Source organism: Bailinhaonella thermotolerans, from assembly GCF_003594875.1.
GTDB classification, from domain to species: Bacteria; Actinomycetota; Actinomycetes; order Streptosporangiales; family Streptosporangiaceae; genus Bailinhaonella; species Bailinhaonella thermotolerans.
In genome coordinates, this window is record NZ_QZEY01000024.1 from 241 (window position 1) to 56,767 (window position 56,527).

General features: G+C 73.7%; 49 protein-coding genes (1 of these 49 cut by a window edge). 20 read left to right on the plus strand and 29 right to left on the minus strand.

Annotated features, from left to right (window positions below; all coding sequences use genetic code 11):
* Positions 1 to 130 precede the first annotated feature (130 nt).
* Together D5H75_RS36685 and D5H75_RS36690 are read right to left on the minus strand one after the other, a co-directional pair.
* Positions 131 to 331, minus strand: a complete 201-nt coding sequence (locus D5H75_RS36685; RefSeq protein WP_242454731.1) for an I78 family peptidase inhibitor — start codon at positions 329 to 331, stop codon at positions 131 to 133.
* A 79-nt stretch (positions 332 to 410) separates the two neighbouring features.
* The gene (locus D5H75_RS36690) at positions 411 to 1,244 is read right to left on the minus strand and encodes a TIGR03619 family F420-dependent LLM class oxidoreductase (RefSeq protein WP_119931215.1); all 834 of its coding nucleotides are present in this window, start codon (positions 1,242 to 1,244) and stop codon (positions 411 to 413) included.
* A 139-nt stretch (positions 1,245 to 1,383) separates the two neighbouring features.
* Here D5H75_RS36690 and D5H75_RS36695 point away from each other — a divergent pair, with 139 nt between their 5' ends.
* The 3 genes from D5H75_RS36695 (at position 1,384) to D5H75_RS36705 (ending at position 4,396) form a co-directional block, all read left to right on the plus strand.
* Entirely contained in the window at positions 1,384 to 2,160 is a 777-nt protein-coding gene (locus tag D5H75_RS36695; protein WP_119931216.1) for an SDR family oxidoreductase, read from the plus strand.
* Complete coding sequence (locus D5H75_RS36700) at positions 2,157 to 3,356, plus strand: CaiB/BaiF CoA transferase family protein (protein WP_119931217.1); 1,200 nt, start codon at positions 2,157 to 2,159, stop codon at positions 3,354 to 3,356. Before D5H75_RS36695 ends, D5H75_RS36700 begins: the two co-directional genes overlap by 4 nt.
* A gap of 86 nt (positions 3,357 to 3,442) precedes the next feature.
* The gene (locus D5H75_RS36705; protein WP_119931218.1) at positions 3,443 to 4,396 is read left to right on the plus strand and encodes an ABC transporter substrate-binding protein; all 954 of its coding nucleotides are present in this window, start codon (positions 3,443 to 3,445) and stop codon (positions 4,394 to 4,396) included.
* Between the two features lie 81 nt (positions 4,397 to 4,477).
* Here D5H75_RS36705 and D5H75_RS36710 read toward each other — a convergent pair whose 3' ends face one another.
* A complete protein-coding gene (locus D5H75_RS36710) occupies positions 4,478 to 5,581 on the minus strand; it encodes an alcohol dehydrogenase catalytic domain-containing protein (RefSeq protein ID WP_119931219.1) in 1,104 nt (367 codons plus the stop codon).
* 177 nt (positions 5,582 to 5,758) lie between these two features.
* On the opposite strand from D5H75_RS36710, the gene D5H75_RS36715 reads away from it, so the two are divergent.
* From D5H75_RS36715 to D5H75_RS36725, 3 genes are all read left to right on the plus strand, one after another.
* A complete protein-coding gene (locus D5H75_RS36715; protein WP_202638867.1) occupies positions 5,759 to 7,024 on the plus strand; it encodes an ABC transporter substrate-binding protein in 1,266 nt (421 codons plus the stop codon).
* A 162-nt stretch (positions 7,025 to 7,186) separates the two neighbouring features.
* Positions 7,187 to 9,853 carry an ABC transporter permease subunit gene (locus D5H75_RS36720; protein ID WP_119931221.1) on the plus strand — a complete coding sequence of 889 codons (2,667 nt, stop codon included), beginning with the start codon at positions 7,187 to 7,189 and terminating at the stop codon, positions 9,851 to 9,853.
* Positions 9,853 to 10,605, plus strand: coding sequence for an ABC transporter ATP-binding protein (locus D5H75_RS36725; RefSeq protein WP_119931222.1), 753 nt, complete (start codon positions 9,853 to 9,855; stop codon positions 10,603 to 10,605). Before D5H75_RS36720 ends, D5H75_RS36725 begins: the two co-directional genes overlap by 1 nt.
* A 67-nt stretch (positions 10,606 to 10,672) precedes the next feature.
* On the opposite strand, the gene D5H75_RS36730 is transcribed toward D5H75_RS36725, so the two are convergent.
* Entirely contained in the window at positions 10,673 to 11,578 is a 906-nt protein-coding gene (locus D5H75_RS36730; protein WP_119931223.1) for a glycosyltransferase family 2 protein, read from the minus strand.
* A 50-nt stretch (positions 11,579 to 11,628) separates the two neighbouring features.
* Between D5H75_RS36730 and D5H75_RS36735 the strand changes: the two genes are divergently transcribed.
* Positions 11,629 to 12,318 (plus strand): polysaccharide deacetylase family protein, encoded by a 690-nt coding sequence (locus tag D5H75_RS36735; RefSeq protein WP_202638868.1) that lies wholly within the window; start codon positions 11,629 to 11,631, stop codon positions 12,316 to 12,318.
* Between the two features lie 138 nt (positions 12,319 to 12,456).
* Here D5H75_RS36735 and D5H75_RS36740 read toward each other — a convergent pair whose 3' ends face one another.
* The 3 genes from D5H75_RS36740 to D5H75_RS36750 all read right to left on the minus strand — a co-directional run bounded on the left by D5H75_RS36740 (position 12,457) and on the right by D5H75_RS36750 (position 15,655).
* On the minus strand, positions 12,457 to 13,338 hold the full coding sequence (locus tag D5H75_RS36740; RefSeq protein ID WP_119931307.1) for a TIGR03619 family F420-dependent LLM class oxidoreductase: 882 nt from the start codon (positions 13,336 to 13,338) through the stop codon (positions 12,457 to 12,459).
* Positions 13,339 to 13,533: 195 nt separating this feature from the next.
* The gene (locus tag D5H75_RS36745) at positions 13,534 to 14,784 is read right to left on the minus strand and encodes an LLM class flavin-dependent oxidoreductase (RefSeq protein WP_119931225.1); all 1,251 of its coding nucleotides are present in this window, start codon (positions 14,782 to 14,784) and stop codon (positions 13,534 to 13,536) included.
* 43 nt (positions 14,785 to 14,827) lie between these two features.
* Positions 14,828 to 15,655, minus strand: coding sequence for an alpha/beta fold hydrolase (locus D5H75_RS36750; protein ID WP_242454732.1), 828 nt, complete (start codon positions 15,653 to 15,655; stop codon positions 14,828 to 14,830).
* A gap of 81 nt (positions 15,656 to 15,736) precedes the next feature.
* Here D5H75_RS36750 and D5H75_RS36755 point away from each other — a divergent pair, with 81 nt between their 5' ends.
* Together D5H75_RS36755 and D5H75_RS36760 are read left to right on the plus strand one after the other, a co-directional pair.
* Positions 15,737 to 16,564 (plus strand): TIGR03619 family F420-dependent LLM class oxidoreductase, encoded by an 828-nt coding sequence (locus tag D5H75_RS36755; protein ID WP_119931226.1) that lies wholly within the window; start codon positions 15,737 to 15,739, stop codon positions 16,562 to 16,564.
* 149 nt (positions 16,565 to 16,713) lie between these two features.
* Positions 16,714 to 18,588 (plus strand): protein kinase domain-containing protein, encoded by a 1,875-nt coding sequence (locus D5H75_RS36760; RefSeq protein WP_119931227.1) that lies wholly within the window; start codon positions 16,714 to 16,716, stop codon positions 18,586 to 18,588.
* A gap of 35 nt (positions 18,589 to 18,623) precedes the next feature.
* Here D5H75_RS36760 and D5H75_RS36765 read toward each other — a convergent pair whose 3' ends face one another.
* From D5H75_RS36765 to dxr, 7 genes are all read right to left on the minus strand, one after another.
* Positions 18,624 to 18,998 carry a DUF3037 domain-containing protein gene (locus D5H75_RS36765; protein ID WP_119931228.1) on the minus strand — a complete coding sequence of 125 codons (375 nt, stop codon included), beginning with the start codon at positions 18,996 to 18,998 and terminating at the stop codon, positions 18,624 to 18,626.
* Positions 18,995 to 19,735 carry a HipA family kinase gene (locus D5H75_RS36770; protein ID WP_202638869.1) on the minus strand — a complete coding sequence of 247 codons (741 nt, stop codon included), beginning with the start codon at positions 19,733 to 19,735 and terminating at the stop codon, positions 18,995 to 18,997. The genes D5H75_RS36765 and D5H75_RS36770 overlap by 4 nt, the downstream gene beginning before the upstream one ends.
* A 45-nt stretch (positions 19,736 to 19,780) precedes the next feature.
* Positions 19,781 to 20,623, minus strand: a complete 843-nt coding sequence (locus D5H75_RS36775; RefSeq protein ID WP_119931309.1) for a GNAT family N-acetyltransferase — start codon at positions 20,621 to 20,623, stop codon at positions 19,781 to 19,783.
* A gap of 171 nt (positions 20,624 to 20,794) precedes the next feature.
* Complete coding sequence (locus tag D5H75_RS36780) at positions 20,795 to 22,519, minus strand: alpha/beta hydrolase (RefSeq protein WP_202638870.1); 1,725 nt, start codon at positions 22,517 to 22,519, stop codon at positions 20,795 to 20,797.
* A gap of 206 nt (positions 22,520 to 22,725) precedes the next feature.
* Positions 22,726 to 23,886, minus strand: coding sequence for a flavodoxin-dependent (E)-4-hydroxy-3-methylbut-2-enyl-diphosphate synthase (gene ispG / locus D5H75_RS36785; RefSeq protein WP_119931230.1), 1,161 nt, complete (start codon positions 23,884 to 23,886; stop codon positions 22,726 to 22,728).
* Entirely contained in the window at positions 23,883 to 25,076 is a 1,194-nt protein-coding gene (locus D5H75_RS36790; RefSeq protein ID WP_119931231.1) for a M50 family metallopeptidase, read from the minus strand. Before D5H75_RS36790 ends, ispG begins: the two co-directional genes overlap by 4 nt.
* Positions 25,073 to 26,242, minus strand: coding sequence for a 1-deoxy-D-xylulose-5-phosphate reductoisomerase (gene dxr / locus D5H75_RS36795; RefSeq protein WP_422674080.1), 1,170 nt, complete (start codon positions 26,240 to 26,242; stop codon positions 25,073 to 25,075). Before dxr ends, D5H75_RS36790 begins: the two co-directional genes overlap by 4 nt.
* Before the next feature lie 264 nt (positions 26,243 to 26,506).
* On the opposite strand from dxr, the gene D5H75_RS36800 reads away from it, so the two are divergent.
* Positions 26,507 to 27,481: a trypsin-like serine peptidase gene (locus tag D5H75_RS36800; RefSeq protein WP_202638871.1), complete on the plus strand. Its 975-nt coding sequence runs from the start codon at positions 26,507 to 26,509 to the stop codon at positions 27,479 to 27,481.
* Between the two features lie 83 nt (positions 27,482 to 27,564).
* Here the strand turns inward: D5H75_RS36800 and D5H75_RS36805 are convergent, their stop codons facing one another.
* Positions 27,565 to 28,449 carry a putative RNA methyltransferase gene (locus D5H75_RS36805; RefSeq protein ID WP_242454733.1) on the minus strand — a complete coding sequence of 295 codons (885 nt, stop codon included), beginning with the start codon at positions 28,447 to 28,449 and terminating at the stop codon, positions 27,565 to 27,567.
* A 264-nt stretch (positions 28,450 to 28,713) separates the two neighbouring features.
* Between D5H75_RS36805 and D5H75_RS36815 the strand changes: the two genes are divergently transcribed.
* The gene (locus D5H75_RS36815; protein ID WP_242454734.1) at positions 28,714 to 29,766 is read left to right on the plus strand and encodes a trypsin-like serine peptidase; all 1,053 of its coding nucleotides are present in this window, start codon (positions 28,714 to 28,716) and stop codon (positions 29,764 to 29,766) included.
* A gap of 39 nt (positions 29,767 to 29,805) precedes the next feature.
* Here D5H75_RS36815 and D5H75_RS36820 read toward each other — a convergent pair whose 3' ends face one another.
* The 3 genes from D5H75_RS36820 to D5H75_RS36830 form a co-directional block, all read right to left on the minus strand.
* Entirely contained in the window at positions 29,806 to 30,765 is a 960-nt protein-coding gene (locus D5H75_RS36820; protein ID WP_202638872.1) for a TolB family protein, read from the minus strand.
* Positions 30,762 to 31,970: an MFS transporter gene (locus D5H75_RS36825; RefSeq protein ID WP_242454735.1), complete on the minus strand. Its 1,209-nt coding sequence runs from the start codon at positions 31,968 to 31,970 to the stop codon at positions 30,762 to 30,764. Before D5H75_RS36825 ends, D5H75_RS36820 begins: the two co-directional genes overlap by 4 nt.
* 207 nt (positions 31,971 to 32,177) lie before the next feature.
* Positions 32,178 to 33,605, minus strand: coding sequence for an aldehyde dehydrogenase family protein (locus D5H75_RS36830; RefSeq protein WP_119931236.1), 1,428 nt, complete (start codon positions 33,603 to 33,605; stop codon positions 32,178 to 32,180).
* Positions 33,606 to 33,882: 277 nt separating this feature from the next.
* Between D5H75_RS36830 and D5H75_RS36835 the strand changes: the two genes are divergently transcribed.
* Entirely contained in the window at positions 33,883 to 34,512 is a 630-nt protein-coding gene (locus D5H75_RS36835) for a TetR/AcrR family transcriptional regulator (protein WP_202638873.1), read from the plus strand.
* 139 nt (positions 34,513 to 34,651) lie between these two features.
* Here D5H75_RS36835 and D5H75_RS36840 read toward each other — a convergent pair whose 3' ends face one another.
* Entirely contained in the window at positions 34,652 to 36,112 is a 1,461-nt protein-coding gene (locus D5H75_RS36840; protein WP_119931238.1) for a PucR family transcriptional regulator, read from the minus strand.
* A 121-nt stretch (positions 36,113 to 36,233) separates the two neighbouring features.
* On the opposite strand from D5H75_RS36840, the gene gabT reads away from it, so the two are divergent.
* The 5 genes from gabT to D5H75_RS36865 all read left to right on the plus strand — a co-directional run bounded on the left by gabT (position 36,234) and on the right by D5H75_RS36865 (position 41,223).
* Positions 36,234 to 37,592, plus strand: coding sequence for a 4-aminobutyrate--2-oxoglutarate transaminase (gene gabT, locus D5H75_RS36845; protein WP_119931239.1), 1,359 nt, complete (start codon positions 36,234 to 36,236; stop codon positions 37,590 to 37,592).
* Between the two features lie 93 nt (positions 37,593 to 37,685).
* Positions 37,686 to 39,071, plus strand: a complete 1,386-nt coding sequence (locus D5H75_RS36850; protein ID WP_119931240.1) for an ABC transporter substrate-binding protein — start codon at positions 37,686 to 37,688, stop codon at positions 39,069 to 39,071.
* Positions 39,068 to 39,964 (plus strand): carbohydrate ABC transporter permease, encoded by an 897-nt coding sequence (locus D5H75_RS36855; RefSeq protein ID WP_242454736.1) that lies wholly within the window; start codon positions 39,068 to 39,070, stop codon positions 39,962 to 39,964. The genes D5H75_RS36850 and D5H75_RS36855 overlap by 4 nt, the downstream gene beginning before the upstream one ends.
* Positions 39,961 to 40,881 (plus strand): carbohydrate ABC transporter permease, encoded by a 921-nt coding sequence (locus tag D5H75_RS36860; protein WP_119931241.1) that lies wholly within the window; start codon positions 39,961 to 39,963, stop codon positions 40,879 to 40,881. Before D5H75_RS36855 ends, D5H75_RS36860 begins: the two co-directional genes overlap by 4 nt.
* A 99-nt stretch (positions 40,882 to 40,980) precedes the next feature.
* Positions 40,981 to 41,223 carry a hypothetical protein gene (locus tag D5H75_RS36865; protein WP_119931242.1) on the plus strand — a complete coding sequence of 81 codons (243 nt, stop codon included), beginning with the start codon at positions 40,981 to 40,983 and terminating at the stop codon, positions 41,221 to 41,223.
* A gap of 228 nt (positions 41,224 to 41,451) precedes the next feature.
* Here D5H75_RS36865 and D5H75_RS36870 read toward each other — a convergent pair whose 3' ends face one another.
* The 6 genes from D5H75_RS36870 to D5H75_RS36900 form a co-directional block, all read right to left on the minus strand.
* Positions 41,452 to 42,681 carry an extracellular solute-binding protein gene (locus D5H75_RS36870; protein WP_202638874.1) on the minus strand — a complete coding sequence of 410 codons (1,230 nt, stop codon included), beginning with the start codon at positions 42,679 to 42,681 and terminating at the stop codon, positions 41,452 to 41,454.
* Between the two features lie 127 nt (positions 42,682 to 42,808).
* Entirely contained in the window at positions 42,809 to 43,885 is a 1,077-nt protein-coding gene (locus tag D5H75_RS36880) for a ThiF family adenylyltransferase (RefSeq protein ID WP_119931245.1), read from the minus strand.
* A gap of 197 nt (positions 43,886 to 44,082) precedes the next feature.
* Positions 44,083 to 45,558 (minus strand): CoA-acylating methylmalonate-semialdehyde dehydrogenase, encoded by a 1,476-nt coding sequence (locus D5H75_RS36885; protein WP_119931246.1) that lies wholly within the window; start codon positions 45,556 to 45,558, stop codon positions 44,083 to 44,085.
* The gene (locus D5H75_RS36890) at positions 45,555 to 46,853 is read right to left on the minus strand and encodes an aspartate aminotransferase family protein (RefSeq protein WP_119931247.1); all 1,299 of its coding nucleotides are present in this window, start codon (positions 46,851 to 46,853) and stop codon (positions 45,555 to 45,557) included. Before D5H75_RS36890 ends, D5H75_RS36885 begins: the two co-directional genes overlap by 4 nt.
* A gap of 217 nt (positions 46,854 to 47,070) precedes the next feature.
* Positions 47,071 to 48,384, minus strand: coding sequence for a M20/M25/M40 family metallo-hydrolase (locus tag D5H75_RS36895; RefSeq protein WP_119931248.1), 1,314 nt, complete (start codon positions 48,382 to 48,384; stop codon positions 47,071 to 47,073).
* Entirely contained in the window at positions 48,381 to 49,379 is a 999-nt protein-coding gene (locus D5H75_RS36900; RefSeq protein WP_119931249.1) for an Lrp/AsnC family transcriptional regulator, read from the minus strand. Before D5H75_RS36900 ends, D5H75_RS36895 begins: the two co-directional genes overlap by 4 nt.
* Before the next feature lie 114 nt (positions 49,380 to 49,493).
* On the opposite strand from D5H75_RS36900, the gene D5H75_RS36905 reads away from it, so the two are divergent.
* Positions 49,494 to 50,792, plus strand: coding sequence for an MFS transporter (locus D5H75_RS36905; RefSeq protein WP_242454737.1), 1,299 nt, complete (start codon positions 49,494 to 49,496; stop codon positions 50,790 to 50,792).
* Positions 50,793 to 50,940: 148 nt separating this feature from the next.
* On the opposite strand, the gene D5H75_RS36910 is transcribed toward D5H75_RS36905, so the two are convergent.
* The 3 genes from D5H75_RS36910 to D5H75_RS36920 all read right to left on the minus strand — a co-directional run bounded on the left by D5H75_RS36910 (position 50,941) and on the right by D5H75_RS36920 (position 53,695).
* Positions 50,941 to 51,231: a YciI family protein gene (locus tag D5H75_RS36910; protein ID WP_119931250.1), complete on the minus strand. Its 291-nt coding sequence runs from the start codon at positions 51,229 to 51,231 to the stop codon at positions 50,941 to 50,943.
* A 13-nt stretch (positions 51,232 to 51,244) separates the two neighbouring features.
* Entirely contained in the window at positions 51,245 to 52,879 is a 1,635-nt protein-coding gene (locus tag D5H75_RS36915) for a PucR family transcriptional regulator (protein WP_119931251.1), read from the minus strand.
* 63 nt (positions 52,880 to 52,942) lie between these two features.
* Positions 52,943 to 53,695, minus strand: a complete 753-nt coding sequence (locus D5H75_RS36920; protein ID WP_119931252.1) for a TetR/AcrR family transcriptional regulator C-terminal domain-containing protein — start codon at positions 53,693 to 53,695, stop codon at positions 52,943 to 52,945.
* Positions 53,696 to 53,804: 109 nt separating this feature from the next.
* Here D5H75_RS36920 and D5H75_RS36925 point away from each other — a divergent pair, with 109 nt between their 5' ends.
* Positions 53,805 to 55,355, plus strand: a complete 1,551-nt coding sequence (locus D5H75_RS36925; RefSeq protein ID WP_119931253.1) for an MFS transporter — start codon at positions 53,805 to 53,807, stop codon at positions 55,353 to 55,355.
* 59 nt (positions 55,356 to 55,414) lie between these two features.
* On the opposite strand, the gene D5H75_RS36930 is transcribed toward D5H75_RS36925, so the two are convergent.
* Positions 55,415 to 56,167, minus strand: a complete 753-nt coding sequence (locus D5H75_RS36930) for an IclR family transcriptional regulator (protein ID WP_119931254.1) — start codon at positions 56,165 to 56,167, stop codon at positions 55,415 to 55,417.
* A gap of 200 nt (positions 56,168 to 56,367) precedes the next feature.
* On the opposite strand from D5H75_RS36930, the gene D5H75_RS36935 reads away from it, so the two are divergent.
* Positions 56,368 to 56,527, plus strand: partial view of a bile acid:sodium symporter family protein gene (locus D5H75_RS36935; RefSeq protein ID WP_119931255.1) — the beginning only. Its footprint extends 731 nt past the window's final position; only the first 160 of its 891 coding nucleotides appear in the window; its start codon is at positions 56,368 to 56,370; the stop codon falls past the right edge of the window.

Sequence of the window (56,527 nt, forward strand, 5' to 3'; positions counted from 1 at the left end):
GCGACGCCCTCAAGCGCTCCTGACCAGCGGCCCCTGACCGCTCACAGGAGCAGCCCGGCCGGTAGAGCAGGCCAAGACCCCATCCCCACCACCCGGGGGTGGGGTCTTCGCATGCCCGCGCATGGCGGGGTCAGCCCTGCCAGCAGCGCCGCACGACGTCGTCCTCCAGGACGAAGTTGATGCGGGACGGGACGTACTCCATGGTCATCGGCTCGCCGGGGCTCAGCTTGCGGACCATGCCCCAGCCGCGCTCCCCCGCGCGGTTCTCGGCGGCGCGGACGTCGAGTCCGACGTAGGCGTCGAGGTCGTCTTCGGGTGCTTCGTCGCTCATGCCCGCCATCATGCCCCGCCCGCCGCCTCCGCGCGTCCTCCGATCGGAGCGCCCCGGCCCGCCGTACCCGGGGAAGGGGCTACGCGAGGCCGTACCGGGCGGCGAACTCCGGCAGGGCGGCCAGGGCGTCGCGGCTGCGGGTCCAGGGGCGGACGATGAGGCGGTCGACGCCGAGCTTCGCCCACTCGGCGACCTCCTCGGGGCCGGAGAGCGCGTACGCGTGGACGGTCACCTCGAACGGGCCCTCGCGGCCCGCGCGCAGTTCGGCGAGGGCGTCGAGCTGGGGACGGACGCTCTCCAGGGTGTGCGGCATGCTGATCCAGCCGTCGCACAGCGTGGCCGCCCGGCGCAGCGCGGCGCGCGACTCGCCCCCGGCCAGGACCGGCAGCCGCTCCTGCGCCGGCTTGGGCTCGAAGGCGACCTCGGGGAACCGGTAGAACCGCCCCTCGTGCGCGACCGCCGGTTCCGTCCACAGCCGCCGCGCCACGGTCAGCGCCTCGTCGAGCCGCGCCCCGCGCGTGGCGAAGTCCAGCCCGGCCGCGACCCACTCCCCTTCGTACCACCCGGCGCCGACCCCGCAGATCGCCCGCCCGCCGGACACCTGGTCGAGCGTCGCGAACGCCCGCGCCGACACGAACGGATGTCGCAGCGCGAACAGGTGGACCGCCGTCCCCAGCCGCACCCGCGACGTCAGCCCGGCCAGCAGGCACAGGTAGGCGGTCGCGTCGAACAGCGGCGTGGCCGGCCTGATCCCCGGCTTGTCCGATCCCGGATACGCCGCCAGCGACAGGTCCGTGGCGAACACCAGGTGCTCGGCCAGCCACACCGACTCGAACCCCAGCTCGTCCGCCGCCACCGCCACGTCCCGCCACGCGTCCGGATGCAACAGCCCCAGCGGCACCCCGAACCTCACGGCCCCACCACCCTCCACGCGACACCGAGCAATCGCTTGGTTTTCCGTACGGTAACACCGGCCCGGACCCCACGGGAGGGCCCGCTCACCCGCCCCGCGCGGCGATGACAAGCAAGCGATCGGTTGGTAGCGTCGGGGGATGTTGCTCGAGGGGAAGGTCGCGGTGGTCACGGGGGCGGGGCCGGGGCTGGGGCGGACCCTGGCGCGGCTCATGGCGGAGGACGGGGCGCGCGTCGTGGTGTCCGGGCGGCGGGCCGAGGTCGTGGAGACGATCGCCGGCGAGGTGCCGGGGACGCTCGCGGTGCCGGCCGACGTGACGGACGCCGAGGCGGTGCGGGGGCTGGCCGGGCGGGTGATGGCCGAGTTCGGCCGGATCGACGTGCTGGTGAACGCCGCCTTCCCGGGGACGCACCGCAAGAACGTGCTGGAGATGGACGACGACGACCTCGCGGGCTGGCGGCGGGCCGTGGACATCGGGGCCTACGGGACGCTGCTGGCCTGCCGGTTCGTCGCGCCGCACATGGTCGCCGCCGGGAGCGGGTCGATCGTGAACGTGACGTCGATGTCGTCGCGGAAGGGGTACGCCGGGCGCAGCGACTTCGCCGCCGGGAAGGCCGCGGCGCACCTGCTGTCGCACTGCCTGGCCGACGAGCTGGGGCCGTACGGCGTGCGCGTGAACTGCGTCGCGCCGGGGTGGATCCACAGCGACGTGCTGGAGGACTGGATGCGGACCCGGGCCAAGGAGGCCGGGACCACGTACGAGGAGGTCTACCGGGGGGACGTGGAGCGGATGGCGCTGCGCCGGATCGCGACCGAGGAGGACGTGGCGCGGGCGGTGATCTTCCTGGCGTCGGACCGGGCCGCGGCGACCACGGGGGCGACGATCGACGTGAACGCCGGGCAGCTCTTCACGTGAGCGGGCCGCTGGCGGGGGTGCGCGTCGTCGAGCTGGGGATCTGGGTGGCGGGGCCGGCCGCCGCCTGCGTGCTCGCCGACTGGGGCGCGGACGTGGTGAAGGTCGAGGCGCCGGGCGGGGACCCGCAGCGGGCGTTCTCGGCGACGCTCGGGGACACGGCCGTGAACCCGACCTTCGAGGCGAGCAACCGGGGCAAGCGCGGGGTGGTGCTGGACCTGCGCTCCCCCGAAGGGGCCGCGCGCATGCGGGACCTGCTCGCCCGGGCGGACGTGTTCGTCACGAACCTGCGCGTCCCGGCCCTGGAACGGCTCGGGCTCGCGTACGAGGCGCTGGCCGGGCCGTACCCCCGGCTGGTGTACGCGCTGCTCACGGCGCACGGGCTGGACGGGCCCGACCGGGACGCGCCGGGGTACGACGTCGGGTCGTACTGGTCGCGCGCGGGGATCGCGGCCCAGCTCGCCGCGCCGGGCGGGCCGCCGCCGATGCCGCGCGGAGGCATGGGCGACCGGCCGGCCGGGATGGCCCTGGCCGCGGCGGTGTGCGCGGCGCTGTACGCCAGGGAGCGCGGCGGGCGCGGCCAGCTCGTGACCACCTCCCTGCTGCGGCAGGGCGCGTTCACGCTCGCCTCCGACCTGACGAGCGTGCTGCGCACCGGCGCGGCCATGCCGGTGATGACCCGGGAGACGATGCCCAATCCCCTGGTCAACCCCTATCGGGCGGCGGACGGGTCCTGGTTCTGGCTGCTCGGCCTGGAGTCCGGGAGGCACTGGCCGGCGCTGCTCGCGGCCCTCGGCGACCCGCCCTGGGCGGCCGGCTTCCCCACGCCCGCCGTACGCGCGACGCGGCGGGCGGAGCTGACGGCGCTGCTCGACGCGGAGTTCGCGCGGCTGCCCCGGGCGGGGTGGGCCGAGCGGTTCGCGGCGGCGGGGGTGTGGTGGTCCCCGGTCCAGACGGTCGAGGAGGTGCTGGCGGACCCGCAGGTGCGAGCGAGCGGCGCGATCCTTGGCGACGTGGTGGCCGGGCCGTGCGACTTCTCGGCCGACGTGTGCGCCCCGGGCCGTACGGCGCCGCGCCTGGGCCAGCACACGGACGAGGTGCTGGCCGAGCTGGGGCACGGGGAAACACGAGGCACGGGAGCGGGCGGCTCGGGAGCGGGCGGCTCGGGGTCCGGGGCGCGGGAGCGGGGGCCGGGCTAGGCGCTCCGGGATCGGGTGCGGCGTGAGGTTCGCCGATCAAGCACTACATTAGGCATGCCTTACCTAAGCACCACGAAAGGGAACAGATGGCCGCCCTCCGCCTCCGGCTCGGAGCCGTACTCGCCACGTTGATCGCCGCAGGCTCCCTCGCCGCCTGCGGCGGAGGCGGCGGCGGCGCCGAGGCCACCGGCCCGACCCGCGTCGTCAAGCACGCGATGGGCGAGACGAAGGTCCCCGAGACCCCCAAGCGCGTCGTCGTCCTCGACACCGACAAGCTCGACACGATGGCCTCCCTCGGCCTGACCCCCGTCGGCGCCGCCCGCGGCGACCAGCAGACCGGCTGGCCGGCGTACCTCGGCGAGCGGTTCCAGAAGGTCGAGCCCGTCGGCACGCTGAAGGAGCCGTCGCTGGAGGCCATCAAGAAGCTGCGCCCCGACCTGATCCTGGGCTCGAAGTTCCGCCAGGAGGCGCTGTATCCCAAGCTGGCGGCGATCGCCCCGACCGTGTTCACCGAGAAGGTCGGCCTCACCTGGAAGGAGAACTTCCTCCTCGACGCCGACGCCCTGAACAAGAAGGCCGAGGCCGAGAAGGTCCTCGCCGGCTACCACCAGCGCGCCAAGGACCTCGGGGCCAAGCTGGGCGACCCGGCCAAGGTCAAGGTCAGCATCCTGCGCTTCATGCCGGGCACGATCCGGATGTACGGCCCGCAGTCCTTCTCCGGCATCGTCGTCGCCGACACCGGGATCGGCCGCCCCGAGCACCAGCTCCTGGCCGACGCCAAGGACAAGCGCTTCGCCGAGCTGAGCGCCGAGCGCCTGAAGGAGGCCGACGGCGACGTCCTGTTCGTCAGCGCGTACGGCGCCCAGGCCGCCAAGGACCAGCAGGCCGCGGCCGCGGGCCCGCTCTGGAAGACCCTGGAGGCGGTCAAGTCCGGCAACGCCCACGTGGTGGACGACGACATCTGGATGACCGGCATCGGCCCCACGGCCGCCGGCCTCATCCTCGACGACCTCCAGAAGCACGTCCACCCCGCCAAGTAGCCCGCCCCGAGCGCGCCGCGCCCACGCGCGGCGCGCCCTCGCGGTTCAGCGCGCCCTCGCGGTTCAGCGCGCCCTCGCGGTTCAGTCGAAGACGATGACGCTGCGAGCCACGGCGCCCCGCCGTACGTGGTCCACGGCCTCGTTGACGCGGTCCAGGGGAAGGCGCTCGGTGATCAGGGCGTCCAGGTCCAGGCGGCCGCGGAGGTACTGGTCGGCGAGCATGGGCAGGTCGCGGACGGGGCTGGCGTCGCCGCCCTGGGTGCCGGCGAGGCGGCGGGAGCCGAACAGCAGGCCCGGGGGGATCGACAGGGGCTCGCCGGACGGCGGGCTGCCGACCATGACCGTGGTGCCGCCGGGCCTGGTGGCGGCGAAGGCGTCGCCCAGGACCGAGGCGACCCCGGTGACGTCGAAGGCGTAGTCCGCGCCGCCGCGGACGATCTCGCCGACCTGCTTGGGCAGGTCCTCGGACAGGATCGCGTGGGTGGCGCCGAAGCGGAGGGCCAGGTCCAGCTTGGACCGGACGATGTCGGCCGCGATGATCGTGGTGGCGCCGGCGAGGGTGGCGCCCTGGATCACGTTGAGCCCCACGCCGCCGCAGCCGACGACCAGGACGCTGGAGCCCGGCTCGACCCTCGCCACGTTGAGGACGGCCCCGACACCCGTCACGACGCCGCAGGCCAGCAGGGACATCGCGGCCAGCGGGGCGGACGGGTCGATCTTGACGCACATGGGCTCGTTGACCACGGCGTACTCCGCGAACGAGCCGATCCCGATCATCGGCCGCGCGGCCCTGCCGTCCACCTTGAGCCGGGTCGTCCCGTCGCCCATCAGGCCCGCGATCGCCGCCATGCGCGTACGGCCCGAGCACAGGTGGAAGCGGCCGGAACCGCAGTTGCGGCAGCGCCCGCAGGGGCCGTTCATGGAGATGATGACGTGGTCGCCCGGTTTGACCGAGGAGACCCCGGGGCCGGTGCTCTCGACGACGCCGGCGCTCTCGTGGCCGAGCACGAACGGCAGTTCCCGCACCACCGGGCTCTTGCCGTCCAGGGCCTTGATGTCCGAGCCGCACACGCCCGAGGCGGCGATCTTCACGCGCACCTCGCCGGGGCCGGGGTCGGCGATCTCCACCTCGCGGATCTCCATGGGCGCCTTGAAGTCCGTCAGCACCGCCGCACGCATCAGCATGCCGTACAAACTAGCCCCGGCCAGTTAGGCGGGCAAGCACTTGCTTGGGTGACGTCCGGCCATTGACTTCCCGCGCGCGGCGAACCTACGCTGACCGAACCAAGCGAGCGCTAGGGCAAGTAAGAACGGGCGGAGGCGAGGGGGCGCCGAAGCGCGTGGGCGCGGATGGAGTGGGACATGGGCGGACCTGTCAGGCGTCGCCGGGTGATCGCGATGACGGCCGTGCTCGCGTTGGCGATCACGGGCTGCGCGGCCGAGAAGAAGGGTGGCGGGACCGCGAGCGGAAGCGGGTCCCAGGGCGTCACCGACACCACGATCCGGGTGGGCGGCGTGCTCACCAAGACCAGCGCGACCGGGTACTCCACGACCGACGCCGAGATCGGGGCCAGGGCGCGGTTCCAGCGGGCCAACGAGTCCGGCGGCGTGCACGGCCGGAAGATCGAGTTCATCGGCGCCGAGGACGACAACCAGGACGCGGCCAAGGGCGACGCGGCGGCCAAGAAGCTCGTGCAGAAGGACAAGGTGTTCGCCCTGGTCCCGGTGCACGCGCCCAACTTCGGCGGCGCGCAGTTCCTCCAGCAGCAGGGCGTCCCGTTCTTCGGCTGGGCCACCGGCCCGCAGTGGTGCGCCACCACCGTCGGCTTCGGCTACAACGGCTGCCTGGCCCCCAAGCCCGGCTCCGGCTCCCAGACCTGGTGGGGCCGGCTGGTCGCCGAGCACCTGGGCGGCTCGGCGGGCAAGACCGTGTTCGTCCAGACCACGGACTCCAGCGGCAGCAAGTACGGCGGGCGCACGATCTCCCAGTCGTTCGAGGCGGCCGGGTTCAAGATCGTGGGGATCTCCTCGGCCCTGCCCTCGGCAGCTCCCCCGCCGGACTGGCTGCCGTACATCAACAAGATCATGAAGTCGGACGCCGGAGGGCCGCCCGACCTGGTGGTCTCGATCATCGCGGGCACCAAGTTCAACATGGGCCTGTACGCGGCGCTGAAGAAGGCCGGGTACAAGGGCGCGATCAGCGACGCGACCAGCTACGACGCGCGCATCCTGGCGGACCCCGCGACGAAGGCGGCGATGGAGGGCGTGATCGCCGCGCCCATGTTCGAGCCCTTCGAGTCCACGGTCCCGGAGATGGCCCGGCTCAAGGCCGACGTGGAGAAGGTCGCCGGCAAGGGCGTGACCCTGACCCAGCACCACGCGATCGGCTACTGGTCGGCGGACATCTTCCTGAAGATGCTGGAGCAGACCGGCAAGGACCTCACCCGGGAGAGGTTCCTGGCCACCGCGAACGGCTCGTTCACCTACGAGAACCCCGGCTTCGGCCGCGTGCGCTACCCCAAGGACCACACCGAGCCGAGCGGCTGCGGCGCGCTCGTCCAGCTCGACGGGGGCGTGTTCAAGGTGCTCAAGAACATGAAGTGCTTCGACAACGTCACGCTCAAGTAGCCCGGGCGACCCGCTGACGTGCCGCTCCCGCCCGTGCGGGCCGGTGGGGGCGGCACGCGGGGGCCGGGCCCGGCACGGCGGGACCGGCCCCCGCGAACCACCTCGGCCCGGACCGGCCCCCGCAACTCACCGATGGCGCGAACGTAAGGCGGATTGGGCGCTATGTCGGAGCTGATCGGCTACATCCTCAGCGGCCTCGTCACCGGGGCCATCTTCGCGGTCATGGCCTCGGGCCTGACCCTGTCGTACTCCGCGACCGGGGTGTTCAACTTCGCCCACGGCGCGATCGGGTTCCTCACCGCGCTCGTGTTCTTCGAGCTCACGACCGGCCTGGGCTGGCCCACCTGGCTCGCCGGGCTCGCCGCCGCCGGGCTGTTCGCCCCCGCGCTGGGATACGTCCTGCACAAGCTGATGTTCCGGGGCCTGGCGCAGGCCGGGGAGACGGCGCAGATCGTGGCCACCATCGGCCTGACCATCGCGCTGCCCGCCCTGGGCCTGTGGATCGTCGAGCTCGCCCACGAGCCGCTGGGCCTGCCCAAGGCGGACGAGACCGCGGTCGTGCGGGGCCTGGGGCCGTACCCGCAGACCAGGTGGGAGCCGGTCGGCGGGCTGCCACTCGACTCCGACCAGCTCGTCACGTTCGTGTTCGCGGTGCTCGTGGCCGCCGGCCTCTGGGTGTTCCTGCGGCGCACGCCGTACGGCCTGCGCATGCGCGCGGCGGTGGACCGGCGGCGGCTGGCCACGCTGCGCGGGATCGACGCGGACGCCACCTCGGCGCTCGCGTGGTCGCTCAGCTCGGCGCTGGCGGGGCTGGCCGGGGTGCTGGCGCTGCCGGTGCTCGGGCTCAGCCCGAACTCCTTCACCGTGCTGCTGTTCGTGTCGGCGACGGCGGCGGTGTTCGGGCGGCTGGCGTCGATCCCGATGAGCTTCGCGGCCGGGCTCGGGCTCGGGGTCGTGCAGAACCTCGTGGCCGGGTACGCCGACTTCGCCGAGGACGTCACCGGGCTGCGCACGGCGGTCCCGGTGCTGCTGCTGTTCGGCGGGCTCGTGCTGCTGAACCGGTCGCGCGAGCGGGTGGCCGGGTCGGCCGCCGAGGACGCGCCGCCCCCGGACTACCTGGCCGGCCTGCCGCGCTGGCGGCGGGTGACGCCGTGGGCGGTGGCGACGGCCCTGGCCATCGGCTGGACGATGACGCGTCCCCCGGACGACTACCTCGTGGGCGTCCTGGTCCAGGGGCTCGTGCTCGCCCTCGTCTTCTGCTCGTTCATCGTGGTCACCGGCATCGGCGGCATGGTGAACCTGGCGCAGGCCTCGTTCGCCGCGATGGCCGCGATCACCACGGGGTGGGCGTTCTCCTCGGGGCTGCCGCTGCCGGTGGCGATCCTGCTCGGCGTGCTCGGGGCCACGGCGGTCGGGGTGATCGTGGCGCTGCCCGCGCTGCGCCTCGGCGGGCGCGTGCTGACGCTGGCCACGCTCGCGCTCGCGCTGCTGGCCGACCAGGTGCTGTTCCAGGTGGACGCCTTCAGCAACGGCACGATCGGGTGGGAGCTGCCCGCGGTGTCGCTGGGCTTCGCCGACACCAACGACCCGCGCGTGCGCGTGCTGCTGCTGTTCGCGCTGATCGGGCTGGTCGGGCTGCTGATCCGCAACCTGGAGCGGTCGGCGTCGGGCCGGGCGATCCTCGCGGTGCGCAGCGCCCCCGCCGCGGCGCAGACCTCGGGCGTGTCCTCCGTCCGGACCAAGATCATGCTGTTCGCGCTGGCGTCGGCGATCGCCGGGCTCGGCGGGGTCATGTTCGCGATCTTCAAGGGGCAGATCACCGCGACCGACCTGCCGGCGTTCAGCGGGTTCGTCTGGCTCGCGGTCGTCGTGCTCCAGGGCGTGCGGCGGCTCGGCGGGGCCGTCCTGGGCGGCGTGATCGCGGCCGTCACGCCCGAGCTGCTGGCCGGGTGGGAGCTGTCCTCCCACATCGGGGCCATCCTGTTCGGGCTCGGCGGCATGATCCTGGCCAAGCACCCGGACGGGGTGCTCGCGCAGATGGCCGAGCAGCGGTACCGGCTGCGGCGGCGGCGCGCCCGGCGCGAGCGGGCCGAGGCCATCGCCGAGGAGAAGCCCCAGGCCGCGGCCCCGCCCGACCCGGAGGCGGTGTTCCGGCTGGACGGCGTGGTCGCGGGCTACGGCGACGTGACCGTGCTGCGCGGCGTGGACCTGTCCGTCCGGCCGGGCGAGGTCGTCGCGCTCCTCGGGGCGAACGGCGCGGGCAAGTCCACGGCCTGCGCGGTCGCCGCCGGGGACCTGCCGGTGTCGGCCGGGCGGGTGTGGTACGGCGGCGCGGACGTGACCGGCTGGCCCGCGCACCGGCGGGCGCGGGAGGGGCTGTTCCTCGCGCCGGAGGGCCGGGGCGTGTTCCCGGCGCTGACGGTGGAGGAGAACCTGACGACCTGGCTGCCGGAGGCCGCCGACCGCGAACGCGCCTTCGAACGGCTGCCGCAGCTCGCGGCCCGGAGGGACGTGCTCGCCGGGGCCCTGTCGGGCGGGGAGCAGCAGTTGCTCACCCTGGCCCCGGCGCTGATCCGGCCGCCCCGGGTGCTCGTGGCCGACGAGCCGTCGCTGGGGCTGGCGCCGCTGGTCGTGGCCCAGATCTTCGAGATCTTCGCCGAGCTGCGGGACCGCGGGGTCGCGCTGGTGCTGGTGGAGGAGAAGGCGACCTCCGCGCTGGAGATCGCCGACCGCGTGGCGTTCATGCGCCTGGGCCGGATCGTGTGGACCGGCCCGCGCGACGAGGTGGACGCGGAACGGCTGGCCGAGGCGTACCTGGGGGTGTCCTGATGAGCACGGCGGCTCTCGCGGTCGAGGGTGTGTCGGTGGCGTTCGGCGGCGTGAAGGCGCTGAGCGAGGTGTCCTTCGAGGTCCCGGCCGGGCAGCGCTGGGGCGTGATCGGCCCGAACGGCGCGGGCAAGACGACCCTGTTCGACGTGATCTCCGGCCTGCGCCGCCCCACCGCCGGGCGCGTCCTGGTCGGGGGCCGCGACGTCACCGGCGTCCCCGCCGTACGGCGGGCCCGCGGCGGGCTGCGCCGCACGTTCCAGCGCACGCAGGTCTTCGGCCGGCTCACGGTGCGGGACAACGTGCTCGCCGCCCTGGAGTGGGAGGGCGGCGGCGGGGGGCTCCCGGCCGACCTGGTCGCCTGGCCCTCCCGCCGCCGGCTGGAGTCCCGGCGGCGGGAGCGCGCCGAGGAGGTCCTGACCCGCTGCGGCCTGGCGGACCTGCGCGACAGCTACGCCGCGTCCCTCCCGGTGGGGCAGCGCCGCCTGGTGGAGCTCGCCCGCGCCATCGTCGCGAGCCCGTCGCTGCTCCTCCTCGACGAGCCCACCTCCGGCCTGGACGCCGACCAGACCGCCCGCCTCGGCGAGATCGTCCGCGGGCTCGGCACCACGGTCCTCCTGGTCGAGCACGACGTCGGCTTCGTCATGGACACCTGCGACCACCTGGTCGTCCTGGACCTCGGCAAGGTCATCGCCGCCGGTCCCCCGTCCGTCGTCCGCCACGACCCGGTGGTCCGCGCCGCCTACCTCGGCTGAGGCCGTACGGCCGGCGGCCCAGCCATACGGCCAGCGGCCCAGCCGTACGGCCGGCAGCGGCCCGGGCTCAGAAGCCGAGGCCGCGGGATTCGAGGCGGCGGATGAGCCAGGGGGCGGTCACGAGGCGGGCGGCCATCGCGAGGACGGCGTAGGGGCGCGGTTCGAGCGGGCGGGCGCGCAGGGACCGGAGGGCCCAGCGGAGGGCCTGCCGGTGACGGCCCTGGGCGGCGTGCGCGAAGGCGATCTGGCCGGCGAGCCGGGCGTGCCCGCGCGGGGCGGTCTCGAACTCGGGGTAGCGCGCGAGGAGCCAGGTGAGCGCGGCGGCGATGGTCGGCCAGTCCTGCGCGAAGTGGGACTGGCCGCGCATGCGCACGTAGACGTGGACCTCGGGGACGTACACGACGGGCGCGCGGCGGGCCGCCCGCAGCAGCAGCTCGTAGTCCTCGCCGTACGCCCCGGGGATCTCCTCGTCGAACATGCCCAGGTCGAGGAAGGCGGCCCGCCGTACCAGGAAGGACGGGCAGCCGGCCTCGGGGAGGCGGTCCCTGAGCAGGTCGGCGAAGGTGATCTGGCGGGCGGGCAGGACCCGGTCCACGGTGTGGCCGGGGAAGAGCTGGGCCTCCCCGCAGGCCGCGAAGAAGGCGCCCGGGCGCCCGGCCAGAGCGGCCACCTGGGCCCGCAGCTTGCCGGGGAGCCACACGTCGTCGTCGTCGCAGAAGGCCACGAGGTCGGTCTCGGGGGCGGCGAGGACCCCGGCGTTGCGGGCGCCCGCGGCGTTGGGGGCGCGGTCGTTGGGGACGAGGATCACCCGCTCCGCGGCGAGGGCCGGGTCGGGGGCGGCGCGGTCGTGGACGACGACCGTGGTGATCTCACCGCCGTAGTCCTGGGCGGCGACGGAGGCCAGGGTCTCGGCGAGGAGGGTGGGGCGGTCGCCGAGGGTGGGGACGATCACCGCCACTGAGGGATCGCTCATGCGGGCGCTTTCCGTAAGGATGGATGGAGGACGCCGCAGAGGGAGCCCGGATGAGCCGGAAGCCGCTGATCTGGATGTACCACTCGATCGACGAATACGATCACGATCCGCACAAGGTGACCGTAACCCCGGACCGCTTCGACCGCCAGCTCACGTGGCTGCGCCGCCGCGGCCTGCGCGGGGTCTCGATGCGCGAGCTGCTCGCGGCCCCGTCGCCGCGCGGGCTCGTGGGCCTGACCTTCGACGACGGTTACGCCGACTTCGCGGCGACGGCCGTCCCGATCCTGGCCCGGCACGGGTTCACCGCGACCGTGTTCGCCCTCCCCGGCCTGTTCGGCGGGCACAACCGGTGGGACGACCCCGCCCCGCGCAAGGACCTGATGACCGCGGAGCAGGTGCGCGAGGTCGCGGACGCCGGCATGGAGGTCGCCTCCCACGGCATGACCCACGTCGCCCTGCCCGCCGTGGACGACGCCGCGCTGAAGGAGGAGGTCACCCGCAGCCGCGAGCTCCTCGCCGAGGTCGTCGGGGGCCCGGTGGACGGCTTCGCGTACGCCTACGGGGCCCTCGGCGACCGCGAGGTGGCGGCGGTCCGCGAGGCGGGATACGCCTACGCCGTCGCCACCTGGCCCACCGCGCGCGACGACCCGCACGCCCTCCCCCGCACCTACATCGGCGACACCACCGGCCCGCTGATGCTCCGTGTCCGCGAGGCGCGGCACCGCCTGGTCTGGCGCTGACCCCGCGACGCTTCCCGGCGCACCAGCGCACCCCGGGGAGGACCGTGACCGAGCCCGGCCACCCGCGCCGCCCCTTCGCCGCCCGCGGGCCGGCGGTCACATCTGGGCGGTCACATCTGGGCGGTCCCATCTGGGCGGTCACATCTTGGCGATCACGTCTTCCGCGAAGCGCTCCAGGAGGGCCTCCTTCAGCACCAGGCCCTCGCCGTACGCGCGCTTGTCGTCGTCGGTGGCCAGCCACCAGGGGGCGCACAGGGTGCCGGTGACCCCCTTGTCCGCGAAGCGCTTGTACGTCTCGGCGTCGGGGAGGGCCGCGATGCCCGCGACGATCTCCAGCGAGTCCGGCGCCCTGCCGTACTCCGACAGGTAGCGGCGCAGGCGGGCGAGGACGTCGTCGAGCTGTTCCCCGGTGTAGACGCGGTTGCCGATCCAGCCGTCGCCCAGGCGGGCCGCGCGGCGGAGGGCCGCGTCGCTGTCGCCGCCGACGTACACCGGCACGGGCCCGGCCGGGACCGGGCGGATCGACAGCGGCGGGAAGTCGTAGTGCGTCCCGTGGTGCTCGACCGTCTCGCCCGTCCACAGCTCGCGCAGCACCGGGATCATCTCGTCCAGCCGCCGGCCGCGCGTGTGGAAGTCCTGGCCCGTCTGCAGGAACTCGTCCTTGCACCAGCCCACGCCCACGCCGAACGTCACCCGGTCACCGGAGAGCGCCGCCGCCGTGGACACCGCCTTGGCCACCGTGAACAGGTCCCTGGCGGGGGCGATGTAGACGTTCGGGGCGAACCGCAGGGTCGAGGTCACCGCCGCCATCGCGCCGATCGTCACCCACACGTCCGGCCAGTGCGTCTCGCCGTCCCAGCGCGGCGCCCCGGTCCGGGAGTACGGATACGGCGACTCGTAGTCGGCGTAGAAGACGTGGTCCGACAGCGTCAGCGTGTCGATCCCGCACCGTTCCGCGGCCCGCGCCAGCCCGAGGAACTCCCCGGTGTCCACGAACGACGCCCCCAGCCAGAAGCGCATGCCCATCCCTCCCAAGTCCACCGGCCCGCACCGGTCCCAGACGTACGGCCAACGCCCCGCCCCCTCCGTGCCTCACCCATCCCCCTCCCCTCGCCCGTGATCTGCGATTCCGCCCCCGTCCATCGAGACGGCGGGGCCTCGGGTGGCGCCGGGGCCGGGGCGGCGAGATCACGGGAGGGTTACCGGGGCCCCGGGTCAGTCCTGGAACTCGGGGATGACCTTGGTGGCGAAGAGCTCCAGGTTGCGCTTGACCGTGTCGAGCGGGAGGACGCCCTGCTGGCCCTGCATGTAGAGGCCGAACCACTCCAGGTCGGGCATGCGGTCGAGCATGCGCTGGATGCCGCGCTTGACGTCGTCCGGCGTGCCGAACAGCGCCATCTCCACCTCGTTCATGCGCTTGGCGTCGCCCTTCTCGGGAGAGATGGGCTTGTGCTTCTCGTCCTCCTGCTTGCGCAGCACCTCCAGGTACCCGAAGGGGCCGAAGAACGCCGCGAAGTCCTTGGGGATGCTGCGGCCGAAGGTGTTGATCGCCTCCTCGGTCGTGTCCGCGATACCCACGATCTTGAGGATGCCGGTGTGCTCGCCCAGTTTGTAGTTCCGGCCGTGCTTGGCGGACTCCTCCTGGTAGAGCTTGGCCTTGGCCGCGTGGTCGTCCGGGTTCGGGGTGAACATCCACGGCAGGATGTCCTCCTGCGCGGCCCGGATCACCGACCGGTCGGAGATCGTGAACGGCTGCCACAGCTCCGGGTAGGGGTTCTGGTACGGCCGCGGGCAGACGGCGACCGCGCGCACCCGGCCCTCGTCGTCCAGCTCGTCCGGGGCCCCGAAGGTCCGCGTCCACTCCTGCGCCGGCCAGCCCTCGATGCCCTCGTACGGGAAAGGCACCGAATAGTCGAGCACGTCGGACTTGTAGCGCAACGTCTCCTGCGTCCACGCCATCTTCATGATCTTCAGTACTTCGCCGAAGACGTCGAAGTTGCGCGTGTCACTGGCCGACCCGTCGGACCTGGCCGCCGCCGCGTGCCAGCGCTGGCCCAGCACGTTCATCCAGCGGTTCTGGTACCCGCGCGCCACGCCCAGCCGCAGCCGTCCCTTGCTGAACTGGTCCAGCAGCGCCACGTCCTCGGCCGCCCTGATCGGGTCCCACGCGGGCAGCACCAGGCCGAGCGGGGCCAGCAGGATGCGCTCGGTGCGCGCCGCCAGGTCCGTCAGCACCATCAGCGGGTTCACCGAGAACTCCATGCCCTCGGAGTGGAAGTGGTGCTCGGTCATCATCAGCGCGTCGAAGCCGATCTGGTCGGCGTGCACCGCGATCTCTCGCACCTCGTGCAGCAGCCTCTGGTACGACTCGGTGTCGCGCCCGATCGGCCGCTTCGCCCGGGCGTTCTCCTCCTGGGCGTACCCCGACCCGGGGATCTGCGGGTTGAGGAAGATCGAGAACTTCACGGGGACCTCTCCTTAGTGATCGTGTTCAGGAAGATCGGGATCGTCACGAGCGGGGCGCGCGGCCGAGGGTCTTGAGCCAGCGGGTCACCACGGACACGAACTCCGCCGGGCGCTCCTCGTGCAGCCGGTGCCCGGACCCCTCCCAGACGACGGCCCTGGACTGCGGGTGCTTGAACAGCGACCGCTCCCAGTCCGCCTGCGCGGGGTCGAACCAGAACGTGAGCACCGGGCACGCGCGCCGCCTCAGCAGCTCGTCCGAGTGCGGCCGCAGCCCGATGGGCTCGTCGCCGCCGAACAGCGCCTCGAACGCCTCGATCAGCACGTGCGGCGGGGTCGCCCGCAGCCGCCGCGCGTGCCACAGCCGCAGCCAGTCCGGCGACGCCGCGCCGTACGACCACTCGTCGATCTGCACCGCGATGGCCCCGGTGTCGCCCTTGCGCAGCGCCTGGATCATCCCCGGCATGTTCTCGGCGACGAAGCCGGTGTAGCCGTACCCGGGCTCGACGGTGACCACCGCCTCGACCAGCTCCGGGTGCTCGGCGGCCAGGAGGGAGACGATCACCGCGCCCATCGAGTGGCCGACCGCGACGACGCGGGGGATGTCCAGCAGGGCGCACAGCCGTACCAGGTCCCCGGCCATCCGGCGGGGGTTGTTGCCGGACTCGGGGGCGGTGGAGTAGCCGTGGCCGCGCAGGTCCACGGCGATGACGCGGCGGTCCGCGGACAGGGCCGGCAGGTGCCAGACCCACTCCTGGGAGTCGGCGCCCCAGCCGTGGACGAGCAGCAGCGGGGTTCCGCCCTCGCCGTGGTCCGTATAGAAAAGCGTGATGTCACCGAGGTCGGCGAAGCATGGGCGCTCGATTGCGGTCACGCCTGGCAAGCTACCCTAGGAAAGCTTACCGAGCAATCGCTTGGTTCGAGTGATACGGGTCACCCCGGAGAGCGAGGATCCATGCGTCTAGGTGTGACGATGTTCGCCACCGACCGTTCCATGCCCATCGCCGAACTGGCGAGGGCGGCCGAGGAGCGCGGCTTCTCCTCGGTGTACGTCCCCGAGCACACGCACATCCCCGTCTCCCGGCGCACTCCCCCGGCCACGGGGGACGCCGAGCTGGCCGACCACTACAAGCGCAGCCTCGACCCGCTGGTCGCGCTGGCGTTCGCCGCCGCCGCCACCTCGCGCCTCCGCCTCGGCACCGGCATCCTGCTGCCCGCGCAGCGCGAGCCCCTGGTGACCGCCAAGGCCGTGGCCACCCTCGACCTGCTCTCCGGGGGCCGCTTCACGCTGGGCGTCGGCTTCGGCTGGAACGTCGAGGAGATCGAGGACCACGGCGTGCCGTACGGCTCGCGCCGCGACGTGGCCCGGGAGCACGTGCTCGCGATGCGCGGGCTGTGGCGCGAGGAGGAGTTCGGGTTCGAGGGCGAGCACGTGCGCTTCGAGACCTCGTGGTCCTGGCCCAAGCCGGTGGGCGACGTGCCGATCCTGCTCGGTGGCGGGGCGGGGCCGAAGCTGTTCGCGCACGTCGCGGAGTACGGCGACGGCTGGATGCCGATCGGGGGCAAGGGCATCAGGCAGGCCCTGCCGGCGCTGCGCGAGGCGTGGGCGGCGGCGGGACGGGACGGCGAGCCCGAGGTCGTGCCGGTGGGGACCCGGCCGAGCGAGGGGAAACTCGCCTATTTCGCGGAAATGGGGATCAAGGAGGTCGTCTGCGACCTTCCCTCGGCGCCCGCGGACCGGGTTCTCCCGATCTTGGATGAATACGCGAAACGTTTTCTCTGATCGTTTTCCCGGCCGGCCCCGGGAGGGCCCTGTTTCGCGATTGTTATCGAGCGTGTGGGCTTTTGCCTGCCTTTGAAGTGATGCGAGTCGGTTGCGTCCGCAGGACGGCCCCGAGATGCTGATACCGCAGGGCCATCGAGGAGGCTTCAATGCCGCACGCGCAGCCCTTGAAGCCCACCGACCCCTCGCGTCTTGGGGATTACGAACTCACGGGGCGGCTGGGGGAAGGCGGGCAGGGGGTCGTCTATCTCGGCCTGGCGCCCAGCGGCGATCAGGTCGCGGTGAAACTGCTGCACGCCGCGCTCATCGGCGAGGAGACCGCGCGGCGGCGGTTCCTGCGCGAGGTCGACGTGGCCAAGCGCGTCGCGCGGTTCTGCACCGCGCAGGTGCTGCACGCCGACATCGACCGCGACCGGCCGTACATCGTCAGCGAGTACATCGACGGGCAGTCGCTGCACCGCCGGGTCGCCCTCAGCGGGCCGCTGAGCGGGGGCTCACTGGAGCGCCTGGCGATCGGCACGGCCACCGCGCTCACCGCGATCCACCAGGCCGGGATCGTGCACCGCGACTTCAAGCCGCAGAACGTGCTGCTCGGCCCCGACGGCCCGCGCGTGATCGACTTCGGGATCGCGCGGGCGCTGTCGGCCACCTCGTCCACGACGGCGCAGGTCCTCGGCACGCCCTCGTTCATGGCCCCGGAGCAGACGACCGGCGCGGCGGCGGGGCCGCCCGCGGACGTGTTCGCCTGGGGTGTGACGGTGGCCTACGCCGCGAACGGCTGGCCGCCGTTCGGGCAGGACTCCATCCACGCCGTGCTCAACCGGGTGCTGCACGACGAGCCCGCGCTGGGCGAGCTGTCCGGCGCGCTGCGCGAGCTGGTGGCCGCCTGCCTGGCCAAGGACCCGCAGGCGCGGCCCGGGGCCCGGCAGGTGCTGCTCTGCCTGCTCGGCCAGGACGAGATCGTCGCCCCGCCGCCCGCGCCTCGCGCGACACCGCCGGGCCGGCCTGACGCCGCCGCGCGGGCGCACCCGGCGAACCCGGCGGGCGCCGCGGGGCGGGCGGACGTGGCGCGGGGGCTGGACACCTCGGCGGTGCTCAGCAAGGCCAGCCACCTCGCCGCCGCGGACACGCCGCCGGAGACGACGCTCCCCCCGGCCGGCGGGTGGCGGCGGGCCCGCCCGGTGCTGATCGCCGCCGCCGGGGCGGTCCTGGCCGCCGGCGCCCTGGTGGCCTACCTGGTGCTGCCGGGCGTCCGGTCGTTCGACGGGCTGACCGTGTCCGGGCCCACGTCGGCGGCGCACCCGCGCTCCGCCGTGCCGCCCGCGCCGCAGGGGTCCACGCCATCGGCCACCCCCTCCCCCGGCGGCGGGGACACCGGCGGCCGGGCGAGCGCCACCGTGCCCCGCGTGGCCGGGCTGACCCGGGCCGCCGCGGCCGAGCGCCTGCGGGACGCGGGACTGACGCCCGGCCGGGTCCGGCGCGAGGACTCCGGGCAGCCCCTCGGCCGGGTGCTCCGCGCGTCCCACCGGGCCGGGGTCAGCGTCCCCGCCGGGACCCGGGTGGACCTGTGGGTCTCGTACGGCACCGCCGTGCCGCCGCTGGTCGGGCTGACCACGGACGCCGCGGGGGCCCGCCTCGGCCAGAGCGGGCTGGAGCCCGGCGGGGTCACCGAGCGCTGCTCGTCCCAGCCCTCGGGCGAGGTCCTGGCCACCTCGCCCGCCGCCGGGACCCGCGTCAACGTCGGCAGCCACGTCGCCCTCACGGTCTCGGAGAAGGGCAGGTTCGCCCCCTCCGTCGTCGGGCAGACCCGCGCCGCCGCCGAGTCCGCCGCCCGCGAGCGCGGCTTCTCCCCCGTCGCGATCACCCGCGTCATCGGGGACCAGTCCCAGCACGGCAGGGTCCTCTCCCAGGACCCGCCGCCCACGGCCTGCGCCCCCGGCGACTCGGCCCCCGCCCTCACCCTGGTCATCGGCGAGGCCGCGGGCACCAGCGAGCCGCCCGGCACCGCCACCGGGGTCCCCTGACCCCGCCCGCCGTACGACGGCGCGGGCCGGGGAGGCTAGCGGACGAGGGCGTCCAGGAGGCGGGTGAGCTCGCCCTCGGGATCCTCGGTGAGGCCGGAGTGGACGGGGCCGGTCTGGACGATCGTGCTGCGCGGGGCCGTGAGCCAGCGGAAGCGGGAGCCCAGCGACTCCTCGCGGAGCGGGCCCTCCTCGTCGTGGCAGGCGAGCTCGTAGGCCGACAGGGCGCGGCGGACGCCCTCGACGTCCACGGCCGGGCACAGGGCGAGCAGACGGGGCTCGTCGAGGTGGACCTTCGCGCAGAGGTACGCCCGGGGCTGGGAGTAGACGATGACCCCGGCGTTGACGACCTCGCCGCGTTCGATGCTGGGGATGACGCGGATCAGGGCGTACTCGAAGACGTCGCGGCTCACTTGATCAGCCCCCGGACCTTGGGCGCGCGGGTGAGGAGGTGGTCGACGTACGCCTCGCGGACCGCGTCCGGGCCGTCGAACCCGGGCTCGTCCGCCAGCCACTCGTCGGGGACCAGGGCGGCCGCGGTCTCCAGGAGCTCGCGGGTGACGCGGGGGCGCAGGGCCGCGTCGGCGCCGTCGAGGTCGTTGGCGAACATGCCGAGGACGTGGTCGGAGGCGTCGAACGGGCGGGACGCGTCGGCGGTGCGCCAGTTGTGGTGGAACCAGAGCGCGGCGCCGTGGTCGATCAGCCACGTGCGCCGGTGCCAGACGAGCAGGTTCGGGTTGCGCCACGAGCGGTCCACGTTGTGGATCAGCGCGTCGAACCACACCACGCGGCTCGCGAACTCGCGGTCGGCCTTCCAGACCAGCGGGTCGAAGCCGAACGAGCCGGGCAGGAAGTCCACGCCCAGGTTGAGGCCCGCGCTGGCGACCAGGAGGTCCTGGATCTCCTCGTCGGGCTCGCGGCGGCCGATCTCCGGGTCCAGGTCCACGAGCGCGAGGTCGGGCGTGGGCAGGTCGAGGCGCCGGGCCAGCTCACCGCAGATGATCTCGGCGACGAGGACGCGCCGCCCCTGCCCGGCCCCCCGGAACTTGACGACGTAGGTGCCGAGGTTGTCGGCCTCGACGATGCCGGGCAACGACCCGCCCTCCCGCAGGGGCGTGACGTATCTGGTCGCGGTGACGTGTTCGAGCATGATGCCGAGAGGCTACCGGCCGGCCGGGAGCCGCCGGGAACCGGATCAGAAGAGCACCGACATGAAGGTGCCGACCTCCTCGAAACCCACCCGGCGGTAGGCCTCCCGGGCCGGGGCGTTGAAGTCGTTGACGTACAGCGTGACCGCCGGGGCGATGTGCTTGAGCGCCAGGTCCACCACGGCCGCCATGCCGCTCACGGCGTGGCCGCGCCCGCGCAGGTCCGGGTGGACCCACACGCCCTGCACCTGGCAGGCGTACGGCGTGACCGCCCCGACCTCGGCCTTGAACACGACCCGGCCGTCCTCGATCCGGGCGAACGAGCGGCCGATCCGGATCAGCTCGGCGACCCGGGCCCGGTAGAGGGCGCCGCCGTCGCCGTTGTCGGGCGAGACCCCGACCTCCTCGGTGAACATCGCCACGCACGCCGGCGCCACGATGCCGAACTCCTCCAGCCGCACCGTGCGCACCAGCGGGTCCGGCTCGACCAGCGGCGGCCGCGAGATGACCATGACCGGCTGGGCCGCGCGGATCGCCCGCGCCGGGCCCCAGGAGGGCTCCAGCAGGTCCCACAGGAGGCGTACGGCGTCCGCCGGGCCCACGATGGACGAGCAGCGGCGGCCCTGGCGGCGTGCCCGGTCGGCGTACGCGTGGACGGCGTCGGGTCCGGCCGCGACCGGCACGAGGTTCGCCCCGGCGTAGCAGACCGAGGTCAGCGCGCCGCGCGGGCCGTACCCCCACATCTGCGCGCCCAGCCGGGCGGCGTTGAGCCCGGCCGACCTGACGCGTGAGGAGACGAAGACGTTGGCGACGGGGTCGGCGTCGCAGAGCGCGAGCACCTCCGCCCGGTCGTTGTCGTCGAGCACCCGCACCGCGGACGTGCGCAGTATCACGCCGTCCAGCCTACGCGACGCCGTTCCGGACGATCACGACCGGGCGGTCGCCGCGTCACCGCGTGTCACGCGCGGGGCGCGCCCGCGCCGCCGGGCCCCCGCCTCCGCCTTCACCCGGCTGCCGTAGGCCGGCCCCCGGCGGACTCCGCGCGGGGGCCGGCCGGCCGGTCAGCGGCGCAGGAGGCGGGCGAGTTCCAGGCGCCGGGGGAGCTCCAGGGACATGTGGCGGGCCGGCTTCGGCGCGGGCAGCGCCTCGCAGCGCGCGTCCCAGGCCGTGTTCGTCCGCCGGACCTGCCCGGCCCGCCCGTCGCGCAGGTAGTCGGTCAGGTGCTTGTCCACGCAGGTGTTGCCCGACAGCGTCACGCCGTGGTTGCCGCCGGTCTCGGCGATCAGCCGCGCGGTGGGGAACAGCTCGCGCATGCGCACGGCCCCCTGGAACGGCGTGGCGGGGTCGCGCCGCGCCTGGAACATCAGGATCGGGGGCAGCCGGTGCGACCCCCGCACGTCGAACGGCCGCCGCCCCGGCTGCGGCCAGACCGCGCACGGCGCGTTGTACCAGGTGTTCACCCAGGCCAGGAACGGCGCGCGGCGGTGCAGGCGGGCGGTGTCGGCGTGCCAGCGGCGCCAGTCGCGCGGCCAGGCGGCGTCGCGGCACTCGTTGGCGAGGTACCCGGCGTAGGAGTTCTCCCCGCCCACGCCCACCTTGGCGAACCGCTCGTACGCCTTGACCAGCGGCTGGGCCTGCGCCTTGCGGACGTACGCCGAGAAGGCGGCGGCGAGGTCCGGCCACACCGCGTCGCTGTAGCCGCCGGTGGTGTAGATGTCGGTCAGCTCGCGCGCCCCCACGATCCCGGCCGCCGGGCGGGCGGTCACGCGCTTGCGCATGCCGTACCACGCGGCGCTGGTCTTGGCGAGGGTGTCGCCGAGCCGGTAGGTGCGGTGGTTGCGGGCGACCCAGGCGAGGAAGTCGCGGTGGCGGGCGTCGAACGCCTCGCTCTGGCGCATGTTGGACTCGTACCAGACCTGGCCGGGGTCCACGACGCTGTCCAGGACGAGCCGCCGCACCCGCTCGGGGTAGAGGGTGGCGTAGACGGCGCCGAGGTAGCTGCCGTAGGAGTACCCGAGGTAGCTGATCTTGTCCTCGCCCAGGGCGGCGCGGATGGCGTCCATGTCGTGGGCGGTGTTGACCGTCGTCGTGTGCGGGAGCAGGCGGGCGTTCTTCGCCCGGCACGCGTCGGCGTACCGCTTGGCCCGCTGGCGGAGGCGGTTCTCGGCGGCGGCGTCGGCGGGCTCGTGGTCCGGGCGCGGGGCCCGGAAGTAGGCGTCGGGGCTGACGCAGCTCAGCCGGGGGCGGCTGCCGCCGACGCCGCGCGGGTCGAAGCCGACGACGTCGAAGCGCTTGGCCAGGTCGGCGGGGAGCTTGGCGGACACGTGCCCGGCCATGCTGCGGCCGGCCGCGCCGGGCCCGCCGGGGTTGACGAGCAGGACGCCCAGGTGGTCGCTCCCGCGCGCGGCCCCGGTCGCCCGGAACCGGCTCAGCGCCAGGGTGATCCTCTCCCCGTCCGGCCTGGCGGGGTCGAGCGGGACGCGCAGGTCGGCGCACTGCGGCGAGGCGGCGGTCCTGGCCTTCTTCCCGCAGGGACGCCACTTGAGCGTCTCGCGCGGCGGCGTGGCCGTGGGCGTGAGGGCGAACGGCGTCCTCCCCCCGGCGCGGATCCAGGAGATGCCGTGCTCCGGAGCCCCGGCGAGGCCGGCCGCCGCGTGCTCCGCCGTACCGGCCGCGCCGGTCGCGGGCTCACCGGGCGGGGCGGCGGCGCGGGTGGCCCCCTCGGCCGTCCCGGCCACCCCGACGAGGACGACCATGCCTGCGGTCACCCCGAGGACTCGTTTCACCGGCGTACTCCTACGGATCGTGAGGATGCGTGTACGTCGGCGATGTTGCCGCAGGCGCGGGGATCCGGCCCCCGGTTCGGGAACCCCGATTACCAATCCGTGATGGATTGCTTGCCCGCCGTCACGGGCGGGACGCGGTCCCCGGGGGCGGGCGGGACGCGGTCGCCGGGGTCTTCTCGTCCCCGGGACCGCCGGGTCCTCGCGGGTCAGCCCACCGTGACCTGGACGCCGGAGTCGTCCTCGGCCTCGGGGTCGATCCCCATGTCGGCGGCGAGCTTCAGCGCCTCCTCGATCAGGGTCTCGACGATCTTGTGCTCGGGCACGGTGGCGATCACCTCGCCCTTGACGAAGATCTGGCCCTTGCCGTTGCCGGAGGCGACGCCCAGGTCGGCCTCGCGCGCCTCGCCGGGGCCGTTCACGACGCAGCCCATGACCGCGACGCGCAGCGGCACCTTGAGCCCGTCGAGCCCGGCGGTGACCTCCTCGGCGAGGGTGTAGACGTCCACCTGGGCCCGGCCGCAGGAGGGGCAGGAGACGATCTCCAGGCCGCGCTCGCGCAGCCCGAGCGACTCCAGGATCTGCGTGCCGACCTTGACCTCCTCGACGGGGGGCGCGGACAGCGAGACGCGGATGGTGTCGCCGATGCCCTCCGACAGCAGCGCGCCGAAGGCCACCGCCGACTTGATCGTGCCCTGGAAGGCCGGCCCCGCCTCGGTCACGCCGAGGTGCAGCGGGTAGTCGCACTTCTGGGCCAGCAGCCGGTACGCCTGGATCATGACCACCGGGTCGTGGTGCTTGACCGAGATCTTGATGTCGCGGAAGCCGTGCTCCTCGAACAGCGAGCACTCCCACAGCGCCGACTCGACCAGCGCCTCCGGGGTCGCCTTGCCGTACTTCTGGAGCAGGCGCGGGTCCAGCGAGCCGGCGTTGACGCCGATGCGGATGGGCACGCCCGCGTCCGAGGCGGCCCTGGCGATCTCGCCGACCTTGTCGTCGAACTTCTTGATGTTGCCCGGGTTCACGCGTACGGCGGCGCAGCCCGCGTCGATGGCCGCGAAGACGTACTTGGGCTGGAAGTGGATGTCGGCGATCACCGGGATCTGCGACTTGCGGGCGATGATCGGCAGGGCGTCGGCGTCGTCCTGGGACGGCACGGCCACGCGCACGATCTGGCAGCCCGACGCGGTCAGCTCCGCGATCTGCTGCAACGTGGCGTTCACGTCGGCGGTGACCGTCGTCGTCATCGACTGCACCGACACGGGGGCGTCGCCGCCCACCGGCACCGAACCCACCATGATCTGGCGTGACTTCCGGCGCTCCGCGACGGGCTTGGGACGCACGGCGGGGATTCCGAGAGAGACGGTCATTGCAGCACCTTCAGGGGGTTGGTTATGTCGGCGGCGATGAGCAGCAGGCCCAGGCCGAGCAGCAGCACGAACCCGAGCACCGTGACCGGCGCCAGCTTCTGGTAGTCAACGGGTCCGGGGTCGGGGAGGTTCCGCCGCCTGGCCACGAGGGCCCGGGTGCGCTCGTAGGCGAGCACGGCGAGATGTCCTCCGTCCAACGGCAACAACGGCAGCAGGTTGAACATGCCCACGAACATGTTCAGCGAGGCCAGGAGCAGCAGCCAGGCGCGGACCCGCGCCTGCCAGGTCTGTCCCAGCTCGCCGAGCTCGCCGGAGATCTGCGCGGCCCCGACGATGGAGCTCACCTGCCCGCCCGCCGTGTCACCACGTTCGGGCGTGAACAGTTTAGGCAGCGCCGCGGGCAGCGAGGCCAGGACCTCCACGATGCCGCCCACCGTCTCGCCGATCATCCGCCCGGCGAAGGCGACGGCCTCGACCGGACCGTAGTACTCGACGCGGCCGGGCGTCTGCCTGGCCACCACGCCCAGGAACGACCGCTCCCCGTCGGGGGCGCGCACCAGGTCCACCGTGAGGGTCTCGGTGCGGCCGCCGCGCTCGACGACGACGGGCACGCGGCCCGCGGGGGCGCGCTGGATCGTCTCGGACAGGTGGAACCAGTCGGGGGTGGGCTTACCGGCGAGGGAGACGATCCGGTCGCCGGGGCGCAGGCCCGCCGCCCGCGCCGGGGAGGGCGGGTCGCCCGGCCCGCACTCGGCCGAGGCGGCGCTCACGCACGGCGAGACCCGCTCGACGACGTTGGTGCCCTTCCCCGCGACGGGCCGCCCGAGCACCATCACGACCAGGGCGAACAGCAGGAACGCCAGCACCACGTTGACGATCGAGCCGGACACCAGCACCACGGCCCGCCGCCACCCGCGCTGCCGGTAGAACGCGCGCGGCCGGTCCGCCTCGGACAGCGGCTCCAGCGGCGTCATCCCGAGGATCTTGACGTAGCCGCCGACGAGGATCCACTTGAAGCCGTACTCGGTCTCGCCCCGCCGGCACGACCACATGCGGGGGCCGAAGCCGACGAAGAACTCCGTCGCCTTCATCCCGAACCGCCGGGCGAACAGGAAGTGACCCGCCTCGTGCAGCACCACCGAGATGGTGAGGCCGAGAACGAAGATCAGGACGCCCAGCCAGAAGTTCATGTCACGAGCTCCCGCGCCCGGGCCCTGGCCCAGGCGTCGGCGGCGAGCACTTCCTCGACCGTCGCGGCCGGTCCGCGTTCATGCTCCGACACTACGCGCTCCACCGTGTCCACGATCCCGGTGAACGGCAGGCGCCCGGCGAGGAAGGCGTCCACGCACTCCTCGTTCGCCGCGTTGTAGACGGCCGGGGCCGTGCCGCCGGCGGCGCCGACCGCGCGGGCCAGCTCCACGGCGGGGAACGCCACCGGGTCGAGCGGCTCGAAGGTCCACGTGTGGGCCCTGGTCCAGTCCACGGCCGGGGCGGCGTCCGGCACGCGGTCCGGCCAGCCGAGGGCCAGCGCGATCGGCAGCCGCATGTCGGGCGGGCTGGCCTGGGCGATCGTGGAGCCGTCCACGAACTCCACCATGGAGTGGATCACCGACTGCGGGTGGACCACCGTGGCGATCTTCTCGAAGGGCAGGTCGAACAGCAGGTGGGCCTCGATCACCTCCAGGCCCTTGTTCACCAGGGTCGCGGAGTTGATCGTGATCACCGGCCCCATGGCCCAGGTGGGGTGCGCGAGGGCCTGCTCGGGCGTGACGTGCTCCAGCTCGGCGCGGGGCCGCCCGCGGAAGGGCCCGCCGCTCGCCGTGACGACGAGGCGCCGCACCGCCTCGGGCCGGTAGCCGCCGGGGCCGGAGCTCCACAGGCACTGGGCCAGCGCCGAGTGCTCGGAGTCCACGGGGATGAGCTGCCCGGGCTTGGCGCGGCGCTTGACCAGGGGGCCGCCGATGATCAGGGACTCCTTGTTGGCCAGGGCGAGCGTGCGGCCGGCGTCGAGGGCGGCCAGGGTGGACGTGAGGCCCAGGGCCCCGGTGATCCCGTTGAGCACGATGTCCGCGGGGCCCGCCGCCAGCTCGGCCACGCCCTCCTGCCCGCCGAGCACCTTCACGTGGGCGGGGAGCGCGTCGCGGAGGGCGGGCACGGCCGCGGTGTCCGCCACGGCGACCGCCTCCGCTCCGGACTCGGCCGCCTGCCGGGCGAGGAGGTCCGGGCGGCCGCCGCGGGCCGCCAGCCCGCGCACGCGGAACCGGCCGGGGTTGCGGGCGATGACGTCGAGGGCCTGGGTGCCGATGGATCCGGTCGAACCGAGGATGACGACGTCGCGCTTGAGATCAGAATCCACGCCGTCCATTGTCCCCGTCCGGAACGGCTCCCGGCACCGGGTGGCGAGGCGAGTGGCGGGGCTGTTGTGACTTATGTTTATTCTGGTGCGACCTGGCCGTTTCCGGCCAGACCGGGTATCGCGATTTCGCTGGATGCCCGGACTCCTCCCGGTTACGTTTTCCGGTCAAGGGGCCGAGCTTGATATTTCCGGAGTTGTCCGGAAATAAGGCTTGGGCCGTTCCGAGTCGACCGCGCCCCCACGCGCGGTTCTGGGAGGTATTGCATGTCAATGCTTCGACGTACGGCCACCCTGGCCGCGATCCCCGCCCTGCTGATCGCGGTGGCCGGGGCCGCGCAGGGCTCGACACGGATCGCGCCGCCCGACCCGGTGGCGACGGTGGCCAGCCACGCCGCCGCCCAGTCGAGCGCCGAGCAGAAGCGCATCGTCTCCTACTGGACGCCGCAGCGCATGAAGTCCGCGATGCCGCTCACGCTCACCAAGAGCCGTCCGGCAGGCAAGTCCATCCCGCCCTCGGCCGGGGCTCCGGCCGTCGTCGAGCCCATGCGCGCCGACTCCCCCGGCGAGCCCTGGACCGGCGGCGGCGACGTGGTCAAGACGACGGGCCGCGTCTTCTTCGTCTACCAGGGACGCAACTCCTCCTGCTCGGGCAGCGCCGTGACCAGCGCCAACAAGAGCACGGTCATCACCGCGGGGCACTGCGTGAAGCTCGGCGGCCAGTTCCACACCAACTGGGTCTTCGTGCCCGCCTACAACGACGGCCAGACGCCGTACGGCACGTGGGCCGCGCGCTCCCTGCTCACCACCCCGCAGTGGAACGCCAGCGAGGACATCAACTACGACGTCGGCGCGGCCGTGGTGAACCCGCTGAACAACCAGCGGCTCACCGACGTGGTCGGCGGCCAGGGCATCGCGTTCAACCAGGCGCGCCGCCAGCAGATGTACGCCTTCGGGTACCCGGCCGCGGCGCCGTACGACGGGCGGCGGCTCATCTACTGCAGCGGGCGGGCGTTCGACGACTTCCTGCTCTCCCGCGGCATCGGCCTGAACTGCAACATGACCGGCGGGTCGAGCGGCGGCCCGTGGTTCCTGAACTTCAGCGAGGCGACCGGGCGCGGCACGCTCAACTCGGTCAACAGCTTCAAGTACAACTTCGCGAGTTTCTGGATGTTCGGTCCGTATTTCGGCACCGACGCCCAGAACCTCTACAACACGGCGCAGAACTCGGCTCTCACCTGAGCCCATTTCCATCCCGGCGCGTGACCCGATCCGCCTGACCGGCCGGCCGCCCGATCGCGGCCCGGCCGGCGCGGAATTCCACGTCAGCCGGAATCGGGGACGCGGCCGGATTCCGGGACGCCGCCGGTTTGCGGGACGCCGCCGGATTCCGGGACGTATTCGGAGACGTGGAAGGAGGCGGTGACCTCCAGCGGCTCGGGGAGGGCGGCGACGTCCTCCCCGAGCCGCCCCGGGTCCACGTGCCACGCGCTCGGCCCCATCAGCACGACGGCCGCGACGTCGGCCCGCGCCAGCCGTACCGGGAACTCGGTGAGGCGGCGGCGGCGCGGGGCGAACCCGCTCAGGGCGGCCGCGGTGCGCGCCTCCTTGCGCTCGTCCACCGAGAGCAGGCCGAGCCGGCCCACCAGCTCACGCAGGTGCCCCGGGGTCGGGGTCACCACGACCAGCACCCCGCCCGGTCCCAGCACCCGGCGGAACTCCGGCCCGTTGCGCGGCGCGAACACGTTGATCACGGCCGTCGCCGCCCCGTCGCGGATCGGCAGCGGCCGCCACACGTCCCACACCACCGCGCCCGCGCGCTCGTGCGCCCGCGCCGCCCGCCGCAGGGCGTGCTTGGACACGTCCAGGGCCAGCCCCGCCGCCTCGGGCCTGCGGTCCAGCACCTCGGCCAGGTAGTATCCGGTCCCCGCGCCCGCGTCCACGACCAGGCCCGGGCCGTACGGCACGGCGTCCGCCACCGCCTCCGCCAGCGGCGCGAAGTGGCCGGCCGACAGGAACGCCTCGCGCGCGCGGACCATCTCGGGGGTGTCGGCGGTGCCGGTGTGCGGGGCGCCGGTGAGCAGGTTCACGTAGCCCTGGCGCGCGATGTCGAAGCGGTGCCCGTTGACACAGCCGAGCGACCCGCCGCGGGGTTCGAGCCCGGCCGAGCACACCGGGCAGATCAGGACTCCGACGACGTCACTCAGCACAGCACCCATCATCGGCCATGATCCCGGCGGGCCGGGCCACCGGCTCCCGCCGGACCCGGCCATGATCCCGGCGGGCCGGGCCACCGGCTCCCGCCGGACCCGGCCAGGACCCGGCCAGGGCCGGGGCACGGCCGGACCAGAGCGGGACCGGGGCCGGACGGGGCCCGGGAACGCCGTGTCCGCCGGGCCTGACGGGCCCGCACGCACGAGGGAATCACCGAAAGTATCCGCACGGTCGCACCAGGTGGACCAAAATCTGGTCCCATGTCCTTGAGCTTCCCTCTCCTCCTCGCGACCCCCCTGATCGGCGGGATGCTCGGCGGCCTCCTCCCGGCCGCGACCCCCTGGCAGGCCCCCCGCGCCGGCTCCCCCGCCGGCGCCCTCACCGAATCCCTCTCCGCCCCCGCCTCCGCATCCTCCTCCGGGGCCGGTTCCGCGCCGTCCTCCGCGTCTTCCCCGGCGTCCCCTCCGGCCGAGGTCGTCGAGCACGCCGCCCGCCAGCGCCCCGGCTACTGGACGCCCGAGCGCATGGCCCGGGCCACCCCCCTCGGGCTCCTGGCCGACACGGTGGACGCCCTGCTCGCCCCGTCCGCCGTCCCCCGCAAGGCCCGGCAGACCCATCGGCCCAGCGCCCGCAGCGCCGGGGCCCGCTGGCCCTCCGCCGGCAAGGTCGCCCGCACCACCGGGCGGGTCTTCCTCACCATCGACAAGACCGACTTCGTCTGCTCGGCCACGACCGTGCCCAGCGCCAGCCGCGACCTCGTCGTCACCGCCGGCCACTGCCTGATGGACCCCCTCCTCGGCTGGGCCGAGAACTGGACGTTCGTGCCGGGCTACGACGCCGGGGGCAAGCCGTACGGCGTCTACACGGCCCGCCGCATGTTCGTCCCCTCCGCCTGGTCCAAGCGCGGCGACGACAGCTACGACGTGGGCATGGCCGCGCTGAACACCGCCGGCGGGCGGCACGTCGCCGACGCCGTCGGGGTGCAGCGCATCGCGTTCACCTCCCAGCGCGGCCGCCAGGTCTACGCCTTCGGGTATCCCGCCGACCCTCCGTACGACGGGGGCGAGCTGGTGTACTGCAGCGGGAAGCCCAAGCCCGACCCCCACAAGCAGACGATGGACCACGGCCTGCGCTGCGACATGACGGCCGGGTCCAGCGGCGGCCCCTGGCTCACCGGCTTCGACCCGCGCACCGGCGAGGGCACCGTCACCTCGGTGAGCAGCTTCAAGTACGGCGACGACATGAAGACGATGTACGGCCCGCACTTCGGCCCGCCGATCCGCGCCCTCTACACCAAGGCGTCCCGCGCCTGACGGGCGGGCGAGCCCGGAGTCCGCCCGCCCCGCGCGGGCTCACCCGCCCCCGGCGGGTGAGCCGGCTTCGGCGGGCGGCAGGACCTGCGGCGAGGACGCGCCGCCGATCAGCCGCCGGGGCGTGCCCGAGCCGTCGGCCGGAAGGGACCAGACCGACCCCGCCCGCTCGTAGGCCACCGTCCGGTCGTCGAGCCAGGCGAGCTGGTCGTCCACGCTCTCGGGCTCGGCCAGCGGCGTCTCGCGCATGGTCCGCAGGTCCAGGACGTGCACGCGCCACGGCCTGTCCACGTGCCCGGTCGCCTTCTTGAACGCGATCCGGCGGCCGTCCGGGCTGAGCGACGGGCACTCCACGTTCGAGCGCAGGGGCCGGGCCGTGCGCCGGGCCACGTCGCCCTCGATGAGGTGGGTGCGGCCCCCGGTGGCGGCGGTGGCGTAGAAGCGGTTCTCGTCGGCGGCGAAGGTCACGCCCCAGACGTTCAGGTCCCGGGCGCGCAGCTCCCTCGGGTAGTTCAGCTTCTCCAGGTCCGGCAGGTAGGCGCCGGTCCTGGTGTCGAGGATCGAGGTCCGCGTGGAGAAGTCGATGCTCGCGTAGTCGTGGCCGCTGACGAAGACGGTCCAGGCGGCCATCCGCCCGCCAGGCGAGACGCGCGCCCGGCTCGGCGGCCCGGCCAGCGGGACCCGCCGCACCTCGCGCAGCCCCCGGTCGAGGATCACCGCGTCCAGCCGCGGCATGCCGTGGTTCTCGACCCGCAGGCACACGGCGGTGCCGGCCGCCGCCGCGAACCGCTCGCACGCGACGCCCGTGACCGTACGGCCGCCGCCGCGCTCGACCGCGACCCGCCCCGTCCGCTCGTCCACGTGCCACAGGCCGCCGCTGAGCGTGGTCGGAGCCGAGGGCCGCGGCGGGGCCGGGTCGACCGCGCCCCGCCGTACCAGGACGTAACCGGCGGCGACGGCGGCGAGCAGGACGCCCGCGACGATCAGGGCCAGGTTCCTCACGCGGTCACCCGCCGCGTGAGCAGGGCGGCGGACACGGCCACCGCGACGACGAGGCCGCCGGCGGCGGCCCACAGGGCGGCCTCGCGGCTCCAGACGGTCCACAGCAGGCCCACCAGGACCGACGAGGCGAAGCGGCCGAGGGCCTGGGCGGTCTGCAGCACGGCCAGGCCGCCGGCCCGCGACTCCTCGGCCAGGAGGGGCCCGGCCAGCGCCATGAGCACGCCGTCGGTGGCCGCGTAGAACACGCCGTGCAGCGCCAGCACCGCCACGAGCAGGGCCGTGCCGGAGACGGGGCCCGCGAGCAGCGCGTAGACCGCCAGCAGGGCCAGGTGCCCGCCGAGGAACACCCCGACCCGCCCGCGCCGGTCGGCCAGCCGCCCGAACGGCACCGCGAGCAGCAGGAACGCCCCGGCCGTGCCCAACGGGAGCAGCGGGAACCAGTGCGCCGCGAGCCCGAGCCGCTCCTGGAGCATCAGGTAGACGAACGCGTCGCTGATGGTCACCAGCCCGAGCAGCGCCGCGCACGCGCACGCCGCCCACACCCGCCGGTCCGACCGCCACGACGCGCGGGCCCGCGGGCGCACGGCCTCCTCCCGCCGGTCTCGCACGGCCGCCGCGAAGACCAGCACCCCGAACACGGCCACGCAGCCGCTGACGACGAAGACGGCGTCGTACGCCCCGGGGGCCGCCCACAGCACGGCGAAGGCCACGAGAGGCCCGCAGAACGCGCCCACGGCGTCCATCGCCCGGTGCACCCCGAACGCCCGTCCCAGCGACTCGGGCCGGCCGCTGGCGGCGATCAGCGCGTCGCGGGGCGCGCTCCGCAGCCCCTTCCCGACCCGGTCGGCCGCGACGGCCGCGCCCAGCCCCGCCGCCGACCCCCCGGCCAGCAGCAGCGCGGGCTTGGCCAGCGCCGACAGCGCGTACCCGATCCCCGCGACCAGCTTGCGCCGCCGGCCCCGGTCGGCCAGCCAGCCCCCGCCGAGCCGCACCAGCGCGGTCACCCCGAAGTACAGCCCGTCCAGCACGCCGAACTGGAGCGGGGACAGCCCGACCGCCAGCACGAGGTAGAGCGGCAGCACGGCGGTGACCATCTCCGCCGACACGTCGGTGATCAGGCTCACGGTCCCGAGCGCCAGCACGTTCCCGGCGACGCGCCCGCCCCGCCGCACGGACGCCTCCCGCCCCACCTCCGCGATGTACACGTGCCCCCCGAATCGCCCCGGATACCGCGCCATCATCCCAAACCACCGCCACGCCCCGGCCGGGTCCCGGGCGGAGCCGCGGCACGCACCGCCGTACGGCGGCCCGCGCGGACGGGACCGGACATGGACGGGGCCGGACATGGAGGGGGCCGGACATGGAGGGGGGCGGCCCGCCGCACGGCGGACCGCCCCCCTCGCGCCCGGCGCCTACAGGTCGAGGCCGGTGAGGACCATGGTCCGGGGGTAGGTGTAGTCGTCCATCGCGGAGCGGAGCCCCTCGCGGCCGACGCCGGACTCCTTGACGCCGCCGTAGGGCATCTGGTCCGCGCGGTAGGAGGGGACGTCGCCGATGATGACGCCGCCGACCTCCAGCTCGCGGTGGGCCCGGAAGGCGACGTCGAGGGAGCGGGTGAACACTCCCGCCTGCAGGCCGTACGCCGAGTCGTTGACCTGGGCGAACGCCTCGTCCACGTCGGCGACCCGCTGGAGGGCGAGGACGGGGCCGAAGATCTCCTCGCGCCACGCCTTGGCGTCGGCCGGGACGTCCGCCAGGACGGTGGGGGCGAAGGAGCCGCCCTCGCGGGTGCCTCCGGTGAGGACGCGCGCGCCGCCCGCCATGGCCTCGTTCACCCAGGTCTCCACCCGGATCGCGGCGTCCTCGCTGATCAGCGGGCCCACCTGGGTCTTCTCGTCCCAGGGGTCGCCGACGACCAGGGACTCCACGGCGGGCACCAGCCGGGCGGCGAACTCGTCGTACACGTCCTCGGTGACCAGGACGCGCTGGACGGCGATGCAGCTCTGCCCGGCCTGGTAGTTGGAGAAGGTGGCGACGCGCGTCGCGGCCCAGTCCAGGTCGGCGTCCCCGAGGACCACGGCCGCCGCGTTGCCGCCGAGCTCCAGGGTGACGTGCTTGCGCGGCACCGAGTCCATGATCGAGTAGCCGACCGGGCCGGAGCCGGTGAACGACACGACGGGCAGGCGCTCGTCGGCGACGAGGGCGGCGGCGCGGTCGTTCGGGACCGGGAGCACCGAGAACATGCCCTCGGGCAGGCCGGTCTCGGCCAGGATCTCGCCCAGCAGCAGCGCCGACAGCGGCGTCGCGGGCGCGGGCTTGACCACGACCGGGGCGCCGACGGCGATGGCCGGGGCGACCTTGTGGGCCACGAGGTTCAGCGGGAAGTTGAACGGCGTGATCGCCAGCACCGCGCCGTACGGCCGCCGGGCCACGTACGCCAGGCGCCCGGCGCCGGCCGGGTCCGTGTCGAGCCGCTGCGTCTCGCCGCCGTACCGGCGGGTCTCCTCGGCGGCCCAGCGGAACGTGGACACCGCGCGGGCGACCTCGGCGCGGGCCCACATGAGCGGCTTGCCGTTCTCGTTCGTGATCAGCCTGGCGATCTCGTCGGCGCGCTCCCCGAGCCGCCGCGACACGTGGGCCAGCGCCTCGGCGCGCACGTGGACGGGCAGCGCCCGCGCCTCGTGCCGGACCCCGTGCGCGGCGCGCACCGCCTCCTCCACCTGCTCCGGAGTGGGCACGGCGACCGCCGCGATCGCGCTCCCGTCGTAGGGGTGGGTCACCTCGAAGCTGTCACCGCTGGTCTCGGCGCGGCCGGCCAGCCAGAAGGGGCGTACGTCCATACCTCAGACGCTAACGCCGCCCGGACCGTTCGTCGGCACTCCATTCCGGCGATACCGCCCCCTCGCGCCCTGCCATGCCGTACAAGCCGGGCGATCGGACCCGGGGGACGGCGGACGGGGGCGGATCGGGGGCCGGGGCGGATCGGGGGCCGGGGCGGACGTCAAGTCGCCGACTAACGATTCGGTAGAAATTTCCTTCAAGCGGATGTTACGCCCTTATCTCTTGATATCGATTTCTTATACGGCGAACCGGACAGACAACGGAAGGGGTCTCGTCATGGTCTCGCTCACCAGCCCGGCGGAGCAGGCGGGCGAAACCCGGCACGAGCACCGGCCGCCCCGCCACCGCCTGCTCCGCGTCGCGATCGGCCTGCTGGCCGGCGAGGGCCCCCAGGCGCTCTCCGTACGGCGCGTCGCCGCCGAGGCGGGCTGCCCGACCAGCGTGGTCTACACGACCTTCGGCAGCCGCGAGGGCCTGGCGGAGGCGCTCTACCTGGAGGGGTTCGACGGGCTGCGCCGCCGGATGGAGGCCGTGCCCGCCCACCCGGACCCGTGCGCCCATCTGCTGGAGCTCGGCCGGGCCTACCGGGAGTACGCGATCGCCGAGCCGCTCTACTACTCGATCATGTTCGAGAAGGTCATCCCCGGCTTCGCCCCGAGCGAGCGCGCCCGCGCCGTGGCCGGCACCTCGCTCCACATCATCGAACGCGCCGTCGCCCGCTGCGTCGCCACGGGCGGCACGCGCCCCGCCGACCCCACCAGGATCGCCGAGGCCCTCTGGGCCGCCGCCCACGGCGCCATCAGCCTGGAGCTCTCCGGCCACCTGACCGGCCCCGCCACCCACGACACCGTCACCACCGCCGTGGCCCACCACTACCTCGACCCCCCACCGGCCCACCCCGAATAGGGATCGGAAGGCAGCGCGCCCCCTTGACGTACCCGGCGACCAGCGTGCGCCCGCGGACCCGGGCGCCGCGGCGAGTGGCCCGCCGGCCACCGGCCGGGGACGTTCCGCCTGCCCCGTTCCGGCCCCTTCCGCGTGGCGGCTAGCCGAGGAGGGTGAGGGCGAGCCAGAGCTCGGCGCGGGTCGTCGGGTCGTCCAGGTCGCGGTCCAGGAGGGCGGCGGCGCGGCGGATCCGGTAGCGGAGGGTGTGGCGGTGGACCCCGAGGGACTGGGCCGCCGCGTCCCAGTGGCCGTTGCAGGACAGGTAGGCGCGCAGGGAGGGGACGAGGTCCGCGCGGGATCCCGCGAGGGGGGCCAGGAGGGAGGCCGCGAAGCCCTCGGCCGCGACCGGGTCCAGGAGGGACAGGAGGCCGTGGCCCGCCAGGTCCTCGTGGCGCACCGCCCCCCGGCCGGTACGGCGGGCGGCGGCCAGGGCGCGCTCGGCCTGGGGCAGGGCGGCGGGCAGCTCGGCCGGCGGCACGGGGGCGCTCAGGCCCGCGGCGAACCGCCCCACCGTCCCCCGGGCGGCGAGCGCGGCCGTGATCGCCTCGCCGGAGACGGCGGCCGGGACCACGGCGGCCAGGCCCCCGTCGCGGGGCGCCACGAGCGCGAGGACTCCGGCCGGGTCGTCCGGGATCTCGGGCCCGGCCGGCGCGTCCGCGAGGACGAGGCGGACCGGCCCCTCGGGGAGCGGGCGGCCCAGGGCGGCCGCGACGGACTCCGCGTGGGCGAGGGAGCCGGCCAGGAGGAGGTCCAGCAGGGCGGCGTGGATACGGCGCTCGGCCGCGCGGAGATCGTCGCCGCGTTCGAGGGTGAGGGTGAGGAGGGAGGCGGCGGCGTTGACCACGGTCTGGGTCGCCGGGGACCAGCGGGCGGGGGCGCCCACCGCGAGGTAGCCGCGGATCCGGCCCGCGGCCCCCAGCGGGTGGACGGCCACGTGGCCGCCGGGGCTGCTCAGGGACAGGGCGGACTGGTGACTCAGCCGGGCCAGCTCCGGGGCCAGGGCCGGGGCGCGGGCGGCCTCTCCGGCCGGGCAGGCGCAGCGGACCCGCCCGGACTCGCCCAGCAGGAGGGCCCAGCCGCGCACCTCGGCGGCCAGCCGGGCGACCACGGCCTCCAGCCCGTCGGGGCGCAGCGCCGCGCGGGTCAGCCGGGACTGGGCGGCGGAGGCGCGCGCCACCTCGTCGTACTGCTCGGCGGCGAGCAGGTCGCTGACGGCCTTGCCGATCGCGATGAACGGCACGGCGCGCGGAACCGCGAGGAGCGGCAGGCCGTGCCGTACGGCGGCGCGGACGAGCGCGGGCGGCACGGTCTCGTGGGTGAGGCCGACGCCGAACCCGAGGCCGGACACGCCGCGCTCGACCAGGCGGCGGACGTACGGCTCGGCGGCGCTCGCCCGCATGCCGGTGGTCAGGAGGAGCTCGCCGCCCTCCAGGAACGGCGTGGGGTCGGCCAGCTCGCTCACCGCCACCCAGCGGACGGGCCGGTCCAGCGCGTCCGCGCCGGTCAGCACGTCCAGCCGGAGCTGCGGCAGCGCGGCGACGGTGCGCAGCGTAGGCGGCATTCCCACCCCTTCCAGGGGACCGTGCGCGACGGGGGCGTTTAGTACGACTTGGATAACAGGATGCGGCAAGTTCGCCGATGCGACGTATGGCCCCCCGCCGCGCCCGCCGTACGGTCGGAGCATGACCCCTCAGAACCTCCCGCAGGAGCGCCGCCTGCTCACCGAGATCCCCGGTCCCCGGTCCCGTGAGCTGCTCGAACGCAAGCTGTCCGCCGTCCCCGGGGGCGTGGGCACGACCCTTCCCGTCTTCGTGACGCGGGCGGGCGGCGGCGTCGTCGAGGACGTGGACGGCAACTCGCTGATCGACTTCGGCTCCGGCATCGCGGTGACCAGCGTGGGCAACGCCGCCCCGCGGGTGGTGGAGCGGGTGCGCCACCAGGTGGGCGAGTTCACGCACACGTGCTTCATGGTCACGCCGTACGAGTCGTACGTGGAGGTGTGCGAGCGGCTCAACGCGCTCACGCCCGGCGACCACGAGAAGCGCACGTTCCTGGTCAACAGCGGCGCGGAGGCCGTGGAGAACGCGGTCAAGGTGGCGCGGCACGCGACCGGGCGGCAGGCGGTCGTGGTGTTCGACCACGGCTACCACGGCCGGACGCTGCTCACGATGACGCTGACCGCGAAGAACATGCCGTACAAGCACCGCTTCGGGCCGTACGCCCCCGAGGTGTACCGCATGCCCATGGCGTACCCCTTCCGCTGGCCGACGGGCCCGGAGAACTGCGCCACGGAGGCGGCGGCCCAGGCGATCGACCAGATCACCAAGCAGATCGGCGCGGAGAACGTCGCGGCCGTGGTGATCGAGCCGATCCAGGGCGAGGGCGGCTTCGTCGTGCCCGCGCGCGGCTTCCTCGGCCTCATCGCCGACTTCTGCCGCGAGAACGGCATCGTGTTCATCGCCGACGAGGTGCAGACCGGCTTCGCCCGCACCGGCCACCTGTTCGCGTGCGAGGACGAGGGCATCGTGCCCGACATCATCTGCACCGCCAAGGGCATCGCGGGCGGGCTGCCGCTGGCGGGCGTGACCGGCCGGGCCGAGCTGATGGACGCGGTCCACGTCGGCGGCCTCGGCGGCACGTACGGCGGCAACCCGCTGGCCTGCGAGGCGGCCCTGGCCGTGCTGGAGACCATCGAGCGGGAGGGGCTGGTCGAGCGGGCCCGCCGCATCGGCGAGATCATGCTGCCCCGGTTGCGGGCGCTGGCCGGGCGGCACGACCTGATCGGCGACGTGCGCGGGCGCGGCGCGATGATCGCCATCGAGCTGGTGAAGCCGGGCACGAAGGAGCCGGACCCCGCCGCCACCGCCGCGATCGCCCGGCGCTGCCACGCCGAGGGCCTGATCGTGCTGACCGCCGGGACGTACGGCAACGTGCTCCGCTTCCTGCCCCCGCTGGTCATTCCGGACCATCTTCTCGAAGAGGGCCTGACGCTTCTGGAGAAGGCGTTTTCCGCGCACATCACGGCTGTTCAGGGAGGCTGACTTCGGGGACGCTGGAGGAGGGCATAGTTTCGCGATCAAGGGGAACGTGCTCATCTGCCTTGAAGCTCGGGGGCCTCTCGGGAAGGACGGCTCATGGGCGTGAAGAGACGGATGGCGGCCCTCCTCGCCGCGTCGCTGCTGCTGCCGCTCGCCGCCTGCGGCGGCGGGGGTGGCGACTCCGGGGACAAGAGCATCACGCTGTGGCTCAACGAGGACATCGCCGACCGCGTGCGGGCCACCCAGCGCATCGTCGACGGGTTCACCAAGGCCAGCGGGATCAAGGTGAAACTGGTCTCCGTCGCGGAGGACCAGCTCCAGCAGCAGCTCACCGCCAACGCCGCCGCCGGGAACCTGCCCGACGTGATCGGCGCGCTCCCGCTGGCCGCCGTGCACTTCATGGCGACCAACGACCTCATCGACCAGGAGGCCACCGGCGCGGTCCTGAACGCCCTCGGCCCGAGCTCCTTCGACGCCCAGGCCGTACGGCTGACGCGGTACGAGGGCAAGCCGGCCGCGGTGCCGTTCGACGCCTGGACGCAGCTCCTCGTCTACCGCAAGGACCTGTTCGAGAAGGCCGAGCTACCGCCCCCGGAGACCTACGACCGGCTCAGGGACGCGGCGGCCAAGCTGAACAAGGGCGGCGTGGCCGGGATCACCCTCGCCACCACGCCCGGTGAGGCGTTCACCGAGCAGACCTTCGAGTTCCTGGCCAACGGCAACGGCTGCGAGCTGGTGGACGCCAGGGGCACGGTGACGATCGGCTCCCCGGCGTGCGTGGAGACGTTCCGGCTCTACACCGACCTGGCCGGGAAGTACTCCGTCAAGGGCAACCAGAACGACGACTTCACCCGCGCCACCTACTTCGCCGGCAAGGCGGCCATGGTCGTGTGGTCGCCGTTCATCCTCGACGAGATGGCCGGGCTGCGGAAGGACGCGCTGCCGACCTGCCCGCAGTGCGCGAAGGACCCCGCGTTCCTGGCGCGGAACAGCGGCTTCGTCACCGCCCTGCGCGGCCCGAACGCGAGCGGCCCCGGGGGCTTCGGGGAGGTCTCCTCCTGGGCGGTGCTGAAGGGCGGCGCGACCGAGCCGGCCAAGCGCTTCCTGCAGTACATGGGCAACGAGGGCTACCTCGACTGGATCAAGATCACCCCGGAGGGCCGGTTCCCGCTGCGCAAGGGCACCGCGACCGAGCCCGAGCGGTTCGTCTCGGAGTGGGCGCGGCTGCCGGTCGGGGTGGACGAGAAGAAGCCGATGTCGGACTTCTACCCGCCCGAGGTGATCGAGGGGCTGCGCGCCGGTGTCTCCGAGATCGACCGGTGGGGGCTGAAGGAGGGGCAGGGCAAGCTGCTCGGCGCGACGCTCGGCGAGCTGCCCGTGCCCAAGGCCGTCAGCGACGCCGTGAGCGGCCGGATGACGCCGGAGCAGGCCGCCGCGCAGGCGCAGAGGCAGGTGGAGCAGATCCAGAAGGAGCTGCGGTGAGCCTACGCGCGCGGGAGGCGCGCGCGGGCTGGCTCTTCCTCTCCCCCACGCTCGTCACCGTCCTGGTGATGGTCGTGCTGCCGGTGCTCTGGACGCTGATGCTGGCCTTCCAGGACGTCCGCCTGATCAACATCCGCCAGGTCGGCCTGTTCGGGAACTACACGCTGGAGAACCTCTCCCGCGTGCTGTCCTCGCCGAACTTCGCCGAGGCCCTGCGCACCACGCTGATCTTCACGGTGGCCGGGACGACGCTGTCGATCCTGCTCGGGCTGGCCGCCGCGCTGTGCGTGCGCCGCCCGTTCCGGGGCCGGACGTTCGTGCGGGCGGCCATGCTCCTGCCGTACGTCGCGCCCGTGGTGGCGGTGACGTTCGTGTGGGAGGTCATGCTGCACCCGCAGTTCGGCGTCGTGAACGAGATCGGCACGTCGCTGCTGGGCTGGGAGCGGGCCATCCCGTTCCTGTCGCAGGAGGGCGTCGCGCTGGCCACGGTGATCGCGTTCGAGGCCTGGCGGTACTTCCCGTTCGCGTTCCTGTTCCTGCTGGCGCGGCTCCAGGCGATCCCCGGCGACCTGGACGAGGCGGCCAGGGTGGACGGGGCCACGCCGCTCCAGCGGTTCAGGCACATCACGTTCCCGCAGCTCACCAGCGTGATCGCGCTGCTGGCCGTACTCCGGTTCATCTGGACGTTCAACGAGTTCGACGACATCTACCTGCTCACCGGGGGCGGCGCGGGCACCGAGGTGGTCAGCGTGCGCGTGTTCCAGCTCCTCACCGCCCGCGCGGACGTGGGCGAGGCCGCCGCGCAGGCGATGGTGCTGGCCGTGGCCCTCGTCGTGCTGCTCGGGATCTACTTCGCGTTCTTCGCCCGCCGCTTCGAGGAGACCCCCTCATGACCCCGTCGTACGGCGTGCGCGAGCGCACCGCCCCGGCGTACGGCGCCCGGTGGAGCCGCGAGCGCGTCGAGACCGCGGCGCTGCGGGTGCTGCGGTGGCTGACGGTCGCGTTCTTCCTGGTCGTCACGCTGGTGCCGTTCTACTACATGGTGCTGCTGTCGTTCCGGAGCATCCAGGCGCTGCTGCTCGCCCCCGGCCGGCTGTGGCCGTCGCTGGGCGAGCTGACCGCGAGCACGTACGTGGACGTGCTGAGGTCGATGGACGAGGGCGGCCAGGGCTTCCTGCTGTTCATGCGGAACAGCGCCGTGCTCGCCGTGCTCACGGTGATCGCGACGCTGCTGGTGTCGATCCCGGGGGCGTACGCCGTGAGCCGGTTGCGGTTCTCCGGGCGGCGGCAGGTGCACTTCCTGTTCCTGGCGGTCTACCTGTTCCCCAGCATCGTGCTGGCGATCCCGCTGTTCGTGCTGCTGTCGCTGCTGGGGCTGCGCGGGTCGATCTACCCGCTGGTGGTGGTCTACATCTCGCAGACGGTGCCGGTGTCGATCTACATGCTGCGGAACTACTTCGAGACCGTGCCGCGCAGCGTGGAGGAGGCGGCGGCGGTGGACGGGGCCTCCCGGCTGGGCGTGGTGTGGCGGGTGAGCATCCCGCTGGCCATGCCCGCGATCACCGCGACCGCGCTCTACGTCTTCATGATCGCCTGGAACGAGTTCCTGTTCGCGCTGCTGTTCCTGACCGAGGACCCGGCCAACTGGACGGTCTCGCTGGGCCTCGCCCGGCTGTCGGGCAGCATCGAGATCCCCGCCACCGTGCTGATGGCGGGCTCGGTGATCCTCACGCTGCCGATCGTCGTGCTGTTCTTCCTCGCCGAGCGGATGCTCACCGAGGGTCTGACGAGCGGGGCCGAAAAGGGGTGATCGCAAGGTTTGCCGCATCTTTGGGCACCCGTGGTCGATCACCAAGAGTAATCACGCTATAACGGTACGCGGCTGCCACTAACCGTGCGAAGGAGCGTGATGAGCGGCGAGCCGGTTGATTCGGTGCAAGGACTGCTGCCCTTCGACCCCGCTGGGCTCACCGAGGCGCAACGCTACGGCGACGCGTGCGTGGTGTGTCATCGGCGCTGGCCCCGGCCCAAGATCCGCGTGGGCCGTCTTCCCTCCCACGCCGTGGTGCTGGCCTGCGACGACTGCGCCCCGGCCCTCCAGACGGCGGATCACCTGATCCCCTCCCCCCGGATCCGCGCGGCGCTGCCCTGACCCCGGTCCCCGCGGCCCCGGCCCGTCCCCGGGGCCCGCGCGCCGTGCCGTACGGCGGAGCGAGACGGCACGGGCGCGCGTGCGGCGGCGATGGCACGGCGCCGCCGCGCCGGGCCGGGAGATGAGAAGGGGGGCGCTCCGGGCTCGGGGGGAGGACCCGGAGCGCCCCAGGCAGACGGCACCCAGCGGGGGGTCGGGCGCCGTCCGCGACCGGTGGTCTGAAAACGCCTACTTCACGATCTGCCGCCATCGGTCGGCCCACGTGGGGTAGTCAGTGCATTCCCCTTCTGCGCCCCGGCAATCACGAGAAGGCCTGTGGGCGAAGGCGATCCGGTCGAGCCGGCGCTTGTCCACGCCGTCCACGGTCATGCCGTAGGCCGCGCACGACGTCCGCACCGGCTCCTGCCCGCAGGCGTTCGGGTTGGCCGGTGCCAGGCCGCTCCAGCGGGTCATCTGGCGCTGGACGTCCGGCGAGGTGGTCCAGGACAGCCACCGGTAGGCGCAGTTGGGGTTCTCCGCCCGGCTGGAGATCATCCAGGAGTCGGCCCAGCCCGTGACCTCCGGGTCGGGCGGCACGGCCACGGACCTGCCCGCCCGCTTGAGCACGTCGTAGTGGTACGGCGTGGCCATGCCGAGCACCGCCGCGCCCCCGGCGAAGGCCTCCACGACCTCGGCGGGCTGCCGCCAGTACAGGCGCACGGCGTCGCGCTGGCGCGTCAGGAGCTCCACCGCCTCCTCGAACTGGCGGCTCGTGAGCTGGTAGGGGTCCTTGATGCCCAGGTCGCGGCGCGCGGTCTTGAGGTGGAGCGCGGCGTCGGCGATCGTCATCGGGTCGTCGCGCATGACGATCCTGCCCTGGAGCGCGGCCGGAGGGGCGAAGACCTGCCCGGCCCCGCCCTGCTTCACCTTCGCCGGGTCCGACAGCGGCGTGTTCACCCCCCAGGAGTACGGCACGCCGTAGTGGTGGTCGTCGTCGCCGCTCAGGTCGCGCAGCCGTTCCACCAGGTCGTCGTACCGGTCCACCAGGTCGGTGTTGAGCGGGACCACGCCGCGCTGCTCGATCAGCCGGTCGGCCAGCGCGGGCGGGGCGAGCACGGCGTCGTACCGGTACCTGTCGAACCGCTCGCCGAGCTGCTCCATGTCCTCCACCAGGCGCAGCGTCACCCGGCACCCGGTCTCCCGCTGGAACGGCGTGACCCAGTCCACCTTGGAGTCGCTGAACCCGGCCTCCACGGACCCGTTCGACAGCGCCACCAGGTTCAGCTTGCCCTCCGCCGGGCCCAGCGAGGGCGCCGGGCTCCGGGTGGGGCCCGGCGTGAGGGACGTGGAGACCCCCGCGGCCCCGGGCAGCCCGGGCGCGCCGCCGACGCCGGGCTTGCCGGCCCCCTCCTGGGGCGCGGCCGAGCACCCCGCGGCCAGCACCGCCGCCGCCACCGCAACCGCCAGCCGCCTCTTCACGCTTGAGAATCCCCCTCGCCGTGCTTCCTGACCCCAGCAGGGTAGCCATGCCGGGGTCGCCGCGCCCCCTCCTGGCCGGAGTACGGCGTCGCGGCGTGCCCCCGTGCGAGGGCCGGGGGCGTGCCGCTCAGGTTCCGGGGAGGAGTTCGGCGAGGTCCAGGTGGCCGTGGAAGGGCGGCACCGGCTCGCCCAGCAGCAGCCGGCGCGCGACGTGCGCGAGCAGCCCGGCGGCGAACCGGGCCTCCCCCGCGAGCTGGGGATACCCCGACAGGTCGCGCCCGATCAGGCCCAGCGACCGGCGCGAGCGCTCCGACAGCGCGTCCGCGCCGCCCAGCCACGCGACCAGCCCGTCCAGGTACGGCCCCCGCGCCGCCGCCCCGTCCGCCAGGCCGTGGAAGAGCGCGAGGCCCGGGTGGGCGGAGTACGGCTCGACGCTGAGGAACCCGCGCTCGTCGGCGGCGTACACCACGTCGAGGCCGCGGTCGCGGGCGAGCTCGCGCACGAGGTGCTTCACGGCGAGCCCGTCGCACTCCTCCACGAGCAGGTCCAGCCCGTCCAGGAACGCCGCCGCGTTGCCCGGGGTGACGCCGTCCTCGTGCAGTTCGACCTCCAGGTAGGGGTCGAGCAGCGCGATCCGCCGGGCGGCGAGGCGCGTCTTGGGCAGGCCGAGGTCGTCCACGCCCGCGCCCAGGCGGTTGAGGTTGGACAGGTCCAGGGCGTCGTGGTCGGCGAGCGCGATCCGCCCGCACAGGTGCTCCTGGGCGAGGGTGACCGCCGCCTCGCCGCCGACCGACAGCCCGATCACGCCGATCCGCTTGCGGGCCAGCACCCGCTGCTCCGCCGCCGTGATCTTGAGCTGGTTCCTGGCCGTCACGACGGCGGTGTAGTCCTCCGGCGCGAGCACGTGGACGACCCGCGCCTTCCAGGGCAGGTGGACCCAGGTGCCGTACGCCTCGGGGCGCTCCCCGAGGACCCCGGCGGCGTACCGGGCGCGTTCGGCGGCGGACGCCCCGGGCAGGCGGACCGCCGCCAGCTCGGCCGCCTGGCGCTCGATCGTGTCCACCACGGTGAGGCCGTGCGCCGCGCACAGCCGGGTGAGCGCGTCGCGCTCGCCGGGCTCCGGCCGTACGAGCTCCGGCCGCCAGCTCAGGTGCGGCGGCACCGCGGGGGCGGCCAGGGACTCGGCGAAGCTCTCCAGATCCATGCGGGCCGCCCGTCGTCGACGCGATCAATCTTTGACAAAGTCAAAGTTAGGCGAGCGGGATCTCGCCCGCAACGGTGACCGGGGAAGGCGCGGACGCGCCGCGGCCCGCCCGCGCCGGCGGAGGGAGGACGGCGGCGAGGCGGACCGGGGCGGATCGGGGGCGGAGCGGATCGGGGGCGGAGCGGATCGGGGGCGGGTCAGGCGTTGGTGGGGAAGCCGAGGTGGACCCCGCCGTGGCTCGGGTCGAGCCAGCGGGAGGTGACGACCTTGCCCCGGGTGTAGAAGTGCACGCCCTCCGCGCCGTGAACGTGGGTGTCGCCGAAGAGGGAGGACTTCCAGCCGCCGAAGGAGTAGTACGCCATCGGGACCGGGATGGGCACGTTGATGCCCACCATGCCCACCTCCACCTCGTTCTGGAAGCGCCGCGCGGCGCCGCCGTCGTTGGTGAAGATCGCGGTGCCGTTGCCGTACTCGCCCTCGTTGATCAGGCGCAGGCCCTCCTCGTACGAGCTGACGCGCACGACGGACAGGACCGGGCCGAAGATCTCCTCGCGGTGGAGGCGCGAGCCCGGCGGGACGTGGTCGAAGACCGTGGGGCCGAGCCAGAAGCCGTCGCCCTCGGGGGCGGACTCGCGGCCGTCCACGACCAGCTTGGCGCCCTCCTGGACGCCGAGGTCCAGGTAGGAGGCCACCTTGTCGCGGTGCTCGCGGGTGACGAGCGGGCCCATGTCCGAGTCGCCGGTGCCGACCCGCAGGTCGCGCACGCGTGTGGCGATCTTGTCCACGAGTTCGTCCCCGATCGGCTCCACGGCCAGCACCACGGAGATCGCCATGCACCGCTCGCCCGCCGAGCCGAAGCCCGCCGAGACCGCCGAGTCGGCCACCAGGTCCAGGTCGGCGTCGGGCAGCACCAGCATGTGGTTCTTGGCCCCGCCGAGCGCCTGCACCCGCTTGCCCGCCGCGGTGCCGGTCTCGTAGACGTACCGGGCGATCGGGGTGGAGCCGACGAAGCTGACGGCCCGGACGTCGGGGTGGACGAGCAGCCGGTCCACGGCCTCCTTGTCGCCCTGGACGACGCCGAACGCGCCGTCGGGCAGCCCCGCCTCCCGCCACAGCCGGGCCAGCAGCAGGGACGCGGAGGGGTCCTTCTCCGACGGCTTCAGGATGAACGCGTTCCCGCAGGCGATGGCCACGGGGAACATCCACAGCGGCACCATCGCCGGGAAGTTGAACGGCGTGATGCCCGCCACCACGCCGAGCGGCTGCCGGATGGAGTAGGCGTCCACGCGGGTGGAGACGTTCTCGGAGAACCCGCCCTTGAGCAGGTTCGGGATGCCGCAGGCGAACTCCACGACCTCCAGGCCGCGGGCGATCTCGCCAAGCGCGTCGGAGTGCACCTTGCCGTGCTCGGCGCTGATCAGCGCGGCCAGCTCGTCCTGGTGCGCCACCAGCAGCTCGCGGAACCGGAACAGCACCTGCGACCGCTTCGTCAGCGAGGCGTCCCGCCAGGCCGGGAAGGCCGCGACGGCCGCGGCGACGGCGGCGTCCACCTCGGCGGCCGACGCCAGGTCCACCGTGCCCGACACCTGGCCCGTCGCCGGGTCGAAGAGGTCGGCGGTACGGCCCGCGCCCGGCGAGGCCGCGCCGGCTATCCAGTGGGTGACGCGCTTCACTTCGACACTTCCTCGTTCACGGTCTCCAGGGCGGCGAGGAGGATGCCCAGCCCCTCGTGCGCCTCCTCGACGGTCAGCGTGAGCGGGGGCGCCATGCGCAGCGTGTTGCCGTACAGGCCGCCCTTGCCCGCGAGCAGGCCGCCCTTCTTCGTCTCCTCCATCATGCGCGCGGCGATCTGGGGAGAGGGCTCGCCGGTGGCGGGGTCCTGGAGCTCGATGGCGAACATCAGGCCCTTGCCGCGCACGTCGGCCAGGATCGGGAAGCGGCCGGCCGCGGCCTTGAGCCCGCCGATGATGATCTCGCCGGTCTTGGCGGCGTTGGCCTGCAGGTCGTGGTCGAGGACGTAGTCCAGCGTCGCGTTGGCGGCGGCCATGGAGATGGGGTTGCCGCCGAACGTGGACAGGCCCACCGCGTGGAGCGCGTCCAGGAGCTCGCCCCGCGCCACGACGCCGCCGACCGCGAAGCCGTTCCCGAGGCCCTTGGCGAAGGTCATCATGTCCGGGGTGACCCCGTGGTTCTGGATGCCGAAGAAGCTCTGCCCGGTGCGGCCCCAGCCCGTCTGCACCTCGTCGGAGATGAAGTAGATCCCCTCCTCGTCGAGGACCTCCTTGTAGGCCGCGAACAGCCCGTCGGGGGCCATGGTGAACCCGCCGACGCCCTGGATCGGCTCGGCGATCAGCGCGGCGACGTCCTTCGACGTGGCGGTGGCGAGCAGGTGGCGCAGGTCCTCGACGCAGACCTTGATGTAGTCGGCGTCCGACAGGTCGCGGAACCGCGACAGGTGCTTGTCCGCGCCGTGCAGGAAGTGCACCTGCAGCGGGGACAGCGAGTTGTTCTTCCAGGTGCGGTTGCTCGTCACGGAGATCGCGCCGAACGAGCGGCCGTGGTAGCTCTGCCGCATGGCCAGGACCTGGTCGGTCTTGCGGGCGTACGTCGCCAGCAGCAGCGCCGTCTCGTTGGCCTCGGTCCCGGAGTTGGTGAAGAACACCTTGGCGTCCTCGATCCCGGACAGCCGCGCGATCTTCTCCGCCAGCTCCACCTGCCCGCGCAGCAGGTAGACCGTGCTCGTGTGCACGACGCCGGTGCGGAGCTGCCGCTCCACCGCCTCCCGCACCTCGGCCACGTCGTAGCCGATCATGTTGGTCAGGATCCCGGCGAAGAAGTCCAGATAGGTCCGGCCCTCGGCGTCCACGACACGGTTGCCCTTGCCGCTGACGATCTCGATGGGCTCGTTGTAGTAAAGGGCCACCCAGTTGGGGATGACGGCACGATGGCGCGCAAGCAGGTCCGACATGCTCCGAGTATCCGAGGTGGCGTCCATGAACGCACCCCTCAACCTGTCGGCCCTTCCCCGATCCCCCTTACATCCCGTAAGTCCCCGCAGGCGCTCTCCCGCGGCCTCCCCCGCCGTCTCTCCCGCGCCGCCTCGCGCCCGTCTCCGCCGCGCCGTCCCTCCCGCGCCGATCACCCGGGAGAGCGGGCGATCGGCGCTCGGAGAGGCCGGCCGCGGGTCAGTACGCCGTGAGGAGGCGGTCCAGGACGCGGACGCCGAAGCGGAGGGCGTCGATCGGGACCCGCTCGTCCACGCCGTGGAAGAGGGCGGCGAAGTCCAGCTCCGGGGGCAGGCGCAGGGGCACGAAGCCGAAGCCGCGGATGCCGAGCGGCGCGAAGGACTTGTTGTCGGTGCCGGCCGACAGGCAGTACGGCACGGCGCGCGCCGACGGGTCCTCGGCCTTCAGCGCGGCGATCATCGACTCGACCAGGGGGCCGTCGAAGGAGGTCTCCAGGGCGATGTCGTGGTGCACGAACTCGCGCCGCACCTTGGGGCCGAGGAGCTCGTCCACCTGCGCGAAGAACTCGTCCTCGAAGCCGGGCAGGAACCGGCCGTCCACCTCGGCGTGCGCGTGGCCGGGGATCACGTTGACCTTGTAGCCCGCGTCGAGGCGGGTCGGGTTGGCCGTGTGGCGCAGGGTCGCGCCCACGAAGCGCACGAGCGGGCCGAGCTTGTCCAGCACCGGCTCGGGGTTCTCCGGGTCGAACTCCAGCCCGAGGGCGTCCGCGACCTCCTCGAGGAACCGGCGGACCGTGGGCGTGAGCCGTACCGGCCAGTCGTGGTCGCCCAGGCGGGCCAGCGCCGCGGCCAGCTCGGTGACGGGGTTGTCCTTGTTGATCATCGAGCCGTGCCCGGCCTGGCCCTCGGCGGTCAGGCGCATCCAGGCCAGGCCCTTCTGCGCGGTCTCGATCAGGTAGAGCCGCAGCGACGGGTCCACCTCGAACGAGTAGCCGCCGACCTCGCTGATGGCGTACTCCACGCCCTCGAACAGGTCGCGGTGGTTCCGGGTGAGGTACTTGGCGCCGTACTCTCCCCCGGCCTCCTCGTCGGCCAGCCACGCGAACACGATGTCGCGCCGGGGCCGCCGCCCCTCCCGCGCCATCTGGCGCAGGACCGCGAGCATCATCGCGTTCATGTCCTTCATGTCCACGGCCCCGCGGCCCCAGACGTAGTCGTCCACGACCTCGCCGGAGAACGGGTGGACCCGCCAGTCCGACGCCTGCGCGGGCACCACGTCCAGGTGACCGTGCACGAGCAGCGGCGGCAGGCTCGCGTCCGCGCCCTCGATCCGCGCGACCACGTTCCCGCGGCGCTCGGCGCTCTCGATGTACGTCCCCTGGACGCCCACCTCGGCGAGCCACTCCATCACCCGCTCGCCCGCGGCGCGCTCGCCCGGTCCCGAGCCGTCGCCGTAGTTGCTGGTGTCGATGCGGATCAGCTCGGAGGTGATCTCGACGACCTCGTCCTGTGCGGACGGTACGGGATTGGTCATGCCGGCTCCTTCGTCATATATCCGATCTTCCGGAGGTAGCCGCGCTTGTAGGCGCGGGTGATCAGGGTCACGCTCACGTCGGCGACGTCGTCCAGCCCGCCCACGACCTCGGTGATGAAGCCGTACAGCTCGGCCTCATGCGCCACGCAGACCTGGACGATCATCGTCGCGGTCCCCGCCGTCGCCGCGCAGTAGCGTACGGCGGGGCAGGCGGCGAGGGCCGTACCCACTCTCTCAAGCCCGGCGGGCCGCACCGACAGCCAGAGCTGGGCCTCGACGCCGAAGCCGAGGAGCGCGGGCTCGGCCTCGGCCCGCAGGTGGACCACGCGGCGTTCGAGCAGCGAGGCCAGGCGGCGGCCGGCCGTCGGAGCCGACACCCCGAGCGCGTCGGCCACGGCCGTCACGCCGATGCGGCCGTCGGCCACGAGCAGGCCGGCGATCCGGCGCTCGGCCGCGGACAGCTCGACGTGCTCGGGCAGCTCGGGGGCGGGCGGCGTGAGCGTGGCGCGCATCGCCTCCACCTCGGCCGGGCGGAGGAGGGGCGCGTGCCACTCGGCGACCGTGCGGAAGGTGCGCATGACCACCTGCGTGCGCGTCTCGCGCACCCCGGCGGTCGAGGGCACCTCGCGGCTGAGCACGTCGTGCAGCCGCTCGCGCGGCACGACCAGCTCGCAGCAGACGTCGGCCGACCCGGTGACCGCGTAGACCGAGCGGGTGTCCTCGCGCCCGGTGAGCCCGCCCGCCACGTCGTGCACGCCGCAGGGGTCGGTGCGGATGTGCAGGTGGACGGGGGTGCCCAGGCCGCAGCGCAGGTCGTCGTAGATCGCGGTCACGGTGACCGCGCCCAGTCCCAGCAGGCGCTGGAGCCGCCGCGCGACGGTGCGCTCGTGCTCCCCCAGCGCCCGCCCGATCTCGCCCCACGAGGCGCGGGGGTTCACCTGGAGAGCCGCGACGAGACGGCGATCCAGGTGATCGAGGCGTGTTGTTTCGTCCACACCGGCCTTCGTGTCGGGAACATAAATTTTTAGCGGTTGTGTTGACTCTTTCTATCACCAGGTGCACAGTGGGCCACCTGAAACCCACCAGACGTGCATGTAATTGGAGGAATCGTGGCAGTCTCCGCCGAGGCCGGAGGGGGGTCCGGGGCGCCCATCGCGGTTCCGCGCAGCCGCGCCCGCCAGCTCATCGCGGCCAGCGTCGGCAACGTCGTCGAGTGGTACGACTGGTACACGTACAGCTTCCTGGCGATCTACTTCGCCGACCAGGTCTTCCCCAAGTCCGCGGGCAACGACCTGGTGCCGCTGCTCAGCGCGTTCGCCGTGTTCGCCGTCGGCTTCTTCATGCGGCCCGTGGGCGGCCTCCTCGTCGGCTCGTTCGCCGACCGGTTCGGCCGCCGCTCCGCCATGACGCTGACGATCGTCCTCATGGGCGCCGGCTCGCTGATCATGGCGATCCTCCCGACGTACGAGAACGCCGGGATCCTCGCGCCGCTGCTGCTGGTCATCGCCCGCCTCGTGCAGGGCCTGTCCGTGGGCGGCGAGTTCGCGGCCGCGACCACCTTCCTCGTCGAGTCGGCCGGTCCCGGGCGGCGCGGCCTGTTCTCCAGCTTCCAGTACGTCAGCACCACCATCGGCCAGCTCATCGCGTCGGGCCTGGCGGCCGGGCTCGCGTCCGCGCTGTCCAAGGGCGACATGGCCTCCTGGGGCTGGCGCGTCCCGTTCCTCGTCGGCGCCGTGGCCTCGCTGGTCGGCCTGTGGATCCGGCGGAGCGCGGACGAGACGCTGGAGACCGAGAAGGTCGAGCGGCCGCGCATGTTCGAGTTCCTGCGCCACCACCCGCGCCAGGCCCTGCTGATCGTCGGCATCACCATGGCCGGCACGATCACGTACTACACCTGGACGACGTACCTGCCGACGTACGCCAAGCTCACGGTGAAGTTCGACCCGGCCGACGCGCTGCTCATCGGCACGATCTCGCTGATCTTCTTCGGCCTGCTCCAGCCCCTGGGCGGCATGCTCTCGGACCGGATCGGCCGCAGGCCCATGCTCATCGCCTTCGGCGGCGGGTTCACGCTGCTGACCGTGCCGGGCCTGGCGCTGCTGAACGACTCCTTCATCAGCCTGCTGCTCATCCAGTGCGCGGGCATGGTCCTGCTCACCGGGTTCACCTCGATCTCGGCGGCGGTCAACGCCGAGCTGTTCCCCGCCCGGGTCCGCGCGGCCGGCATCGGCTTCCCGTACTCCCTGGCGGTGGCGCTGTTCGGCGGCACCGGGCCGTACATCGGCACGGCGTTCACCGACGCGGGCAACCCCGGCCTCTTCGGGTGGTACGTCTCGGCCCTGGCCCTGATCTCCACCCTGGTCTACCTGTTCGCCCTCAAGGAGACGAAGGACCAGCCCCTCCGCTGACGGGCGCCCGCCGATCCCCCCTCACCCCGAAGACCCCGCCCCGCCGTACGGCGCCGGCGGGGTCTTCGCGTTCGGCACGCCGGGCGGCGGGCGGCGGGCGGCGGGCGGCGGGCGGCGGGCGGCGGGCGGCGGGCGGCGGGCGGCGGGGTCAGCCCAGCAGGGCGCGCAGCGCGGGGTGGGCGCGGCCCGCGTCGATCGTGACGATGTCGTAGCGCGCCACGCCGGCCTGGGCGAACGGGTCGGCGGCGGCGATCTCCTCGATCCGGGCCCGGTCGCCCACCGCCAGGATGGCCCCGCCCAGCTCGGCCGGGACGGTCTGCCCCGAGGCCAGGAAGGTGCCGTCGGCGTGGTGCCGCTCCAGGTGCGCGACGTGGGCGGGGACGTGCGGGGCCACCTCCGCCTCGGGGACGGTGTAACGGACGAGGAGGATGTGCAGCATTCGAACAGGATAGCTAAAACGCCGTACGGCGGGGGCCGGGCCCGCCGCGCCGGCAGGAGTCCAGCGCGAGCAGCGCGACGTGCAGGGACAGGCAGGACTCGACGTCGTCCAGATCGGTGTCGAGCACCCGTTCCAGGCGGCGCAGGCGCTCGTAGAACGCCGGCCGGGACAGGTGGGCGCGGGAGGCGGCCACCGCCTTGTTGCGGCCCGACTCCAGGTAGATCGACAGGATGCGGGTCAGGTCCCCGCCGCGCTGGGCGTCGTGGGCCAGCAGCGGGGCCAGCTCCCGCTCGGCGAAGGTCTGCAGCCGCGCGTCGTCGCGCAGCAGGTGGAGGAGCCCGCGCAGCCGCAGGTCCGGCAGCCGGTAGAAGGACCGCCCGTCCGGCCTGCGCACCGCCACGTCCGCGACCTGCTCGGCCTCCAGGAAGCTGCGCCGCACGTCCTTGACCGACTCCACCGCGGATCCGGCGGCGAGCACGAACTCCCCGGCGAACGCGGCGCGCAGCCGTTCGGACAGGGCGCCGAGCGCGCTCTCCGCGACCGCGCGCGGGGGCAGCGGGAGCAGCACGCCGACACCCGCCTCGTCCAGCACGCCCACGAGCGCGGGCATGCGCGCCTGGCGGCAGGCGAGCGCCGCGGCCTCGGCCAGCTCGCCGAGCCGGGCCTGGAGGTCCAGGTCGGGGGCCAGCCCGGCGCCCGGCAGCCGCAGCACCAGGCCGAGCAGCCGCCGCCCGGTCAGCGGGACGCCGAGCGCGCGGGCGCGGGCCGCCGCCTCGTCGGGGTCGGCGTAGGCCGAGCTGAGGATGCCCGCGATGACCGTGCCGTGGGCCTGGAGTTCCAGGCTCTGCTGGTGCCGGTCGAGCAGGCGGCCGAGCGCGAGCGTGGTCGCGGCGCGCTCGGCGAGGACGATGTCGCGCGGCGCGGGCCGCCCGGCGGACAGCAGGATCAGCCGCCCCCAGTCCTGCCCCCGCGCCCCCACGACGGTGACCAGCCAGCCCGACGCCTCGTCGTACGCCGTCCGCTCGGCCGGGGCGACGGCCCGGGACCGCGTCTCCCAGCTCGCCAGCAGCGCGGCCGGATCGGCCCCCGCGGGCTCGCAGGCGAGCACCTGGTGGGCCAGGTTCTCCAGGACGGCCGGGCGGCCGGACAGGCGGGCGGCCTGCCGTACGACCTCGGCGGGGGACGCGCCCTCGACGGACAGCTCCGTGAACACCTCGTGCAGGTGCTCGGAGGCGCGCAGCTCCTCTAGCTGGATGTCGATGATCCGGTTGTGCACCGACTCGGTGATCTGCACGAACGGGGTGTCCCTGGCGAGCGTGATCAGCGGCAGGCCGTGCTCCTCGGCGGTCTTGACGACCACGGCGGGCAGCTCGCGCACGAAGCGGCGGCCCAGCTCCACGACCAGCCCGGCCGCGCCCACCGCCGCCAGCGTGGCGACGTACTCGGCGAGCCTGGCCGGCTCCTCGGGCAGCGCGACGCCGGTGGTCAGCACCAGCTCGCCGCCGCGCAGCAGGTGGGCGATGTCGGTGATCTCGGCCACGTGGACCCACCGCACGCGGGTGTCGAGCCGGTCGCCGCCCGTGACGACCTCCGGGCTGCCCCGGCGCACGGCGTCCAGCGCCAGCACGTCGGCGAGAGTGGGGAGCATGCCCGCAATCTAGTCCATCAAGGTGTAAAGACGACCCGCCTCTTGTTGACGGATCGTACGACCTCAGGTCCCGGCGGGCGGATCGGGGTCCCGCCGGGTGGCGCGGCGGCGGAGTTCGAGCCCGTCCAGGACACTGACCAGCCCGAAGTCGAACGTCGCGACCCGCAGGCGCTGCGGGTCCGTCTCCCCGTAGGCGCGGTAGCGCTCGCTCAGGCGGGGGTAGTCGCGGGCGATCTCCGCGCTGACGTCCCAGACCCGCTCGTCCAGCTCCTTCATGGTCGTGCCGGCGCGCTGGGCGTTGGAGAGCCAGGCGGCCTCGCCGATGGTCATGCCGTAGACGTAGGCGACCACGGTGGTCACGGCGAAGTCCACGTCGAAGTCCTGGAACCCGGCGTGCTGGGCGACGCCCACGAGGTGGTCGGTGAAGCGCAGGGCGTTCGGGCCGTACATGGGGTACACGCCGATGAGCTGGGCGACCCAGGGGTGGCGCAGGATCAGCGAGCGCAGGGAGTGGGCGGCGATGGTGAACGCGGGCCGCCATCCGCTCGTCTCGGGGTCCGGCCGCTCGACCTCGCCGAAGATCTCGTCGAGCGCGAGTTCGAGGAGTTCGTCCTTGTTCGAGACGTACCAGTAGACGGACGTCGCGGCGGCGCCGAGGCGGGCGCCCAGGCGGCGCATGCTCAGCGCGTCGCGGCCCTCGGCGTCGAGGATCTCGATCGCCGCCCGCACGATCTGGTCCCGGCTCAGCCCGGCCTGGTCCCGCTGCGGCTTCTGCGGCCGCGTCCAGATGGACGCGATGGGCGAACGCGCTGCCAAGAACCCCTCCTAGCCGCCGATGTATCGAGACTATCAAATCACTTGAACAGCGTACGAGCATCGTCTTACAGTGTTCGAGAAGCCTTGAACGCTGTAAGAGGAGACCTCCGTGACGTCCCCCCAACCGTCATCGCCCCCGGCCCCCGCCCGGCATCCGCGCCGCTGGCTGATCCTCGGCGTGCTCTGCCTGAGCCTGCTCGTGCTCGTGGTGGACAACACGATCCTGAACCTGGCGATCCCCAAGCTGATGGACACCAAGGGCCTCGGCGCCAGCACGGCCGACGTGCAGTGGATCATCGACGCCTACGCCCTGGTCTTCGCCGGGCTCCTGCTCACCGCGGGGAGCCTGTCCGACCGGCACGGCCGCAGGCTCGCGCTGATCGTCGGGCTCGCGCTGTTCGGCGGGGCCTCGCTGCTCGTGCTGGCCGTGACCGAGCCGTGGCACCTGGTCGCGGTCCGCGCGCTGATGGGCGTGGGCGGCTCGCTGCTCATGCCCAGCACCCTGTCCATCCTGATCACGGTCTTCGACGACGAGGAGCGCCGCAAGGCCATCGCCGCCTGGACCTCGGTGGCCATGGTCGGCGTCATCGCCGGCCCCACCTTCGGCGGCTTCCTGCTCCAGAACTACTGGTGGGGCTCGGTCTTCCTGATCAACGTCCCGATCGCGGTGCTCGCGATCATCGCGGCGGTGGTCCTGATGCCGGAGTCGCGCGGGCCCGCCCGCCGTCCCGACCCGGTCGGCGCCCTGCTGTCCATGGTCGGCATGACCGCGCTGGTCTGGGTCGTCATCTCCGCTCCGCGCGAGGGCTGGTCCGGCGAGGTGATCGCCGCGGCCGCGCTGGCCGTCCTGGGGCTGGCGGCGTTCGCGATCTGGGAGGCCAGGTCCGCGCACCCGATGCTGCCGCTGCGGATGTTCCGCGACCGGAACTTCTCCGGGGCCAGCTTCTCCATCGTGCTGCTGTCGCTCTCGTCGGGCGGCCTGCTGCTGGCGCTGACCCAGCACTTCCAGTTCGTGCTGGACTACGAACCCATGCGGGCCGCGCTCGCGCTGATCCCGATGGCGGTGGTCACGGCGGTCTTCAACGGCGTCGGCGCCACCCTCGGCCAGAAGATCAGCAACCGGACCCTGCTGGTGATCGGGTTCCTGATCATCGCGGTCGCGTTCGGGGTCATGTCGTTCATCGGCCCCGACGACGGGTACGGAGCGATCATCACGGCCCTCATGATCATGGGGGTGGGCAGCGGGCTCGCCGGTCCCCCGGCGTACGCGACGCTGATGGGCGCGGTGCCGCCGGAGCACGCGGGCGTCGGCTCGGCGGTCAACGACACCGTCCAGCAGGTCGGCATGGCCCTCAGCGTCGCCGTCCTCGGCAGCGTCCTGGCCGCCTCCTACACGGCCGGCATGCCCGGGAGCGCGCCGGAGGCCGCCCGCGAGTCGATCGCCGGGGCCCACGCGATCGTCAAGGCCACCGGTGACCAGAACCTCCTGGCCGCCGCCAAGGAGGCGTTCACCGGCGCCATGTCCATCGGCTCGCTGGTCGCCGTCGTCTGCTCGGTCCTGGCCGCGATCGTCGGCCTCGTCCTGATCCGGCGCGGCACGCCGCCCGCCCCCATGGCCGCCCCCGGCGACGAGGCGGCCAAGGCCTCCCAGCCCGCCTGAACGCCCTGCCCGCCGGCCCCCGGCCCGCGCGTCCCCCCTTCGGGACTCGCGGGTCCCGGTCAGGGCTCGCGGAGGGCGCGCTTGGTGATGCGGGTGGCCGCGTCTCGGGTCAGCGCGCCGTACTGCGGCCAGAGGGTGCGCGGGAGCCGGGCCGCGACGGTGGAGACGCCGATCGCGGCGACGGGCGTCCCGGCCGCGTCGAGGATCGCCGAGGCGACGCCGTTGAGGTCGGAACGCCACATGCCCGGGTTCACGGCGTACCCCCGGATGCGCACCTCGCTCAGCGTCGCCTTGAGCACGTCCCGGTCGGTCAGGGTGAACCCGGTGAAGCGGTCCAGGGACAGCGTCTCCAGCCGTACGGCGGGCAGATGCGCGAGCACGGCCAGGCCGGCGGCGGAGGCGTGCATCGGGGCGCGGCCGCCGATCCAGGCCGGGTTCCGCGTCTCGTGCCGGCTCTCGACCTTGTCGATCAGCACCATCCAGTCGCCGTCGGGGATCGTCAGGTGCACGGTCTCGCCCGTGTGCGCGGCCAGCTCCTGCATGACCGTGGCGGCGGCGCGCGGCAGCACCTCCCGGCGCACGACGTGGCCGCCGACGACGAGGGGGCGCCCGGTCAGCACCCAGCGGACCGGCTCGCCCGGTTCGCCCGGCTCCTCCTCGGGCCGGATCCAGCCCACCTCGGCGAGCGCGAGCAGGCTGTTCTCGACGGCGGGCTCCGGCAGGCCCAGGCGGTGCGCCAGCTCGGCCGCGTCCGCGGGGTGGGTCTCGGCGAGCTTCTCCAGCACCGCGAACGCCGTCACAACGTTGCGCATCGCCACTCACGCCCCTGTGTCACCATCCGCAAACCCGCCCGAATTATGACATGTCAGCACCTCAACAGGCTGAGTAACTTTCATCGACGGCCCTCGGTATTTAGCGAATAGTCCCGATAAATAGCCGGATTTCGCTCTTGTGCGTCCTCCGCCGGAGCCGGGAAGATCGGTCGCAACCCGACACGACGCGGAGGCGGCCCGTGCAGGAGTCCATCGTCACCACGGTGCTGTTCCCGCTCGCCCTGGCGGTGGTCATGCTCGGCCTGGGCCTGTCGCTCACCGTCGCCGACTTCACCCGCGTCGGCAAGCATCCGCGCGCGGTGTTCGTGGCCCTGGCCTGCCAGGTCGTCCTGCTCCCCC

Bases quoted from the DNA above. Each gene is read 5' to 3' on its own strand.
- D5H75_RS36695 (WP_119931216.1), top strand. From the start codon at position 1,384: ATGTTGCTCGAGGGGAAGGTCGCGGTGGTCACGGGGGCGGGGCCGGGG.
- D5H75_RS36890 (WP_119931247.1), bottom strand. From the start codon at position 46,853: ATGTCGGACCTGCTTGCGCGCCATCGTGCCGTCATCCCCAACTGGGTG.
- D5H75_RS36895 (WP_119931248.1), bottom strand. From the start codon at position 48,384: ATGACCAATCCCGTACCGTCCGCACAGGACGAGGTCGTCGAGATCACC.
- D5H75_RS36725 (WP_119931222.1), top strand. From the start codon at position 9,853: ATGAGCACGGCGGCTCTCGCGGTCGAGGGTGTGTCGGTGGCGTTCGGC.
- D5H75_RS36685 (WP_242454731.1), bottom strand. From the start codon at position 331: ATGAGCGACGAAGCACCCGAAGACGACCTCGACGCCTACGTCGGACTC.
- D5H75_RS36850 (WP_119931240.1), top strand. From the start codon at position 37,686: ATGGGCGTGAAGAGACGGATGGCGGCCCTCCTCGCCGCGTCGCTGCTG.
- D5H75_RS36790 (WP_119931231.1), bottom strand. From the start codon at position 25,076: ATGAACTTCTGGCTGGGCGTCCTGATCTTCGTTCTCGGCCTCACCATC.
- D5H75_RS36835 (WP_202638873.1), top strand. From the start codon at position 33,883: ATGGTCTCGCTCACCAGCCCGGCGGAGCAGGCGGGCGAAACCCGGCAC.
- D5H75_RS36715 (WP_202638867.1), top strand. From the start codon at position 5,759: ATGGGCGGACCTGTCAGGCGTCGCCGGGTGATCGCGATGACGGCCGTG.
- D5H75_RS36800 (WP_202638871.1), top strand. From the start codon at position 26,507: ATGTCAATGCTTCGACGTACGGCCACCCTGGCCGCGATCCCCGCCCTG.
- D5H75_RS36910 (WP_119931250.1), bottom strand. From the start codon at position 51,231: ATGCTGCACATCCTCCTCGTCCGTTACACCGTCCCCGAGGCGGAGGTG.
- D5H75_RS36865 (WP_119931242.1), top strand. From the start codon at position 40,981: ATGAGCGGCGAGCCGGTTGATTCGGTGCAAGGACTGCTGCCCTTCGAC.
- D5H75_RS36830 (WP_119931236.1), bottom strand. From the start codon at position 33,605: ATGGACGTACGCCCCTTCTGGCTGGCCGGCCGCGCCGAGACCAGCGGT.
- D5H75_RS36730 (WP_119931223.1), bottom strand. From the start codon at position 11,578: ATGAGCGATCCCTCAGTGGCGGTGATCGTCCCCACCCTCGGCGACCGC.
- D5H75_RS36760 (WP_119931227.1), top strand. From the start codon at position 16,714: ATGCCGCACGCGCAGCCCTTGAAGCCCACCGACCCCTCGCGTCTTGGG.
- D5H75_RS36860 (WP_119931241.1), top strand. From the start codon at position 39,961: ATGACCCCGTCGTACGGCGTGCGCGAGCGCACCGCCCCGGCGTACGGC.
- D5H75_RS36915 (WP_119931251.1), bottom strand. From the start codon at position 52,879: ATGCTCCCCACTCTCGCCGACGTGCTGGCGCTGGACGCCGTGCGCCGG.
- D5H75_RS36755 (WP_119931226.1), top strand. From the start codon at position 15,737: ATGCGTCTAGGTGTGACGATGTTCGCCACCGACCGTTCCATGCCCATC.
- gabT (WP_119931239.1), top strand. From the start codon at position 36,234: ATGACCCCTCAGAACCTCCCGCAGGAGCGCCGCCTGCTCACCGAGATC.
- D5H75_RS36815 (WP_242454734.1), top strand. From the start codon at position 28,714: ATGTCCTTGAGCTTCCCTCTCCTCCTCGCGACCCCCCTGATCGGCGGG.
- D5H75_RS36740 (WP_119931307.1), bottom strand. From the start codon at position 13,338: ATGCGCTTCTGGCTGGGGGCGTCGTTCGTGGACACCGGGGAGTTCCTC.
- D5H75_RS36720 (WP_119931221.1), top strand. From the start codon at position 7,187: ATGTCGGAGCTGATCGGCTACATCCTCAGCGGCCTCGTCACCGGGGCC.
- D5H75_RS36705 (WP_119931218.1), top strand. From the start codon at position 3,443: ATGGCCGCCCTCCGCCTCCGGCTCGGAGCCGTACTCGCCACGTTGATC.
- D5H75_RS36735 (WP_202638868.1), top strand. From the start codon at position 11,629: ATGAGCCGGAAGCCGCTGATCTGGATGTACCACTCGATCGACGAATAC.
- D5H75_RS36710 (WP_119931219.1), bottom strand. From the start codon at position 5,581: ATGCTGATGCGTGCGGCGGTGCTGACGGACTTCAAGGCGCCCATGGAG.
- D5H75_RS36930 (WP_119931254.1), bottom strand. From the start codon at position 56,167: ATGCGCAACGTTGTGACGGCGTTCGCGGTGCTGGAGAAGCTCGCCGAG.
- D5H75_RS36880 (WP_119931245.1), bottom strand. From the start codon at position 43,885: ATGGATCTGGAGAGCTTCGCCGAGTCCCTGGCCGCCCCCGCGGTGCCG.
- ispG (WP_119931230.1), bottom strand. From the start codon at position 23,886: ATGACCGTCTCTCTCGGAATCCCCGCCGTGCGTCCCAAGCCCGTCGCG.
- D5H75_RS36770 (WP_202638869.1), bottom strand. From the start codon at position 19,735: ATGCTCGAACACGTCACCGCGACCAGATACGTCACGCCCCTGCGGGAG.
- D5H75_RS36840 (WP_119931238.1), bottom strand. From the start codon at position 36,112: ATGCCGCCTACGCTGCGCACCGTCGCCGCGCTGCCGCAGCTCCGGCTG.